Annotated in this window: 44 protein-coding genes and 1 pseudogene (1 of these 45 only partly in view); 26 read left to right on the top strand and 19 right to left on the bottom strand. The window is 47.7% G+C overall.

Annotated features, from left to right (window positions below; translation table 11 throughout):
- Positions 1-332 (bottom strand): annotated as a pseudogene (locus J2736_RS27605) (hypothetical protein); the annotation flags it as partial.
- 238 nt (positions 333-570) lie between these two features.
- Here J2736_RS27605 and J2736_RS27600 point away from each other — a divergent pair.
- Positions 571-963 (top strand): DoxX family protein, encoded by a 393-nt coding sequence (locus J2736_RS27600; RefSeq protein ID WP_310501794.1) that lies wholly within the window; start codon positions 571-573, stop codon positions 961-963.
- A gap of 599 nt (positions 964-1562) precedes the next feature.
- Here J2736_RS27600 and J2736_RS27595 read toward each other — a convergent pair.
- Positions 1563-3077 (bottom strand): sensor histidine kinase, encoded by a 1515-nt coding sequence (locus J2736_RS27595; RefSeq protein WP_310501793.1) that lies wholly within the window; start codon positions 3075-3077, stop codon positions 1563-1565.
- On the bottom strand, positions 3074-3757 hold the full coding sequence (locus J2736_RS27590; protein WP_310501792.1) for a response regulator transcription factor: 684 nt from the start codon (positions 3755-3757) through the stop codon (positions 3074-3076). Before J2736_RS27590 ends, J2736_RS27595 begins: the two co-directional genes overlap by 4 nt.
- A gap of 230 nt (positions 3758-3987) precedes the next feature.
- On the opposite strand from J2736_RS27590, the gene J2736_RS27585 reads away from it, so the two are divergent.
- The 3 genes from J2736_RS27585 (at position 3988) to J2736_RS27575 (ending at position 6866) form a co-directional block, all read left to right on the top strand.
- On the top strand, positions 3988-4902 hold the full coding sequence (locus J2736_RS27585) for an FAD:protein FMN transferase (RefSeq protein WP_310501791.1): 915 nt from the start codon (positions 3988-3990) through the stop codon (positions 4900-4902).
- Between the two features lie 204 nt (positions 4903-5106).
- Complete coding sequence (locus tag J2736_RS27580) at positions 5107-6366, top strand: BaiN/RdsA family NAD(P)/FAD-dependent oxidoreductase (protein WP_310501790.1); 1260 nt, start codon at positions 5107-5109, stop codon at positions 6364-6366.
- A gap of 341 nt (positions 6367-6707) precedes the next feature.
- A complete protein-coding gene (locus J2736_RS27575; RefSeq protein ID WP_310501789.1) occupies positions 6708-6866 on the top strand; it encodes a hypothetical protein in 159 nt (52 codons plus the stop codon).
- A gap of 72 nt (positions 6867-6938) precedes the next feature.
- Here J2736_RS27575 and J2736_RS27570 read toward each other — a convergent pair whose 3' ends face one another.
- Together J2736_RS27570 and J2736_RS27565 are read right to left on the bottom strand one after the other, a co-directional pair.
- Positions 6939-8294: a dicarboxylate/amino acid:cation symporter gene (locus J2736_RS27570; protein ID WP_310501788.1), complete on the bottom strand. Its 1356-nt coding sequence runs from the start codon at positions 8292-8294 to the stop codon at positions 6939-6941.
- A 264-nt stretch (positions 8295-8558) separates the two neighbouring features.
- Entirely contained in the window at positions 8559-9335 is a 777-nt protein-coding gene (locus J2736_RS27565) for a hypothetical protein (RefSeq protein ID WP_310501787.1), read from the bottom strand.
- A gap of 205 nt (positions 9336-9540) precedes the next feature.
- Between J2736_RS27565 and J2736_RS27560 the strand changes: the two genes are divergently transcribed.
- Positions 9541-9930, top strand: a complete 390-nt coding sequence (locus J2736_RS27560; RefSeq protein WP_310501786.1) for a hypothetical protein — start codon at positions 9541-9543, stop codon at positions 9928-9930.
- Between the two features lie 294 nt (positions 9931-10224).
- Here J2736_RS27560 and J2736_RS27555 read toward each other — a convergent pair whose 3' ends face one another.
- Both J2736_RS27555 and J2736_RS27550 read right to left on the bottom strand, forming a co-directional pair.
- Positions 10225-10641 carry a BRCT domain-containing protein gene (locus J2736_RS27555; RefSeq protein WP_310501785.1) on the bottom strand — a complete coding sequence of 139 codons (417 nt, stop codon included), beginning with the start codon at positions 10639-10641 and terminating at the stop codon, positions 10225-10227.
- An 81-nt stretch (positions 10642-10722) separates the two neighbouring features.
- Positions 10723-11571 carry an inositol monophosphatase family protein gene (locus J2736_RS27550; RefSeq protein ID WP_310501784.1) on the bottom strand — a complete coding sequence of 283 codons (849 nt, stop codon included), beginning with the start codon at positions 11569-11571 and terminating at the stop codon, positions 10723-10725.
- Positions 11572-11739: 168 nt separating this feature from the next.
- Here J2736_RS27550 and J2736_RS27545 point away from each other — a divergent pair, with 168 nt between their 5' ends.
- Positions 11740-12705 carry an aldolase catalytic domain-containing protein gene (locus J2736_RS27545; RefSeq protein WP_310501783.1) on the top strand — a complete coding sequence of 322 codons (966 nt, stop codon included), beginning with the start codon at positions 11740-11742 and terminating at the stop codon, positions 12703-12705.
- 91 nt (positions 12706-12796) lie between these two features.
- Here J2736_RS27545 and J2736_RS27540 read toward each other — a convergent pair whose 3' ends face one another.
- Positions 12797-13126: a hypothetical protein gene (locus J2736_RS27540; protein WP_310501782.1), complete on the bottom strand. Its 330-nt coding sequence runs from the start codon at positions 13124-13126 to the stop codon at positions 12797-12799.
- 181 nt (positions 13127-13307) lie between these two features.
- Between J2736_RS27540 and J2736_RS27535 the strand changes: the two genes are divergently transcribed.
- From J2736_RS27535 to J2736_RS27500, 8 genes are all read left to right on the top strand, one after another.
- Entirely contained in the window at positions 13308-14402 is a 1095-nt protein-coding gene (locus tag J2736_RS27535; RefSeq protein WP_310501781.1) for a GerAB/ArcD/ProY family transporter, read from the top strand.
- 21 nt (positions 14403-14423) lie between these two features.
- Positions 14424-15851: a spore germination protein gene (locus J2736_RS27530; RefSeq protein WP_310501802.1), complete on the top strand. Its 1428-nt coding sequence runs from the start codon at positions 14424-14426 to the stop codon at positions 15849-15851.
- A complete protein-coding gene (locus J2736_RS27525) occupies positions 15848-17017 on the top strand; it encodes a Ger(x)C family spore germination protein (RefSeq protein ID WP_310501780.1) in 1170 nt (389 codons plus the stop codon). The genes J2736_RS27530 and J2736_RS27525 overlap by 4 nt, the downstream gene beginning before the upstream one ends.
- Complete coding sequence (locus J2736_RS27520; protein ID WP_310501779.1) at positions 17017-17220, top strand: hypothetical protein; 204 nt, start codon at positions 17017-17019, stop codon at positions 17218-17220. The genes J2736_RS27525 and J2736_RS27520 overlap by 1 nt, the downstream gene beginning before the upstream one ends.
- A gap of 51 nt (positions 17221-17271) precedes the next feature.
- Complete coding sequence (locus J2736_RS27515) at positions 17272-18216, top strand: PIG-L deacetylase family protein (protein WP_310501778.1); 945 nt, start codon at positions 17272-17274, stop codon at positions 18214-18216.
- Positions 18217-18262: 46 nt separating this feature from the next.
- Positions 18263-19006, top strand: coding sequence for a response regulator transcription factor (locus J2736_RS27510; protein WP_310501777.1), 744 nt, complete (start codon positions 18263-18265; stop codon positions 19004-19006).
- Positions 19003-20367 (top strand): sensor histidine kinase, encoded by a 1365-nt coding sequence (locus J2736_RS27505; protein ID WP_310501776.1) that lies wholly within the window; start codon positions 19003-19005, stop codon positions 20365-20367. The genes J2736_RS27510 and J2736_RS27505 overlap by 4 nt, the downstream gene beginning before the upstream one ends.
- A 265-nt stretch (positions 20368-20632) precedes the next feature.
- Positions 20633-21175, top strand: a complete 543-nt coding sequence (locus tag J2736_RS27500; RefSeq protein WP_310501775.1) for a C40 family peptidase — start codon at positions 20633-20635, stop codon at positions 21173-21175.
- 192 nt (positions 21176-21367) lie between these two features.
- On the opposite strand, the gene J2736_RS27495 is transcribed toward J2736_RS27500, so the two are convergent.
- On the bottom strand, positions 21368-21826 hold the full coding sequence (locus tag J2736_RS27495; RefSeq protein WP_310501774.1) for a hypothetical protein: 459 nt from the start codon (positions 21824-21826) through the stop codon (positions 21368-21370).
- A gap of 129 nt (positions 21827-21955) precedes the next feature.
- Between J2736_RS27495 and J2736_RS27490 the strand changes: the two genes are divergently transcribed.
- From J2736_RS27490 to J2736_RS27470, 5 genes are read left to right on the top strand one after another with little or no spacing between them, the layout of a single operon-like run.
- Positions 21956-22180 carry a spore germination protein gene (locus J2736_RS27490; RefSeq protein WP_310501773.1) on the top strand — a complete coding sequence of 75 codons (225 nt, stop codon included), beginning with the start codon at positions 21956-21958 and terminating at the stop codon, positions 22178-22180.
- Positions 22181-22214: 34 nt separating this feature from the next.
- The gene (locus J2736_RS27485; protein WP_310501772.1) at positions 22215-22424 is read left to right on the top strand and encodes a spore germination protein GerPB; all 210 of its coding nucleotides are present in this window, start codon (positions 22215-22217) and stop codon (positions 22422-22424) included.
- 51 nt (positions 22425-22475) lie between these two features.
- Positions 22476-23186, top strand: coding sequence for a spore germination protein GerPC (gene gerPC / locus J2736_RS27480; RefSeq protein ID WP_310501771.1), 711 nt, complete (start codon positions 22476-22478; stop codon positions 23184-23186).
- Between the two features lie 49 nt (positions 23187-23235).
- Entirely contained in the window at positions 23236-23421 is a 186-nt protein-coding gene (locus J2736_RS27475) for a spore gernimation protein GerPD (RefSeq protein WP_310501770.1), read from the top strand.
- A gap of 3 nt (positions 23422-23424) precedes the next feature.
- Positions 23425-23955 carry a spore germination protein GerPE gene (locus J2736_RS27470; RefSeq protein ID WP_310501769.1) on the top strand — a complete coding sequence of 177 codons (531 nt, stop codon included), beginning with the start codon at positions 23425-23427 and terminating at the stop codon, positions 23953-23955.
- Positions 23956-24345: 390 nt separating this feature from the next.
- Here J2736_RS27470 and J2736_RS27465 read toward each other — a convergent pair whose 3' ends face one another.
- Together J2736_RS27465 and J2736_RS27460 are read right to left on the bottom strand one after the other, a co-directional pair.
- The gene (locus J2736_RS27465) at positions 24346-25974 is read right to left on the bottom strand and encodes an S-layer homology domain-containing protein (protein WP_310501768.1); all 1629 of its coding nucleotides are present in this window, start codon (positions 25972-25974) and stop codon (positions 24346-24348) included.
- 135 nt (positions 25975-26109) lie between these two features.
- A complete protein-coding gene (locus J2736_RS27460; RefSeq protein ID WP_310501767.1) occupies positions 26110-27048 on the bottom strand; it encodes a diguanylate cyclase domain-containing protein in 939 nt (312 codons plus the stop codon).
- Between the two features lie 382 nt (positions 27049-27430).
- Between J2736_RS27460 and J2736_RS27455 the strand changes: the two genes are divergently transcribed.
- Positions 27431-28132, top strand: a complete 702-nt coding sequence (locus J2736_RS27455) for a response regulator transcription factor (RefSeq protein ID WP_310501766.1) — start codon at positions 27431-27433, stop codon at positions 28130-28132.
- Between the two features lie 2 nt (positions 28133-28134).
- Here J2736_RS27455 and J2736_RS27450 read toward each other — a convergent pair whose 3' ends face one another.
- Complete coding sequence (locus tag J2736_RS27450) at positions 28135-28872, bottom strand: DUF554 domain-containing protein (RefSeq protein WP_310501765.1); 738 nt, start codon at positions 28870-28872, stop codon at positions 28135-28137.
- 120 nt (positions 28873-28992) lie between these two features.
- Here J2736_RS27450 and J2736_RS27445 point away from each other — a divergent pair, with 120 nt between their 5' ends.
- From J2736_RS27445 to J2736_RS27435, 3 genes are all read left to right on the top strand, one after another.
- The gene (locus J2736_RS27445) at positions 28993-29226 is read left to right on the top strand and encodes a hypothetical protein (RefSeq protein ID WP_310501764.1); all 234 of its coding nucleotides are present in this window, start codon (positions 28993-28995) and stop codon (positions 29224-29226) included.
- Positions 29227-29352: 126 nt separating this feature from the next.
- Positions 29353-29988, top strand: a complete 636-nt coding sequence (locus J2736_RS27440; protein ID WP_310501763.1) for a thiamine diphosphokinase — start codon at positions 29353-29355, stop codon at positions 29986-29988.
- A gap of 164 nt (positions 29989-30152) precedes the next feature.
- Positions 30153-30434: a helix-turn-helix domain-containing protein gene (locus J2736_RS27435; RefSeq protein ID WP_310501762.1), complete on the top strand. Its 282-nt coding sequence runs from the start codon at positions 30153-30155 to the stop codon at positions 30432-30434.
- Positions 30435-30725: 291 nt separating this feature from the next.
- Here the strand turns inward: J2736_RS27435 and J2736_RS27430 are convergent, their stop codons facing one another.
- The 4 genes from J2736_RS27430 to J2736_RS27415 form a co-directional block, all read right to left on the bottom strand.
- Positions 30726-31217 (bottom strand): GAF domain-containing protein, encoded by a 492-nt coding sequence (locus J2736_RS27430; RefSeq protein ID WP_310501761.1) that lies wholly within the window; start codon positions 31215-31217, stop codon positions 30726-30728.
- A gap of 118 nt (positions 31218-31335) precedes the next feature.
- The gene (gene araD / locus J2736_RS27425; protein ID WP_310501760.1) at positions 31336-32025 is read right to left on the bottom strand and encodes an L-ribulose-5-phosphate 4-epimerase; all 690 of its coding nucleotides are present in this window, start codon (positions 32023-32025) and stop codon (positions 31336-31338) included.
- A gap of 138 nt (positions 32026-32163) precedes the next feature.
- Positions 32164-33393 carry an S-layer homology domain-containing protein gene (locus tag J2736_RS27420; protein WP_310501759.1) on the bottom strand — a complete coding sequence of 410 codons (1230 nt, stop codon included), beginning with the start codon at positions 33391-33393 and terminating at the stop codon, positions 32164-32166.
- A 210-nt stretch (positions 33394-33603) separates the two neighbouring features.
- A complete protein-coding gene (locus J2736_RS27415; RefSeq protein ID WP_310501758.1) occupies positions 33604-34053 on the bottom strand; it encodes a hypothetical protein in 450 nt (149 codons plus the stop codon).
- A gap of 308 nt (positions 34054-34361) precedes the next feature.
- Between J2736_RS27415 and J2736_RS27410 the strand changes: the two genes are divergently transcribed.
- Both J2736_RS27410 and J2736_RS27405 read left to right on the top strand, forming a co-directional pair.
- Positions 34362-34928, top strand: a complete 567-nt coding sequence (locus J2736_RS27410; protein WP_310501757.1) for an RNA polymerase sigma factor — start codon at positions 34362-34364, stop codon at positions 34926-34928.
- Positions 34915-36216: a hypothetical protein gene (locus J2736_RS27405; protein WP_310501756.1), complete on the top strand. Its 1302-nt coding sequence runs from the start codon at positions 34915-34917 to the stop codon at positions 36214-36216. The genes J2736_RS27410 and J2736_RS27405 overlap by 14 nt, the downstream gene beginning before the upstream one ends.
- A gap of 55 nt (positions 36217-36271) precedes the next feature.
- Here J2736_RS27405 and J2736_RS27400 read toward each other — a convergent pair whose 3' ends face one another.
- The 3 genes from J2736_RS27400 to J2736_RS27390 form a co-directional block, all read right to left on the bottom strand.
- Positions 36272-37762, bottom strand: a complete 1491-nt coding sequence (locus J2736_RS27400) for an HD domain-containing phosphohydrolase (RefSeq protein WP_310501755.1) — start codon at positions 37760-37762, stop codon at positions 36272-36274.
- A 283-nt stretch (positions 37763-38045) separates the two neighbouring features.
- The gene (locus tag J2736_RS27395) at positions 38046-39491 is read right to left on the bottom strand and encodes a flotillin family protein (RefSeq protein WP_310501754.1); all 1446 of its coding nucleotides are present in this window, start codon (positions 39489-39491) and stop codon (positions 38046-38048) included.
- Between the two features lie 50 nt (positions 39492-39541).
- Complete coding sequence (locus tag J2736_RS27390) at positions 39542-40081, bottom strand: hypothetical protein (protein WP_310501753.1); 540 nt, start codon at positions 40079-40081, stop codon at positions 39542-39544.
- A 158-nt stretch (positions 40082-40239) separates the two neighbouring features.
- Between J2736_RS27390 and J2736_RS27385 the strand changes: the two genes are divergently transcribed.
- Positions 40240-40900, top strand: the 5' end (the start) of a protein-coding gene (locus J2736_RS27385) for a copper amine oxidase N-terminal domain-containing protein (protein ID WP_310501752.1). It continues 854 nt past the right edge of the window; only the first 661 of its 1515 coding nucleotides appear in the window; it begins with the start codon at positions 40240-40242; its stop codon lies off the right edge, out of view.

Raw genomic sequence — 40900 nt, 5'->3', positions numbered from 1 at the left:
TCCTTTGTCAGTCCTTTTTCAACAGCAAAAGCTGCTAATGTTTTATCAGCCTTAAGTGCTTCTTGCACAGCACTTTCTTCAACGCCTAGAATTGTAGCCGTTTGTTTAATGACATTGCCGCCACGGAAGCCACCGCGATCTCCCATTTGTCCACGGCCTTTATCGCCAAAGCCTTTGCCACCATAACCTGCTTTAGGAGCTGCCGTACTTGTGGAATTGCCGACTACTGTATCTGCGAACGCTTCATTATGTAGGGCTCCTACGAAGCCAACTCCGATGACAAAAGATGCGACTAGTGAACCTGCGAGAATTTTTTTGCTGATTTTTTTCATAATTATGATTCCACCTCAACTTTAGATTTGTGTGATTGTGTTTCCCTTACAAAACCTAGTATAGGCCCCTTACCTGAAACCCATCTGAGTATAAACTGAAGGTTGGTTGAGAGCTTTCTGAGAATTGGCTGAAAATGGTATGGAAAATAACGGACGTTTTTTTACGTACTGGTGTTCGTTTTTCGTATTTTCGTGGTAGAATAAGGAATAATCAGCACGATTTCGAATAAAGGGGACGATGATGATGTCTTATCGAAAAGAACGCAACAAACTGATCGCTTACTGGGTGACAACTATTCTAGGACCTGCAAGCTTCGTCATTGGCGGCTTTTTCTTCCTCACGCATGGTGAGCAGCAAATCGCCACACTAGCCGATCTCGGTTATCCCGAGTACGTATTAACCATTCTCGGCTTCTGGAAGCTGATGGCCGTCATCGCCATCCTGATCCCTCGCTTTCCCCGGCTAAAAGAATGGGCATACGCTGGCTTTTTCTTTGAGCTGTCTGGCGCAGCGGCTTCGCATATTTTGAATGGCGACAGCCTCACACTCGCTGCACAGCCATTGGTGTTTCTGGCCCTCGTCATGGCCTCATGGGCACTCCGCCCGCGCAGCCGCAAGCTCATCTCTTAGCTGTTGAAGCACAAGAAGGCCAACCTTTTGTCGGTTGGCCTTTTTGTGTGCTTATTCGGAACGTAAACTGTTCGAATGCCTACCATAGGAGGTGGAATGCTGGCGATCACTCCAGCTACCTGAGTGCCAATCCCCTTCTACTTCCCTCCCCCTTCAACGATTACCTGTAAAAACTCCAGTTAATTTCCAGATAAATACCCGTAATCGACGTTTAACTGGATTTTCTACAGCTAATTTGTTCTATTTAGCCAAATCAGCCGTTTCAGCTACAAGTAGCTGCAAAATCCATCTATTTAGCGGAAATCAGGATATCCCCACAAATTAAATGGAGGAAATCCAGTTATTATTCCTGCGACTTCCCACACAGCACAAATCCAGCTACCTGAGAGCCAATCCCCTTCTACTTCCCCTGATATTTTCTCAACTTTTTTCTACCTTCTACTCCCCTCCTATCGCCGCACCAACCCAATCGCACGCCATACGTGTTGTTGACGACCGCCATGCGACGCCACACCGCGGGCTGGGAGCTCGCGCGATAGCGCAAAAAAAAGCTGGCGCATCCACGCCAGCCTTTCCCTCGCACTTCCGTCCAATCCTAGTTATCGCGGCAAACGCACGATAAACGTACTTCCCTCGCCTACTGCGCTCTCCACACCGATCATGCCGCCATGCAGCTCCACGATGGCGCGAGTTATGGATAGGCCCAAGCCAGCTCCCCCGCTGCGCCGCGCACGTGAGGAATCGATGCGGTAAAACCGATCAAACAAATGCGCAATATGCTCTGGCGCTATCCCAGGTCCATTATCATGAACCGCGATTTCCACGCCCATATCCGTTCGCGTCAGGGACAATCGTACCTCTCCGTTTTCAGGATGTGTATGCTGAACAGCATTGTGGAACAAGTTGAGGATGACTTGCTTGATTTTGTCCGGATCACACTGACAAAGTGTCTCCGGCTCTAAGAGGAACGTAACGGTTCGCTCTCCTGCGAGCAGACGCAGCTGGTGCTCCATCTCATGCAGCACGTCGTCCATCGCTACCTCCGACTTCTGGAAGGCAGGCGTTCGATCCAACCTCGCCAACAGCAGCAGGTCCTCGACTAATTTATTAATGCGCACCGATTCGCCGTGCATGCTTTTCAACGCTTTCAGCAGCGGTTCAGGCTGTTGATACGCTCCGCGCAGCAATACCTCCAGAAAGCCATGAATGGACGTCAACGGCGTGCGTAGCTCATGCGAAGCATCCGCAGCAAAACGGCGCATCTGCTCCTTCGCTTCCTTTTCCGCCTCAAATGAAAATTCCAATCGCTCTAACATACTGTTGAACGAAGTCGCCAAACGATCCATCTCCGCCTGCCCCTGATGATCAGGGAAGCGTTCATTCAAGTTACCCGAATCAATACGCTTCACCGTGTCCACCAAATTAGACAGTGGCACAAGCGTCCGCCGTAATACTGGCAAAAATCCTAGCAAACCAATCACCATGGCGAGCATGGATAGAAATAAAAACGTAAGCAGCTGCCTCATAAGGACATCTTTAATAGGACCTGTGCTTGTACTCGCTTGAATAAGTGCTTGATAGCCGCGGGGACGTTCCGGTTCTCCTCCTCCTATTTGATGGAAGACGACTAACTGTTCATTCCCCTTGCTGTCTTTCAAGATCAGATGGTCCTGCTTCTTCGTTCTCTTTTGCAGGATGTTCAAATATTCTTCCTTGGCAAGCTCCAAAGTCGACTGTTCATCCTGTGAGGAAACAAGTTTATAAGTCCCTTTGTCATCGATCAGTGCAATCGTTAAATCCGGCACAAAAATCCGCGGTCCTTCACCAAAACCATCTTGCCGATTGTTTCGCGTGAAATCCTGCTTAGGGAGGAACGGACTCGTTCCCTTATCTGGCCCTTGCTCAGCCCGAAGCCAGACGTTAGGTGGGAGCGCCGCTAGCTGATTGCGAATCGTTTCTGCTTTATTTTGATACATAAACTGCTGCATGAACACATATTGAAACACACCAATTAGCAGCAAGAGCGCGGACATGACCAATAGCGTACGAGATAAAATTTGGAACTTTAAGGACCGAGTCTCCGCAACTTTGGCTAACCAACCACGCGCCTTCATGCCAAATCCATCCGATAGCCCGCTCCGCGAATCGTGCGAATCAGCTTATGCTCCTTATCTCCAAGCTTTTCGCGCAGGGAGCGTATGTACACTTCTACAATATTTTCTTCACCGCCAAAATCATAGCCCCACACTTTATCCAAAATCATCGTCTTACTTAGCACGAGGCCATGGTTAATTGCCATAAATTTCAGCAACTCATATTCCGTTGGCGACAGCTCTAAGATCCGATCATGCATACTAATCTCTTTGCGGCGATCATCCATGCGAAGAGGCCCAATCACAACTTCCCCGAATAGGTTTGGAAAATGGTTCCGAATCCGCGCATAGATCCGCGCCAGCAGCTCCTCAAAGCTAAACGGTTTGATCATGTAATCATCGGCTCCAAGCGTGAGCCCTTTCACCCGATCATCGATTTCATCTTTGGCAGTTAGCATAATAACGGCGATGTTGTCCGTTTTTTTGATCATGCGACAGACCTCAAAACCATCCATCCCCGGCATCATAACATCCAAAATCGCAATGTGCGGCTGAAATTTATTACAAGCTGTGATTGCACTAATGCCATCCTGTGCAGTCATAACTTCAAAGCCTTCATTCGTAAGTCCTAGTTCTAGAAATTCTAAGATATGCGGCTCGTCGTCGACGAGTAAAATTTTAATCCCTTTTAACTGACGCATGTGTATCGTCTCCCCCGGATATCATTCATACACGACTTCTACAATCAGTATCCCATATCCTGCCTAAAAGCAATCTGAGCGGCGGCTGAACGCTAGCTGAAAGTTGCAAAAAATAATGGCGAGTTGGCAAATCTTCAGCGCTTTTTCAGCTAACGATCATTTGAATCTCAGTTACGCCTTTTATACTGATGCCATAGAATACAGGATACGACAGAAAAGAGGAATTCCTGATGACAATGACAACAAACACCTTCCTCCCTTTTCATTTTCAAACGTTGGACTCCGCCATTGAGCTCTTACTCCCCTGTGAAGAGCGGCAGCAGCTGCGCATTCAAGAAATCGGGCGTGAATGGTTTGGGCGTGAGGAAAGGCGTTTTAGCCCAGGGCTCGCTGACAGTGAAATTAACCTTTTAAATACATTGGCCGGAGAAACCTGCCTTGTTTCCAATACCATGCTAGAGGTGCTTTTCCTCGCCGAAATGTATCAAGCCATCACCGATGGCAATTACGCGCCTCTTCTATATAAAGAGGAAGAAGCCTCACAGGTTATATCCGTACCTGCCGCGCAGGGTTGGAAGGTTAATCCGTTAACCAAATCCGTGACTTTGCCAAAGCACACGCATATTCATTTGCAAGGAATCGAGAAAAGCTGGTCATTGAAACGTTTGACAGATTATATGAAGAAAACTTTTTCGTTTCCACAAGGGCTCATGCTAGCCGACAGTGATGTCACGGTATGGGGACAATCCAGTCCACGGCAGAAGCCATGGCGGATTGGCATTCAAAATCCATGGCACGCCGATACCAAGCTAGGGGCGCTTGTCATGGTGGAAGGTGGTCTCTCTACGTACAGCCCGATGGAAAAAGGGCATGTTGCAGGCAGCAGCGATGTGCTGCAATGCTCCGTGGCTGGTCAAGATCTCGTGGAATGCCACGTATGGGCGCGATTATTGTGCTCACTCGGACTAGAGGCTGGGCTTTCCCTGCTTGCCAAACGCAGCACAGCCTGTGAAGCTATTGTGCTTTCTAAACAAGAGGAGCTTCACTACTATGGAAGAGAAGCCTCCCTTGGACACCGTTGGCTGGACCTGCAGGTGGATCATTTCCATTTCAGCGACAGCAATTTGCCGGTTGATGGTGTTTAACTGATAAAGACCGTCTGTGGATGGAATTAGAAAAAAGCGGATGTTATCCACATTTCACCATGCTTTGTCCACAGACGATGTGCAACTTACCCACAAAAACGGTTGTTTTATCAACAAGTTATCCACGTACTGTGTGTATCTTTTGGATATCTAGCTCTTACCATGCTATGATATAGAAAATACGCGAGGCAGGGGCTTTAGGGAATGACATATGATGTAATCGTAATTGGCGGCGGTTCTGCTGGCCTCATGGCTAGCATTGCAGCTAGCAGAGACGGCGCAAAAGTGCTGCTCGTCGATAAAGGCGATAAGCTGGGACGTAAGCTAGGCATATCTGGCGGCGGCAGATGTAATGTGACGAACAACAAAGACATGGATGAATTGATCAAGCATATCCCCGGTAACGGGCGATTCCTTTATAGTGCATTCACCCATTTTGGGAATAAGGATATTATCGCTTTCTTTGAAAATCTCGGCATCCACCTCAAAGAAGAGGACAATGGTCGGATGTTTCCCATCAGCGACAAGGCCAAAACCGTTGTAGACGCGTTAATCGGCCAAGTGCGGCGCCAGGGTGTGGAGATCCGGACCAACAGTCCGGTCAAAAAGGTGTTGTACGCGGACGACCGCATAAGCGGCGTTCAGCTGCAAGGCGGAGAGACGATCCACAGCCGCGCTGTGATCGTCGCCTCCGGCGGGTGCTCGGTGCCGCATACCGGCTCCACGGGAGACGGTTATGCGTGGGCTGAGGCGGGTGGCCATACCATCACGCCGCTGTTTCCGACTGAGGTTCCGTTAACCTCGAAGGAGGCTTTCATCCGCAGCCGCGAGCTGCAAGGACTGTCCTTGCGCGACGTGACGCTCAGCGTCCTGAACGCGAAGGGGAAGCCGATTATCGCGCATCGCGGCGATATGCTGTTCACCCACTTCGGCTTGTCAGGGCCGATCGCGCTGCGCTGCAGCCAGTTCGTCGTGAAGGAACTGAACAAATCCGAGCGCAAGGAAGTGCTCGTCACGGTGGATTTGTTCCCTGATCTCAGCACCGACCAGGTGTATAACGAGAGCATGGCGCTCGCTCGAAGCGATGCGAAGAAAGCGATTAAAAACGTGCTCAAGTCCCTGCTCTCCGAGCGGCTTATTCCACTGTTGCTTGCGAAGTCGGAGCTGGACGAGCTGCTGACGTACGACAACATTCCGAAGATGAAGTGGCTGGAGCTATGTAAACTTATGAAAGCATTCCCCGTCATTGTCAAAGGGACGCTTTCCTTGGAGGAAGCTTTCGTCACAGGCGGCGGTGTCACTCTCAAAGAAGTAGATCCGAGTACGATGCAATCCAAGCTGGTTCAAGGTCTCTACTTCTGTGGAGAGATCCTCGATATCCACGGATACACCGGCGGATATAATATTACGGCAGCCTTCTCGACGGGATATATGGCGGGGACGCATGCGGCGATGATGGATTAAGACTAGGTGATGCCTACTATTACATAGTAGATCCACTCCCGTCGCTCTTGAACTTCATTAACTGGAAAAACTACAGTTATTTTGCATACAAAACATCATTTATTTGGAATAACTGGATTTCCTCCAGCTAATTTTGCACATCTTCGTTGAAATGGACGAATGAGCAGAAATTAGCTGGAGTTTTTCCATTTAAATGGATATACCAAGTGAAATTAGCTAGTTTACCTGTAAATTTTCCATCTAATTTGCTCATGGGCGTCTAAGGTGATTCAGTTCCCACCCAAACGGGTATTATCTCCTATAGAGGTCAACCCCCATACCAGTAAAGGGAGCTGAAAACGATGGAACCGATGAAAAGCGTGGACATTGAACAAAAGCGAATTGAGCAGAAATATGACAAGGGACTTGTTGCATCTACTTTTATTCGATATGCAGCGTATATCATTATCACTTTCGGACTGTTATTTTTCCTTGTCCGGTACGTTTTCCCGTTGTTTTAGCAGATACATCGTCACAAACCAAAAAGACGAACACACACTGAGGTGCTGTTCGTCTTTTTGCATGTCTATGGATTAAGCAGTTGCCAATTCTAATTCTTCTTCCTCGTCACGATCGAACGCAGCGCGGTCAAATTCGCCTTCGGATTCAGCTACAAGCAATGCTGTAACTGTAGTACCTGTTGCGTTTACAGCTGTACGACCCATGTCGATCAAAGCTTCAACGCCTAGAACTAGACCCATACCTTCAAGCGGCAAGCCAAGTGCAGTCAATACAACCGTTGTTGAAATGGATGCAGGACCTGGTACACCAGCCACCCCAATGGAGGAGATTACAGCTACTAGGATCAACAATAGATACTCAGAAATACCTAATGGAAGATTGTATACTTTTGCTACGAAAATCGCTACGACCGCCGGCCAAACACCACCACAGCCGTTGAAGTTCATCGTTGCCCCAAGCGGTGCCACGAAGCTAGCAATTCGCGGTGATACGCGAAGACGTTTCGTAATAACTTCAAGATTCACTGGCAGTGTTGCATAGCTGCTACGTGTTGTAAATGCAACTGCGATAGTTGGATATGCTTTTTTGAAGAATTTAATAGGGTTAACTTTCGCTACTAGAAGCACAAGTCCACCGAATACCAATACGAAGTGAATAATTAACGCCACGTAGGAAGTCAAAATAATTTTAGCTAATGGCTCCAACGTCTCCCAACCATACTTAGCAGCCATCGCCGCGATCAACGCGTACACCCCATAAGGTGTCAAACGAATAACATACTTAACAACTTGGTGCATAACAGCAGCAGCTGAAGAAATGAACGACTTTACAGATGCTACAGCTTCAGGTTTTTTGGAACCGATAGACACGATTGCTACAGCTACGAAAATTGCGAAGATGAGAACCGGTACAACCTTACCACTCGCCATATCGCTAATTGGGTTGGAAGGTACCAAATCCAAGATAACTTGAGAGAATGTAGGGATTTCTTTGGCTTTAAAATCCTTCGGAACCGCTTGTGCGATGCCATTACCTGGATCAATCGCCAATGCGACTAGTAGACCGATTACAGCTGCGATACCGGTTGTAAGTAGGAACCAACCAATCGTTTTGAAACCTAGTTTGCGAAGTTGATTCATGCTGGACAACGACGAAATACTATTAATGACAAGAATAAATACCAATGGCATTACAAGCATTTTGATCAGGTTAACGTAAATCGTTCCGATCGTGCTAACACTTTTAAATTGCAGACCTGCCTGATTAAAAATAACCCCCGCGATGATACCAAGTCCTAAACCGATGAATACTCGGTTACCGAAACTGACTCTCTTTCTGCCTAGATAATAAATAAATCCGATCACTACTAATGAAACGATTAAACTGACCCAGTTTGTTTGAAATGCACTAACTAAGTTGTTTTGCATGGTGGACATCTCCTAATCCCTATAAGATAACTCGGTTTAATTGTGATAAATATATGACAACTCACATAGGCTGTCAATGGTTATTATTTCCAGTAAACATAAAAAACCGAACAATCCTCCTATTTATACGAAGGTCGATTCGGCTTTAGATCTTTTTCATAAAAATTTACATGTAAAATAGCTCTAGCTACCCTTTCAGCCCTGCCGTGCTGATCCCAAACAGCATGCTGACCCACTCGAGGCCACGCCCGTTCGAGCTGTCATCTACATGGTATGCTGATCATGGACAATAGCAACGACATACCACTGTGATCCTGTGTATTCAAACACTAGGCGTAAGCTGGTCCAATCCATCCCTTGATACTGCGGATCGAAGCCAGGGAAATGGTATTCCACTGTTATATAGGAAGACGCGGGATATACGCTGAACACATTGTTGATCATATTCCCCTTGCCAATCATCGAGTTGTAGCTTATCTGTGGCGCGGCGGCAAAGTTAGCGTTATACACAAATTTAGCCCAATAATTAGGAAATGTGAGATCGATCGGATCACCTGATCCATCAAAAGTCCCCCAATGCGTGAGACTTGGGTTAGTCCATAATGTCGCAAGATTGCCTCCTTGCACTTGAATGTCTGACGTAGTGTCGATGTAGGAATACGGTGAGAACTGGACACCTTTCTTCGGATGCACGAGATGGGCGAGTTTCGATATATTTTTCTCTTTCAGAGTGGCTATCACTTCTTGGGCACGGGCTTCGATCACTTTCTTCGCATCTGCCGGGGTAGTAAAGCTTGGCGGGGTTGCTGCTGGCGAAGGCTTCGACGTCGGCTGTGGCGATGCTAGAACCGTCGTGGGCGCAGGTGAGCCTGTCGGCGTTGGCACAGGGGAGGGTGACGAAGTTACGTTCGAAGTTGGTTGCGTCGTGGGGCTCGGGCTGCTTGTGCCCCCCTGATTGGCCGTTTCCACACTGCAGCCTGCCAATACGATGACCAGACTGACCACAACCACAGCAGTGACAATCTTCCTCCTACTTCCCATGAGACCACTCCTCCTTCAACTATCTTCCTTATTACACCAAACGTATGTGGGGAGTGAATGGTTACAGATTTTGCATCTACGGATAAATTAAAGTTGATAAAAATGCTCGGCACAAAAAATGAAGCAACCTTTCGCACGCTCGAGACTACAAAAATCGCTCGCTCAGCTGCGCGTCAGCACCCAGCTGCCTCCGAGACTGCAATTTTTGACGTCTCAGCTGCGCAAATCGGCTGGCAGCTACAGCCAGCACTCTCGAGACTGCAAAAATTGCTCGCTCAGCTGCACGTATGCACCCAGCTGCCTCCGAGACTGCAATTTTCGACGTCTCGGCAGCTCAAATCGGCTGGCAGCTACAGCCAGCACGCTCGAGACTGCAAAAATTGCTCGCTCAGCTGCGCGTCAGCACCCTGCTGCCTCCGAGGCTGCAATTTTCGGCGTCTCAGCTGCGCAAATCGGCTGGCAGCTGCAGCCAGCACGCTTGAGACTGCAAAAATTGCTCGCTCAGCTGCGCGTCAGCACCCAGCTGCCTCCGAGACTGCAATTTTCGACGTCTCGGCAGCTCAAATCGGCTGGCAGCTACAGCCAGCACGCTTGAGACTGCAAAAATTGCTCGCTCAGCTGCGCGTCAGCACCCTGCTGCCTCCGAGACTGCAATTTTCGGCGTCTCAGCTTCGCAAATCGGCTGGCAGCTACAGCCAGCACGCTCGAGACTGCAAAAATTGCTCGCTCAGCTGCGCTTCAGCACCCAGCTGCCTCCGAGGCTGCAATTTTCGGCGTCTCAGCAGCGCAAATGAGCTGGCATCTCCAGCCAGCTCATGTCGCATAAAACAAAAGAACCTGAGGATCAACCCCTCCTCAGGTTCTTTTGTTCAGCCGCCACAGCAGCGGGTTATATTCGAATACCCGCACTAAAGTGATTATAGTCATCCGCTGAGGGATCGAAAGAGGCCTCGTCATCACTCGGCAGCGCGTCGCGATCCGTTACAACCGCGGATGCCGCGTAGCTCTCGGGCCAATCCTCATTTACGGTATGTGCCGGAATGCGGATGGAGCCCTCGAGATCATACGCCATCGCGTAGGTCGCCTGTTCGGACTGCACCTGCGGCCGATCTACAAGTCGCCCACCGTGCGACTGGGCAATTTCTATGGCCGAGGTGATCTCCTGCTCATCGAGATGAATGTGCAGCGTTGCACGCTCCCCTTCCAGCAGCTCCGGCTTATAGCCGAGCTCTTCTAACGTGTCTAACGCGAGCAGCGCATCACGCGTTTGATTGAATTCAAAAAAGATAGGAACAAAGTCCTTCATCTAACAGCACCCTTTCTTTCTTCCTTCAAATGGAAAGTCTGCCATTAGGTTTGACCAATTGTTCCTATCCTATTCGAAAACCTATTCCGCCGTCGTCTGCAGTGCTTCCTGAACGAATTGAAGCAACTCCGCATGGTAGGCCGGAGGGGCAGCAACCAAATAAATAGCGCTGTCAACGCCCTCATTAGGAACAACAGCCGTACCCCCGAGCAACGCAACAGGATTGCCATCGAAATCCGTTACGGTCACACCAGCCTCCTGCGCAAGCAACAAGCCAGCATAGAGATCTTCCCCTTCGGAGTTGTATAAGACGACGCCATGCAGATCCCCTCTGGCTAGCATCGCCCACACGATGGAGGGGGCCCATACTCGCATCACTCTTTTGACTGAATATTCCAGATGATGTCGAAGTGCTAATGCCCGCTGATCACTCTTCGTCACGGCATGCCCTTGAATCCAGGAAATGGTAGACTTCGTCAGCACACCGCTAGGCCTCGCCAGCAACCGCCGCTCGCCCTGCCATGCCCCTTCATCCTGAACAGCCACATACGTGATTTCCATAGCCGAATCATGAACGACACCCAGCACAATCCGACCTTGGTAGCTCAATGAAATAGAAACACCGTATAAGGGAATGCCCAACGCGAAATTGTTCGTCCCATCCAAAGGATCGACGTGCCACACCCAATCACTTGCAGCTCCCCCCTCGCCCGCTTCTTCACTATAGATGCGATGTGTGGGAAACACGTTCAGGATGTCCTCTACGATCAGGCGGTCCGCCTGCACATCCACCTCTGTCACTAGATCACCGCGTTCATCTTTGTGCTCAAGAAGGAATTGACCACCGTAACGTTTCTTCGCCAATTCGCCTGCTTTCACAGCTGCACCTACCGCTACTTCTCTCGCTAATGTCCATTCGTTCCGATTCATTCCGCACATCCTCCTAGCGTGATCACTTCTGTCGTTTCTATTTTACCATATCCTGCCTAGAAAAGTTGCTTGAAGGCCTACACTTGCATTGACAAGCCACCTGTTCATAAGTGATAATATAGCAAAATCAGAAGGCGACAAGAGCTGCCGAAAGGGGTATTTGCGAGTATGGTAAAGCATCATCAGCACAAGATTTTGGATTGTACGATTCGAGACGGCGGTTTAGTGAACGATTGGGATTTTAGCGTGGAGTTTGTCCAAGACATGTATCGCGGCTTAAGCGCTGCTGGCGTTGAATATATGGAAATTGGTTACAAAAACTCAGAAAAATTATTAAAAGGCGGCGCATCAGGCCCATGGAGATTTCTGAATGAGTCCTTCTTGCGTGATGTCATTACGAAAAAAACAGATACAAAACTATCCGCTCTTGTTGATATCGGACGTGTAGATGAGAAAGACATTTTGCCTCGTGAAGACAGCTTACTTGATTTGATCCGCGTGGCTTGTTACATCAAGGACGTAGATAAAGGTCTTGAGCTTGTACAAAAATTCCATGACATGGGTTACGAGACGTCCTTGAACATTATGGCGCTTTCCCACGTGATGGAGAACGAGCTGACAGAAGCTTTTGAAGAAATCAACAGAAGCCCCGTTGACGTTGTTTACGTAGTAGATTCCTACGGCAGCATGCAGTCCAAAGACATTGATTACTTGGTTTCCAAATTCCAACGCTTGCTTCCTGAGAAGGAATTAGGCTTGCATATGCACAATAACATGCAGCTTGCTTTCGCTAATACGCTAACCGGCGCTTCCAAAGGTGTAACTTTCTTGGATTCATCTGTGTACGGTATGGGTCGCGCTGCTGGTAACTGTACAACGGAATTGTTGCTCAGTCACTTGAAGGGAGCGCGCTACGATGTACGTCCTGTTCTAGGGCTTATTGAGAAGCACATGATCACTATGCGTGAGAAATGGGATTGGGGCTACCTCATTCCATACATGATCGTTGGTGCACTGGACGAGCACCCTCGTACAGCAATGGCATTGCTTGACTCAGCTGAAAGAAATAATTTCACGGACTTCTACGATCGCTTAACTTCCGTAGAAACGTTCCCATCTGCAAGCAAAAAATAAGTAATTCAAACACAACACCCCCTACTCGTCAGATCAGGAAGTTCTATCTCCTTGACTGCGCGGTTAGGGGGTGTTTTTGCATGAGCCATCACTATTTGATAATTTTGGCGGAAACAACATAGTTCCTTGCAGAAATCCGATCGATTAAGAAAATGAAATCCTCTCCTTCTCTTTCTCTACGACTGAGACTCTTTCTAGGATATACCTCGATATAATCACTATCAATGAGCATCGTACACTTCTCATCCGTATAGATGAAGCCATCTTCTAAGCGTTTTATCGCTTCCATCATGACTTCTGGCGATTTCATATCTCCAAGAATCTCCACATAGACTTTGGCGGTAGCATCATGATCTTTGAGTAAAATCGCTACCTTGTGTTTGGCTTTGATGCGCACCTTCTTTTTGGGAGATATACTCATAAGTTCTACTCCTTCATTCGTCTATGGAATTATTTTATGTCGGAACCGAGGCAGGTGGACTAGGCTAATGGACATTTTCACTCATCTATCCCAATTGCCCTCCGGTGTTTAAAGGCAAGGAAGGATATTTTTTCCCTAATTTGAAAATAGTAAGATCATTAGCACGTCAGGGGGGTTCTGCGTGATTCAAGTGCTCTCGACATGGCAAACATTCTGCCTTTTGTTTTTATTTCAGCTAGGTACAACGATTGTATTTGGCTTCGCTGGCGGTGCTAAGCAGGACGCTTGGTTAGCTGCCTTAATCAGTGCCATGCTCGGAATTAGCATCGTATGGATGTTTACACGAATTTACGAACGCAATCCAGGTGAAACCTTAGTTTCCCTGCTCCAAATAACTTTTGGCAAGTATTTAGGCCACCTATTAACTACACTTTATGTTTTTGCTTTTATTTACGAGGCTGGTCGCATTCTCAGGGATTTAGGCGAGTTGATGGGCACATTTCTGCTCCCTAGTACGCCAGCTCCGTTCTTAATGCTGCTCCTAGTGCTTTTGGTTGCTTATGCTTGCTATGCCGGAATTGAACGGATTGCTCGACTAGCTGAGCTCAGTATTATCATCGTTTTATTGTTCACATGCATCCAAGTCATCTTGTTGATTTTCTCAGACGTCATTGACTTCTCTTGGCTGCTGCCAGTTGCATCGGATTGGAAAAGCATTGGCGTAACCGTGTTCCCGCTTGGGTTAACAACGACCTTCGGGGAGATTATTGTTTTCACAGTATTCTGGAAATTAACTGTAAATCCTACCAAGTTTCGCAAAGCTGCGCTGTACTCCTCCCTTTTGGTCGGCGCTGTCTTTGTCTTGCTTGATCTCATTGCCGTTAGCACGCTTGGGCCAGACTTGTTCTACCGTTCCTTCTATCCGCTGCTCACCAGCTTCCAGTTGATCCGAATCGCCGATTTTATCGACAATCTGGATCCTTTCGTCGTAACAACTTTTATTACAGGCGGTTTGTTCAAAATCATTCTGTATGCTTATGCGGCTTGCTCTACAATCACCATGCAGTGGAAAACGGAGAATCATCGCGTCGTAATCATTCCCGTTGCAATCCTCATCTGGTTTATTTCCATTTACACCGCCAAGAACTTGGCAAGCCATATTTTTGTTGGTCTGAAGGTTGTTCCTTGGATTATTGAACTCCCGTTATTCGTCATAGTCCCATTGCTAATGTTGATCTTAAACAGCATTTTCAGAAAGCGCATCGTTAAGAGCTAAGGAGGAGATCGGGTGCAACAAATGCCGGTTGATGAAGCCATCGATATTATCAAGCTGCAAGCGGATATTAATCAACAGCTAGATCATGATCCGGATTTAGTCTTTATGAACATCCGTTCTACGCTCATTGCCTATATCTCATGCTTGGTTGAAACTGATCGGATAGAACGTGAGATCACCAAACCCTTAACACAAGCCCAATCATCAACAGAAACCCTTTCCTCCCACATCCTGACGCCTGAAGTCAAACATACCAATCTATTCGAGACTTTGATTGATAGTCTGCTTATAGGCTTTGTGATGATCGCCGAGCAAGGGGAGAAGCAGGTGCTTCTAGCCAACTTGGCCTGTCTGCCTCACCGCAATATTGAGCAGCCTGAAACAGAAACAGGCGTACGTGGGCCAAGAGAGGGATTTACAGAGCATTTAGAGACGAATGTCGCCTTGCTTCGCCGTCGATTGAAAACAGATAAAATGCGAATTAAGACTTGGCAGATCGGTACACTAAGCCAAACGGAAGTACGGCTCATTTATTTGGAAGATATTGCAGATCCAACTATTATCGATGAAATTACGAACCGGTTGTCCGCGATTCATATTGATGCGGTGCTTGAAAGCAACTATATCGAAGAAATGATTCGGGATAACCCCTTCAGCATTTTTCCAACCATGGAGTACACAGAGAGGCCTGACGTGGTGGCAGGCGCGCTCTTAGAAGGCAAGGTATCGATTTTCACCAATAATACCCCTTTCGTTCTAATAGCTCCCTTTCAATTCTGGTCAGCCTTTCAATCCAGTGAAGACTACTATTTGATGTTTACCAGCGCCACCTTCATCCGGTTTATTCGCTCTCTGTCCATCATTCTGGCGCTTCTGTTGCCTTCTCTCTATGTGGCCATTACAACCTTCCATCCGGAAATGCTGCCGACAAACTTATTACTTGCTGTCGCTGGGGCCCGTGAAGCCTCCCCTTTTCCTGCAATGGTCGAGGCTCTTATCATGGAGATTACGTTCGAAGCGCTTCGTGAAGCGATACTTCGCTTACCACGAGTAATGGGACAAACGGTCAGCATCGTCGGCGCACTCGTTATCGGACAAGCCGTCGTACAAGCGGGCATCGTATCAACTCCCATGGTTATCGTCGTTTCCGTAACGGGAATTGCCTCGTTCATGATTCCTCGCTATAACATGACTTTTTCCATTCGGATTATGCGCTTATTGCTGCTGTTGCTCGCTGGTACGTTAGGTTTCGTCGGCATACTACTCGGGTTGTTTACACTAGCCCTCTATCTAACGGGTATTCGCTCTGTAGGTGTACCTTATTTGGCGCCAATCGGACCCCTGCGATTAAAAGCCCTGCGGGATTTCATGGTCCGTGCGCCACACTGGCTCATTGATCGCGACCACGTCTCAACTTCGCCTGAAGATAATAAGAAGAGGCACAAATGATGAGAAGAAAAGTATACCTGCTCATAACATACGCCTTAATTCTTCTCCTGTTGACCGGTTGCTGGGATCGCAAGGAAATTAATGATATCGCCATCTTGCAGGTTTCTGCCTTTGATCTCATGCCAGATACAGGCCTGTACCGCGGTTATGTGCAAATTGCCATCCCCAAATCGATAGGTGCAGGTCAATTAACAACAAGTGGCGGCACACAGCAAAAGACATACATGCCAGTTGTCCATTATGGCGAAGATATAGATGACATGACCATGAAGCTTGAGCGAAAGCTTTCAAGAGACGAATTGCCTTCACACCGTCGTATTTTCATGGTTGGAGAGACACTGGCTCGTAAAGACGTAGCTCCTCTGATGGATTTAATTTCTAGAAATCCGAAGAACCGATTGCGTACCTACATTGTCATTGCTCGAGACAGCGATGCTAAAAGTCTCATCGAAACCGAGTATCCCTTGGAGGCAACGAAGGAAGAAGCCTTGCGCGAAATCATTGTTAGAAAAATGCAGGTGCCTTCCATGCTTCGTACATTCTATGCTTCCTCCGCGGCTACAGGGATTGAACCTATTGCAGCGGCCTTCTCGAAGGACAAAGACGGGAAAATTCTGCTGAGCAGCATTGCACTATTCTATAAAACCAAGTTAGTCGGCTATGTGGATGACATGCAAGCTGTGGCTCTTACCAGTTTGTTAGGGAGAAAGGCCTTTGGCGACATGTCCATCAACCTTCCGGATCAGCAAAGTAAACTGTCCGTTCATATCACTAATTTAATTGCTAAGAAACGTGTGGTAGTCACCGACGAGCACCCTCATTTCATTCTGGACATTACAGCCGATGGTCGTATAACGGACAATCGTGCGAAGATTGATCCCAGCGACCCGGCGGTGATGGAGCAGCTCGATGCGTCCTTCCAAGAGAACATAAACCAAGTCTACCAGCAACTTTTCCACAAGCTGCAAAAAACCTACAAGACAGACAGTGCTGGCCTTGGACAATCTGTTTATCGCAAATATCCAAAGCTATGGAAGAAAATCGAGAAGGATTGGCCTGAACTTTTTACTAATGTGGATGTTCAGATCAAGGTTACCGCGAATGTCTCTCAAATTGGTGGACAAGGACCTCCTTATTACTTAAGAGAGGAAGAGATTAGTCAATAATGTGGCTCAAACTGACCGCACTTACGATTTCCACCATCCTGCTCACCTTACAGCAAATGTCCTATTGGTCCAAAAAGGGCGGTCGAAAGCAAGCCTACCTCTTCCTGATCTGGATGATCATCGCTTGGGGAATCGGCTGTGCGTTTATCGGCGGATTCCACCTTCCTGAACCTACGAAACCTCTATTCCCTGGTTGGGAATAGACCGTCTCTCCTCACGCTTCCGCTTCTGCCTACATACATTGATAGCATGCAATGGATGTGAGGCAGGGAGGAATTGCGTTGAAGATCGACGATTGGAGCGGAGCATCTAGCCCGCCTGTTGGACTATGCCCCGTTGATTTGCTTATATTTGCCCCGCATCCCGATGATGAAGTACTCGGGACAGCAGGAACAATCATGAATGCTATCGCCTGCGGCAAACGCGTTCATGTTGTCTTCTTCACGAATGGCGATGGTTACCCGGAAGCCGCCACCCTCTTATTCAACAAGCGTCCGGAGGAACTCGGACCTTCTCATTACCTGGAGCTGGCCCGCGTACGCCAGTATGAGACCCTGCAAGCCGCGGCACTGATCGGGCTTCGGCCCCAGGATCTCACATTCCTCAGTTATCCAGACAGCGGGCTGGATCGTGTTTTCACAACAACGGGAGCTACGCCGCCCTATCAGCAGCGTTTTACCAAGCAGCAAACGACCTATGGTGCACTTGTTCCTGATTTTCACTCGCAGTATTACGGCTGCCCAGCCCCTTATCGTAAAGCTTGCGCCCTTGGGGATACGAAGGCCTTAATCACGTTACTGCAACCCAAAGAGATCTATACGACGGATGCCGCCGATACTCATCCCGACCATGGGGCCGCGCATGCTTTCGTCATGGAGGCCGCTTCGCAACTGGGCTACACAGGTACCATTTATACCTACTTGATTCATAGCGGTCCGGAATCACAGTGGCCTTGGCCACGCGGCGTCACACCGACGCTTCCATTCGAGGCTCATCTGGCAGAGGGGCAACGTTACCCCATGCATGTCGCTTGGCCACCGCCTATCCGCCGCTCAATGACACAGGGACAATCCTATTGCAAATGGCAGGCGTTGCTTGCTTACCGGTCGCAGATACCCGTCGAGCCCGAATTTCTGCAATCTTTTATCAAATGCGAAGAAATCTTCTGGCTGCCCCAGCTGCCACATCTGTACAAATAATACTGCTGCCTGCAGGCAGCTGCTTTGGGAGTGAACATGAACCGCTATGAGCCGCATTTTGTTAATTGAAGATGAAGAACGTATTGCCCGTGTGCTGCAACTAGAGCTTGAGCATGAAGGCTATGAGGTGCTTATCTGTGGGGATGGACGGTCAGGACTTCAAGCTGCCTTGAGTGAAGAAGGATGGGATCTCATCCTTCTTGATGTCATGCTCCCTGAACTTAATGGACTTGAAGTTCTTAGACGGCTTAGGCAGGTGAATGCCACCCTGCCTGTCATCCTTCTAACAGCACGCGATGCGATTCCAGATCGCGTCAGCGGGCTCGATCAAGGTGCCAACGATTATGTCACGAAGCCTTTTGCAACGGTAGAGCTGTTAGCTCGTATTCGTAGTCTGCTGCGGCAAAAGAGCTTGCAAGATCAGGCTCCTGAGCAGGATCATTTGCTAAAAATCAATGAGCTTACGATGGATTTGAAAAGCCGTGCGGTCTTGCGTGAGGGTACAGCTATTGAACTGACACCCACGGAGTTTGATTTGCTGCGCTTCCTCATTCAACATCAGAATGAAGTGATGACGCGCGAGCAAATCATCTCCGAAGTCTGGGGCTATGATTTTATCGGGGACACGAATGTGGTCGATGTGTATATCCGTTATTTACGTCAGAAAGTGGACAAGCCCTTCTCCACGAAGCTGATTCAGACGATTCGCGGCATCGGCTATTTGATCAAAACAACAGAAGCTCCGCCAGATAGCAATGCCACCGCCTCAGATGGGCAGGAGCCTGTATGAGCCTAAGACTGAAAATCACACTGTGGGTATCGGTTGGATTAATGATAATCTTATTCTTCAGCTTCACCTTCGTTTATTACATGTTCATCCGTGTGACAACGAAAGGCGAAATTGACCTTTTGAAGGATAAGGCTAGCGCTTTACTGCTGAAAGATCTACCTAATCATCCCGAGTATTGGAAAAATAATATGCAAATGGATGAGCTGCTCATCCCGCAAGAAATGCTGCGTTATATTACGCCAGACTCGAAGGTCGCGCATCAGATTTACTCCGATACGAGTCTTGTTAGTTACCCCGCTAGCTATTCGACAATGGCTTCAGAAGACTTAATAACCGATGCGGATGGCATACTCTTATTCGTACGAACCCCCGTGTTCAAAGACGGGAAACAGGTTGCCCTTCTTGAAATTGGCCGTAACCTGCGAAGACTTGGTATGTATTCTGAAATGTTGATCTCCATTCTTGTCTTAACTTCCATCGGAGCGCTTATTCTAGCTCTTATCGGGGGTTATTTTTATACCAATGTCCTATTTAAGCCCCTTCATCAGTTCATCGCGACTATGCAAAATATCGAGAACAGCGGATCGTTTCGTCATATTACTCTTCCCGACAAACATAGAAATGATGAATTAATGAGACTGGGGACTACCTTTAATCGCATGATTGATAGATTGCAGGAGATGTTTCGTAAACAGGAGCAATTCATTGCCGATGCCTCTCATGAGCTTCGAACACCACTCACGATTATTGAAAGCTATGCCAGCCTCTTGCGGAGGTGGGCTTCTAGCAACGATCAATTACGCGAGGAAGCGCTGGAAGCGATCGTATCTGAGTCAGCCCAATTGAAACTGCTCACGCAAAATCTCCTGTCCCTCACCGACACCTACCGTGAAAATTGTGAGCAGAATACAGACTTCGATCTCATTCCACTCGTGGAGCAAACAGCGGCGTCCCTCCGCATCACGACATCCCGCGAGATTCGCGTGCAGTCCGAGCTCGATATGAAAGAGCTGCCGATGAGTGGGGATCCCTATCAGATCAGACAGTTGCTTATTATTTTAATAGATAACGCTTTGAAATATAGTCAGAAGATCGTTGATATTCGCATCAGTTTGCAAGATAAATGGGTCACTCTTGAAGTCATGGATCAAGGCATTGGCATCGCGGAGGAGGACCTCCCGCACATCTTTGACCGCTTCTATCGATCCGACAAAGCAAGGAATCGCAAGCACGGCGGTGCAGGACTTGGACTCGCAATTGCCCAACATATTGTGCACAAACATCAAGGAAATTTAGAGCTCCAAAGTAGTCTAGGTCTAGGCTCCACGGCCATTGTAACGCTTCCACAATCCTGTCAATAAGAACATTATAAGGGGATTCTCATCATTCTCTCAGAATTGGGCTTTCCCCTTGATATAGCGCGTTGTAAAAGGTTGCATGGTAAATAATAGGGCAATTTTCATCTGGTATACTGAGTCTCAGGTGGACAACCACCTCGCAAGGTTACTCAATTAAGGGTCAACTGATCAAGATTCTATTCTTGCTAGCCATCAATTGAAGCTACCATGTCTTCAATGCAAGATAGCTTGGCGAAATCTCAGCGAAAACTCTAAGGAGGCAAACCCCATGAAAAACCCACAGAAAACTTGGTACAAAAAATTAGTCGTTACGGCATTGTCCGTATCTATAGGATTATCAGTAGTTGCAGCAGGTGCACCTGGTAAAGCCGAAGCAGCTGCGTCATCTGAAGTAACAAATGCTACAGCGCTTACAGCTTCAGCAACATCGACATCCAGAGGAAGTCAGGTTATTTCTATTGGTAAAAGATATCTAGGTACTCCTTACAAATTCGGAGCTACTGCAGGCCAAACACGTAACTTTGACTGCTCTTCTTTCACACAATATGTATTCAAAAAAGTAGGCGTCAACCTGCCGCGTACGTCTCAACAACAAGCACGTGTAGGTAAGCATGTATCTCGCAGTGATTTACGTGTCGGCGATTTGGTCTTCTTCTCCATTCCAGGTAAGCCTGGTGTCATTCACCACGTAGGGATTTATGCTGGTAATAATAAAATCCTTCAAACTTACGGTGCGGGCGGCGTCCGCGTTACCGATATTCATAGCGGAACTTGGTCTTCCCGTTATATGACAGCGCGTCGCGTATTATAGTAGAATTGGATGCTAGCGCTTAGCAAATGACATAGAGCCGGATTAGATGGAAAACCTCCATCTAGTTCGGCTCTTTTTGAGTTAATATTCTAAAGACTACAGGAAATCCATCTAGTTTGTGGCCACCAAACCTTAAAGAACCCCCTCAGCCATTGGGCTAGAGGAGGTTCTTCAGGTATTCCGACGCGGTCTCTAGTAACGAATGTACGCCTCATGGTAGCTCTCCTTCAAACCGCGCTTACGAACCTTAATCTCCAGCAAACGCTGCTTGTAGCTTACACTTGCTGTTCTCGGCAAGACAAGTGTAGGCACCTTCACAATACGATTCTTGCCATTCGAGAATCCTGTCACCTTAACTTGATTGGATTTAACGAATACTTGAAGTGCTCTTGGATCTTCTTCCTTCGCAATTTTCACCTTAATAATGACATGCTCATGCGTCTCAAAAATTTCTGTCCCGATAGATCCAGAGGATGAAATGCTGGCATCCATGCCAGGCATCGCTTTTTTCAGCATGTCCTGTACATATCCTTCAGCCCACGTCATATTATCTAGAAAGGTCTGCCCTTTTTCAGCGAACGGTAGCTTCTGTCCAAGAAACTTCTCAACCTGTTCCCACTTCAGCCAAGGATGGCGATTAAATCCGCTCAAGCCCATCACCTCATTTTGCTAACAGTATATGTGCCTGCATCCCGATGTGACACCCTCCCGAAAATTCAGAGCACCTCTAGGCGGATACCTCATATACTGTAGGTGAGATAACGCAAGGGGGATCGGATTATGCCAGCTATCGTTGGGAATGTGAAAATTATTAGTGTCGGTTCCAGCTCTATCGTGCATTTCGGCGATTCCTTCATCATCTCACCAACAAGTTCCTCTAAAACATTCGCTGGCGCAGGTTCATTTAATACCGGTGATTTCCCGCGTGTCTACAATACGTACAGCACGACCGTAACCAACGATTCTGATTTTATTGATGCCAATGCAAGCGGCAATATTCTCTGACAATAGTCAGCCTAGAGCGAGGTGTTCCAAGGATATGAACTGGACCATCCATCAAACAATCATGATTCAACAGTTAAAAGTAAACTCTGTCGCCAACTCCTCCGTCCTCCAGATTGGCACAGCCGGGTCGATTCGTTCCTTGTCTAATCTGTACAATACAGGCGGTTTCGTAGAGCCAGCACCCGAGCTAGGAACAAGTGAAGTTAATCCTGTTGCCCTTGTTCCTTTGCCGCCAGCGACATAATGAATGGCAACCAAGGCTTATTGAGCAATCCGAAAGGAGGTGCTTTCCCAAATGACCAATACGATCACGTGGCAGCAATGGGCCCAACAACTCTGCGGCTATGTCGACATGCAGAAACAACGCATCGATAAGTTAGAGCAAACCGTTAACAAGCTGCAGGCGGATCTGAAAGCAATGAAAGATGAGAAGCGAATTCACATTGATAAAATAGAATATAATTTTGATCAGCTTAAGGTTGAAAAGCTAGATGGAACGCTCACCATTGGGATTAGTCCTAGTGCGCTGGATCAGATTGAGGATTTCAGCGTGAATGGCAACTCGTTGAACAAAGAGGGAAATGCCGGCGGCATGGGCGCCATGGATATGAATCCTTTTTATCAAGGCGGGCAATATCAAGGGGCAGCACCTAATACTGTCGGCGGCGGGGGGCAAGAAGCCATGCGCGGAGCAGCCGCTAAGCAAGGAAATGACATTCGAGATGATGTGGCTAGCGGCATTGAGCAGTATTTACAATTTGGCGTACAGGGTGATATCAACAACCTTGAACATAAATATCAGCATCCTCTCGATGATGACTACAAAGATTTGATCATCGAAGATATTCGCAAGCAACTGGATACGCGTATTCAACATTATGTGAATCAATACCGCGGCGTTGGGTTCAAGGAACCGTTGGAAGCCGTGACCCATCATATTATGGATAAAACGAAGCAGGATATCTTAACCGCGATTGAGACTTACATAGCCAGTCTGCCCAAATAATTAACGGCATCCTAGCGTAACTATTTTAAAAAAGAGAGAAGGATAAGCGATGTTTCAATTACATGTAGAAAACAAACAATTATGTGTAGGTGATATACGAATCGTCGGGGTATCCAGTGCCTCGGTTTTTCTAATTGGGGATACGGAGGTCATTTCTTTGTCTTCCATGTTTGACACACCACCCGAATCGGTCATTATCTCTCCATTCGTCCCGCTCCCTGCAGAAGCGGATTAAGCGATGGCTCGTTTATCTATCGTTGGCAATGTGTATTTGAACACCATAGGATCTGCGAGCACAATGCATGTAGGCGATAATCGGTTTACGGCTCTACACAATAGGGTCTTCGCTGTCCAACGTGAAGTCCCTTATTATTATGGAAATGAGGGCAGTTTTGCAGCTTACCCTTTCTACCAACGTCCTTTTCCTATCCCGCAACCTCCGGAACCTTTTACTATGTGTGTGGATAACTTAGGCAGCTATATTACGGTTCGTAACATCCGCATTCTCGGCGTCGCGGCCTCCTCTGTCTTTCAAATCGGCAGCAACCGCGTCACGACCTCCGAAACGCGAATTAAAAACATTCGTCAATTCGTCACCGATAAACCAGGCCCTAAAGAGCAGACAACATTCGTCTATTCTAGGACGGACGATACCATAGGCGATGCCCCCACGAAACCGACAGGCTCTCCAGCGACGACCAGCGAGAAGCCGCCACGCATGGTTTTTGTTACGAAACAGTACACGTCGACGCCACCTGCTGCAAAATAACGAAGAGGGGCTGTCCCAAAAGTAAGTTATGTTAATGAGGTATGTGTATACGTTGGAAAAGTAAATGAAAAAGGAGCTTAGCGGTTTGATACATGGTACCGCTAAGTTCCTTTTAGTTTCCGTTTACCGGAAGACCACGCAAATTAAGGTGATGGCATCATCTTATCTTGCGTGTTTTCTCATTTTTACTGGAAATAAAGTGATGCTATAACGCTAAAGCGTTGAAATACGTAGGAAACTTTGATTTTGGAGCTGTTAGCGTTATCGCATAACGTTATTGTTCAGCCCATCGTCCAATAGCACGAATTAGCGTTTTCCCGTAACGTTATTGAAAGTAGTTGCGTCATTTAAGGTCTTTTGGGACAGGCCCTCTTGCTCAGCTTCGCCGGCTCACTTCGTGAGCAGCGGCTGGGCGCGGCTTAGCAGCGCCGCCATCTGTGCTCGCGTCAAGGACGCGAGCGGGCGGAACGTGCCGCCATCGAAGCCGTCGACAAGGCCCCTGCTGCTCATCGCAGCAATGGCCTCTGCCGACCAGCTGCCCGCTGGCACGTCCGTGAACTTCTTCGCCCCGCCGCTAGCCGGCGTGGTCAGCTTTAAGGCGCGGGAGAGCAGCACACTCATCTGCTCCCGCGTCATGCTATGATCGGGCGCGAAGGCGTCGTTGCTGATGCCCTGCATCAGCCCGTTCTGCTGCGCGATCCCGATATTCTGCGACGCCCAGTGCGTCGCAGGCACGTCCTTGAACTCGGCGCTGGCAGCGCCCGCGTTCTCTAGACCGAGCGCGCGCACGATAATCGTCGCCGCTTCAGCCCTTGTGAGCGCCTCGTCGGGCGCGAACTGGTCTGCGGCGATGCCGAGCATCCAGCCGCGGTTGGCGGCGCTCAGGACGTCAGCCTGCGCCCAATGCTTTTGCATATCGGTGAAGTAAAAGCCATCCGTCCACAACTGATAATAGCTCCAAGTGTCAGCAGCCTCTTGATTCAAACTCCAGCTGCCGGTTCCCTTCAACTGGTATTTTCCTACCAATTTTAGCTTAGCTTTTAAAGATTGCTCGTTTTCGTACCACACCGTGTACGTCCCCTCTGATAACGCTTTGCCATTCACCGTCGCTTTCGCATCCGCAGCTTGAATCGTGAACGTCGCTACAGGTGATTGGCTTGCCGCGTCATAACGTACAGTCCCTTGGTATTGATCGACCAGATTCTGAACGCTTTTAGCCGCAATCCCCGCCCCATTCGACGCAGGATCTTGGTTCCAATAACGGCCATACAACGGGATGCCTAGTACGATTTTACCCGCAGGAGCTTGAGATAGCGCATACTGAATGGATTTCTCAACAAAGGGTAAGCTAGCAACAGGACCCGGTGTAGGATCCCCAGGATAGCTCTCATCGTAGGTCATCACCATCAGATAATCACTGACAGCTGCCAACGCTTTATAGTCATATAATCCAATCCAATTCGTCGTCTCACCGGTTGGATTCGCAGCGACCGCCACAGAAACCTCCATCGTACTCGGCAGCTGCTCGCGCAGCTTCCTGACAAAATCCGTGTATTTATCCCGGTAGGCCGCACCTACATTCTCAATATCTAATTGAACGCCATCTAGCTTATTAGCTTGAATACTCGTTACCAGTTCTTTCACTAGCGCGTCGCGGCCATCAATGGCCTTTTCACCAATCACCCGATCGAAATCATTACTTAAAAAAGGGACAACCCGCTTCCCCTGTTTGTGCATCTCCGTTATGAAAGACGCTTCTAGATCGGACACATTCAAACGACCATTTTCATTAATATGAAAATAACTTGGAGACACCACATCTAAGGTTTCACCGCTTTTATTAACTTGTGATAGATAAGAGCTAGGCGCTCCCGAGAATAAATACGACATATTGAATTTCCCTTGAGCCGCCGCAGCCCCAGCAACAACCTCATCCTTATGCATGAATGTTACCTGGCACATCGCACCGACGACAATGAGGGCAACAACAAGCCTTCGCCATCCACGTTTGGATTTCACCCGTCCCAACCCCTATTCTACCGATTTGATTCCTTCTATCATCCTTGAAAGCTACCAAAATCGCTACGAGTAAATACTGGTGAAACGCCAAAAACCGTTACTGCACAAGGTTAGGAACTGTGCATAACGGTATGTTTATCGCGTGTCTATCGGTAGATCATGATCATAAAATTGATAATGGTTCCGTCCCTTGCCCTTCACTTGATATAAAGCGATGTCAACTTCCTTCATCATTTGGGTCGCATCTATCTGATCAGAACGATACATCGTGATTCCCATGCTGACCGTGGAGCGAAAAGACAGCTCTTGCACTTCCCACTTCCGATCGACACATGCTAGAATGCGTTGCGCAATGGCATCCACATGGTCCTGGCAATCTACTGCCGGCAATAAGATCGTAAACTCGTCTCCTCCCATTCGGGCAAACATATCGACTTCTCTCAGACAACCTTGGATCCGGCTTACGAATTCCTGCAAAAACGCATCACCAATATCGTGTCCCATCGTATCATTTATGATTTTGAAATCATCAATATCGACATACAGGAGCGCAAAAGTACGATTCGTTCGTTTGGCCTGCTGCAGCAGCTGGTTCAGCTGCTCTTTGAACAATCGCCGGTTCGGCAAGCCCGTCAGCGGGTCATGCAAAGCCATGGCAAGCAGGCGATTCTCCTGATTTTTGTGCCGTGTACGATCTTGAAGTGCGAAAGCAATCTCCTTAATTTCCCCCTTCTCGTCACAAAAAGGGATCGCCGTGCACTCCATCCACAGGTGAACCTCACCTGCTCCTTTCGCACGAAACTCTAACTTACTACTGGTCTTCGTCTGTAGGGTATGAACAAACAATTTATACACATCTAGGCGAAAATCCGAATCAACAGCCTCGATGATTTGCTCTACTTGTTCAGGTACGCATCCAATCACTTCGTTAAATCTGCCTGATGCATAGATCAAATTGCCCTGCGCATCCAATTGACAATACAAATCCCAGGCTTGCTCAATCATTTGACGTGCAAGTGACGCCATCGGTACTTGGGAATGCGTGATAAAATCTGAATCTATTTCATTGTACATCGCTTACTACCGCCCTCTCCTGTGCTTACATAGAGACCTTGGTAGCGTAGCACGATTACATAAAAATCATATAAAATCAAATCAAATCATCCTAAATTTTATATCAATGGAAAGTCGAATAATAGCACTACTTGTCACTTTATGACGATAATAAAAACATGGATTTTCTTTCCGCTATTTTTCTCGCTACTTTTTACCTAACCCCCACCATCTTTATACCTAAAATTTATAGAAAAACGAGTAGGAACTCGCTATTTGTCAATAAAAGGATAGAAATTATGGAGAGAATCGTTCTATAATGTAGGTAATATCTGTAATATTTGAGAGAGGGAACACCCTTCTTACTTAGGCGTTGTTTCATTACTGAGGGGGATTTTCAGACATGGCAGGAGAAACAATTTTAGTCGTTGATGACGAGCAAGAAATTGTCCAGTTAATTCAACTCTATTTAGTGCGTGAAGGCTACAAAGTCATTAGTGCTAATAATGGACAAGATGTGTTCGGCATTGTAAAAGAACATAGGCCTGATCTAATTATTCTGGATATTTTGCTGCCAGGACTTGATGGTATAGAGGTATGTCGACAGCTCCGCAAAACGAGCAATACACCTATCCTATTCATTTCGTGTAAAAGTGAGGACATTGACATTATTCTAGGGCTCAGTATGGGCGGCGACGACTATATGACTAAGCCCTTTAGCCCAAGTCAGCTTGTAGCCCGCGTCAAAGCCCATCTTCGTCGCAACTCCATTCGTGAGCAGCATCAAGATGATCCTCAATTGGTAAAATTCCCAGGACTAGAAATCGATCTAGTGAGCCACATCGTACGAGCGAATGGTCAAACGATCTCCCTTTCTGCCAAAGAATTTGATCTACTCTCCCTCATGGCCAAAACACCGAATCGCGTTTACAAAATCGAGCACTTATTTGAGCTAATCTGGAGTTTAGACAGCATGGGCGATCCACGCACACTCATTGTACATATCAGCAATCTGCGCAAAAAGATTGAAGTTAATCCAGCAGAGCCCCGCTACATCATTACTGTACGAGGCGTAGGCTATAAATTCAATGGATCAGCCGTGTAACGTTAGCGATGTAACCAATCGGTTACAAGTTGCTGAAGCGGAACCGCAGCCGCGGCAATGACAAGTGCAGGCAGCATGTTCGCCACATTTATTTTTCTAATTTGCAAAATATTGATTCCTACACCAATGACCAAAACGCCGCCTACAGCAGTGATTTGAACAATCATGGCATCCAGCGATGCATCACTAAATGCCATTGCGATCACAGTCGCTAGCAGTGCAATCGTTCCTTGCATCACAAACACAGATGCTGCAGAGAAGACAACGCCAATCCCCAAGGTCGAGGCGAAGATGATGGATAAGAACCCGTCGAGCAGCGACTTGGTGTACAGAATATCGTGGTTATGCCGCAGGCCGCCATCCAAAGGACCCAGTATCGCCATCGCGCCGATGCAGTAGACGAGCGTACAGGTAACGAAGCCTTCTGAGATGCTCGTTGTCGCTGATGGATGAGCTGTCGACTGCTTACTCATCTTGGCCTGCAGCCAATCACCTAGTTTGGTAAGATTCGCCTCAATGCGCATCAGCTCGCCAAGTATACCACCAATCACGATGCTCATGATGACGATCACGATTTGATCTGACTTGAGCGCCATTGTAATACCAAGCACAGTTATCGCAAGCCCTAGGCCTTGCAGGACTGTGTTTTTTATACTTTCTGAGATGCGGGGCAGCAGTATGCCTAATAATCCGCCAATGATAATGGCAACTGCATTCACGATCGTCCCCCATAAAGCCATGCCTTTCATTCCTCTCCGTGTACAAGCTATGATGACCTACTCATTCTACATGATTCTCCTCATAATTTCCTCCACCGTTGGAAATGGTAAGGATAAGCAACAGGAAAGGAGGCATGTTGAATGTCAAAAGATAAATCAATGGATCCCATGACAGGCGATACCGTCGAAACCGATGGTATTTATGCTAATGAAGCAGGACAAGAGGTCACGCTTAAAAGAGGTGATGAGTTTCCTGCTGATCTCGTTCTTGGGCGCACTACCTATGAGCTGCAAGGCTTTGCCGATGAGGCGGAGATTGATCACGATCAGTCAGAGCTTAATCCCATGCGCAAGCGTGTAGATGCACGTACTTAAGCTTAGGTTTTGCTGAGTATGCATCTCTTTGAGAAACCGAGCAACCTCTGTGGCTGCTCGGTTTTTTCTCGTTTGTGCTATACTAAGGGGAATATATGGGTAATCAGGCCCTGGGGGATACGGAAAATGACACGCATAATGATAATTACAGGCGGTACACTGGGAGACTGGGCTTTAGACGAAATTCGCGAGGATGACATTCTTGTCGGCTCTGATCGCGGGGCGCTTTATCTCATACAACACGGCTTTCAGCCGCATATCTCGATGGGCGATTTCGACTCCGTCACATCGGAGGAACTTTCTCTTATTCGCGCTTCTAGTCAAGCGTTCATTGACTGCGATCCGATCTATAAGGATCTGACGGATACGGAGATGGCTTTCAATTGGGCGCTGGAGCAAAGGCCGAGTCAAATTCTGCTAGTCGGCGCGCTAGGTACGCGGTTCGATCACTCGCTTGCCAATGTACATTTGCTGCGTAAAGGGATGGCACAGGGGGTTCCATGTGCGATTATGGATGCTAACAATCTCATTATGGTGATCGATCAATCTACGCATGTAAGGAGAGGGCCTTACACACATATTTCTTTGCTTCCACTCAGCCTGGAGGTTAAGGGAATCACATTGCACGGCTTTCAGTACCCCCTTCATCAAGCAACGCTTGAAATCGGGATGTCGCTTGGCATTAGTAACATTTTGCTTGAGTCAGAAGGGCTCATCGAGCTTTCATCTGGCCTATTGCTTGTCATTCAAAGCAAGGACTAGGGTGAGCTCTCGGCCTACCAAGCTTACTGCTTAATAGGGCGTGTAGTATCAAAATTACATAAAAATTTGGAAATTCGACACGCTCTCCTTTACTATGGAACAGCTAACTCTGGTACAATATAGGACAAGCTAGTCATTTACTGAGATATTGAGGTCGTTTACGCATGCCCCCTGTTCAAGAGAATCTCGTTAGAAATCTTCTTCCTACTAAACTACCTTCTGTTATCACACACTTTGTATCTCGACACGTTCTTACAACACGTGAAGCCGAAATTATTAGTCTTATCGCTTTGCGTGGTTATAGCAACAAAGAAATCGCAGATTATTGCTTTATCAGTGAGAAAACAGTGAAAGTCCACATCGAGAAAATCATGGATAAAGTCGGAACGCGGTCGATGCGAAAGCTTCTATCGGCTATCATCAGCACCGACGCTTTCCCTTCATAATGCACAAAGAAACGCCAGCTGCTATTGCAGCTGGCGTTTCTTTTGGGCGTGGTGTGTCCACGTGCCTACCTAGAATTTGATGGAAAATCTACAGCTAAATCCTGTGTTTATCACTGAAAATATCAAATAGATGGAAAACCTACAGCTAATATTGGCTATTTCAGCCGTTTGAGCTTTATATGCTGAATTTAGCTGTAGGAAATCCAGTTATTCTGCTCATATCGGCTAATTCGCGATAATTAACTGTATCTTTTCCAGTTATTCTCGGATGTACTTCCCATCAGCCCACGCCTACATCGCCGCAGCGAGCTTCTGCACGAACTGCTCCAAGAAGCGTTGGTCGACTTCGTCAAACCGATTGAGACTCGGGCTGTCGATGTCCAGCACGCCAACGAGCTCTCCCCGCACCACAAGCGGGATCACGATCTCCGATTGCGAAGCAGCGTCGCAGGCAATATGTCCCGGAAATGCGTGGACATCAGGGACAAGAATGGTTTCTCTGCGCTCGGCGGACGTGCCGCATACCCCTTTACCGAAAGGAATTCGCACGCATGCTGGCATACCTTGAAAAGGTCCGAGCACAAGCTCCTTCTGCTCAAGCTGCTCATCTACCAAGTAAAATCCTACCCAGTTGATATTCTCCAGAAACTGTCCGAGCAAGGCAGATGCATTCGCTAGATTCGCAATTCGATTCGGTTCATCATGTATCAAAGCGTGGGCTTGCCCAATCAGCAAGGTATATTGTTCTTCTCTCGTTCCACTATAGCTCGATTTCGCAAACATAGATCATCATCCTCTTCTTTCTTAATCTCTCTCTCATCATACCAAATGCGCGGCTTCCAGCCAAAATGTAAAAAAAGGACAATCCGCTAATTCAGCCGATTGCCCTAGATAGATCCTCTTATTTTTGCCCGTAATACGCGTTCGCTCCATGCTTTCGCAGGAAATGACGATCCAACAACGTTTGGTCCATAGGTTGAATCGATGGATTCAAGTTGTACGTACGATACGCGATCTTCGCGACCTCTTCCAGTACAACCGCATTATGAACCGCATCATGTGCGTCCTTGCCCCAACTGAAAGGCGCATGACAGTTCACAAGCACGCCTGGCACCATCGCTGGATCCAACTCGCGGAACGTCTCGATGATCACATGGCCTGTCTCCAGTTCATAAGCTCCTTGAATCTCGGCCTCCGTCATCAACCGTGTGCACGGCACCTCACCGTAGAAGTAATCGGCGTGTGTTGTCCCCAAAGCCGGAATCGCACGGCCAGCCTGCGCCCAGCTCGTAGCCCACGGCGAATGCGTGTGTACAATGCCGCCAATCGATGGAAAAGCGCGATACAACGCCAAATGCGTGGGTGTATCCGAAGATGGCTTTAATTGGCCTTCCACTAGGTTACCTTGCAGATCAACGATGACAAGATCTTCGGCCTTCAAATCCGCATAAGGTACGCCACTGGGCTTAATCACCACGAGTCCTTGCTCCCGATCAATCCCGCTGACATTGCCCCATGTAAACGTAACTAGCCCATATTTGGGCAGATCCAAATTAGCTTCTAATACTTGCCCTCTCAATTTCTCAAGCATCTGAGCTCAACACCTTCCGATAAAATGTATAAGTTTATATCCATTATACACTTGTACGTACATCTGAGCTAGATACTTCTGAATTAATGGGAAAACAAATTAACTTGTATGTACAGCCATCAATCTCTTTTACACTCTCTAAGAATGAATGATCGAAAATACGATCGTCTTGCCATCCGACTCCAGCCGGGTTTCCACGGAGAAGTTACCGATTTGTGTTGTCGTTGTTTCAAGAACACCTTTTGCTGCTGCACGCGCGCATGTATCCGTAAATTGACGATAGAAAATGTCCGCATCATACCCGAACAGGAAGTCGGTGAACTTGCGAATACTTTCCGTATTACGGGCAAGTACCCCATCCTCCAATCGAACTGTGACTCCATAAGTTGCAAATTGTGGATCCAACCAGAGCGAAGCCTCATTACTGTTGCGCGCTGCTGCTGTAGCCCCGCTCAATGCTTGCGCCTTAGCCTCTGAATTCTTAAATAGACGCAGTGTCGTCTCTTCCAAATCGTAATTCGTTCCGCGCAGCTTACCCGCTTCTTCCATGACTTCATACGTTTGCAGCATGCGCTGATCTGGAAAAACGAGCTTTTTGTAGCTGCCATCCTTCGTAGGCACGATCTTAATGAAAGCATCGTTATCATTCTTCACACTGATGCGCTTCGATTTCGTCTGCAGACGCGTAATAATTTGCAATGCTTCTGCACGTGTCACATATTGACCTACACCGAAGTAACCATTCGGATACCCTTCCATGATCCCTTTTGTCATCGACTCTCCGATAAACTTCTGCTGTCTGCTCGATGCACTCTGTAAATCGCCGAAATGGGATGCTGCTGCAAGACTATATGTTTCGTCCTCCAAATATTCCGTTTCTTTCAATAAGTAATACAAAATCTCCGCAACATCTTCCCGCTTCAAGGATGCTTTATAATCACTGAACTGCCCTTTGCTAATAAAGTGCAGGTCACTTGCTAGATCCAAATAAGGTTTAGCCCAGTACCCGACCGTGTTCGGCTTAAACGTGAAATCCCGGTAATCCTGCTGTAAAATATTTTGATTGCTCGCACTTAATGTTTGTAGAAAGCTTGTCTTCCACTTCCGTTCCCCATTCGGGAACTTATCCGTAAAGGCTAACAGTACAATTTTTACAAATTGATCTGCTGTGACGGTCTCATCCGGTCGAAAAGTGCCATCTGGAAAACCATCCAATAAGCCCTGTTGTACCATTTGAACAATCGTCTGCTCCGCCCAATGCCCCCCAATATCCTTAAATCCTGCTGCTTCACTTCTACTTGGTAAGCTGCCAATTGCTAATAGACTTGCTATCGTCGCCATTATCAGCCATTTATTCCACCGTATCATCGCCAATTTCTCCGCTTCTCTCTAAATTTTCGGCACGAACTTCCACCATCCTCTAGGATAAGCCTTCTACTACCCTTTGAGAACATGCTGAAAAGCCCATTCATCCTTGTCGAATAAGCACCCTCAGACTGGGACTATAGCCATATGAAAGGCCAAAAAGACCCTGCCCTCTACTAGGTAGAAAGCAAGATCCATGATCCCAAACGCTATTTATCTATTTCTTACTGTACCCGCGACCAACTTGGCCGAGTTGTAATACCGCATCCAGTCGACAACATACATCATTTTAGCCAAATAATCCGGTGCACTTCCCTGTAAATGACTGTACTGCTCTTCTTGCAGCAATTGGTGCAGCTCATACCCCTTGGCATAAAGCGCCTTGGTGAATGCTTCTTCCGTTTGGGGCTTGTACAGATCCGTGCCTCGGGAAAGTTCAATTTCTTCAATAATTGTGCCACGATAGTAAGGGTAAACATTCATTTGCAGGCCCATATCGATATAGGCTAAACCTGTATATTCAAAAGGAAGCCAAATCAAATTCGTTTTCTTATCTGCTAGCTTCACCGTGTACACTAAACCCAAGTTCAGCGCAATTGGCTGGGGATAATTATTAATGTGTCCGGACCGCAAATGCTCTGCTATATGCTCAACGAAATTCATGCTGTTCTTCCTCTCCGAAGGATCTAGTCCTTCCTTCATATTGCGTGCTAGTGCGCTTCGTTGTCAAGCTAGTCCGTATACGCTTTCTTCCCTTTTGTCCTGAGGGTAACGTTCCTAGTTTCTACTCCTAAGTTTTCTCCTTTCTATGGACAAATTCCTGCCAATTACGACCTAATAAGAGCGATGAGGGAATATTTTCTAATACGGCTCAAAGCGGCGGTTGCTTACGAATGGTATGAGTAAAAGTATTTTTTTCGAATGATGAACTTTTCAGTAGTCAATGCGTCTATATAGGAGAGGTGAGAGAATTGGAAACGACCGGTGTCCATGTATTTGATTATTTGAAGTACATCGCAGAAACAACAGATCAGAAGGTGATCCTTCGCAATTTGATGGAAACCTATGGGAATGATGTGTGGAATTACGCATTTAGCATTTGTCGCAATAAAGATGCAGCCGACGACATTGCACAGGATGCTTTCTTAAAAGTATATCGCAATCTGACGACTTTCCGTGGTGAAGCTGCGGTTAAAACGTGGTTGCTTACGATAACTCGCAACACCGCTTATGACTATATGCGCAAAGCATTTTGGCGCAAGGTGACCCTTGTTGGTTTCGTCCAATCGGGCGGGACTTCAAGCTCCGCAGAGACGGAAGCGGTCGAGAATTTATATGCAAGTGAGATTTGGCAGAAGGTTATGTCTCTATCCGCCAAATATCGAGAAATCCTAATTCTTCACGCGCATTATCAAATGACCACCAAAGAAATGGCCGCTATTCTAGCTATTTCAGAAGGTACAGTTAAATCTAGGCTTCACCACGCCAGACTTAAGGTTCTTAGTCTGAAGGAGCGTGAAGCGCTTGAAAACTCCTGATCCGGATGACTTCCAGAAGCACCTGGAAGAGGGCCCCTTACAACAGAAGGGGTTTACTTCCAAGCTGCAGCGTGACATCGAAGACACGATTCGACATAAGGAGAAAACCAAGTCCAAGGCCAAACCTTTTCTTTGTGTCGCTGGTGTGGGAACTGTCCTGGCAGTCGTACTACTCTTTCCTTGGCACACCTTGCATACACAGAGCGAGGCTGCTGCGCTTGAAGGGAAAATGATGCCGGCAGCTGTAACTGTCTCTACACCACCTCCAGCTCCCATCAACACTGCGTTGCTTATTGGACTTCGTACGGAGCACGAGCCTGAGAACAATAGCAGCCAAGGTCACGCACTGTCGCCGCTTCGTTACAGCACCTATCGAACAATGCTCGTAGCACCGGTTCGCGGACAATTGGAGAAAACGTCTGAAGGAACAGGCATTCTGATGCCTTATAAGCAAAACTTTTGGAAAATCGACTCCCTCAAACAGACAACGAGCAAGGGGGAGTCCTATTATTTATCTGCTCATTTGGCTGATCAGCCCCTTAAGACGGAACGCTTCTTAGCGCCAGAGAATCAAGAATTCAATCGTGTGGAAACATTGTTGTTTGCAGGCAACCAATATGTTTCCATTGCGGAATCCGAATCTGCTTGGAACGGGAATGCCCCTTATTATGCCGATCGCCTCTGGGTGCGTACACTCCCTCAGCTAAAGGAAGCACGCACCATGCAGTTCTACAAAAAGCCATTGGACAAGAATCATGTGTCCATTATGGACGTATATGGAACGAGCTTAAGTAACGAACTAGCCTCGCTGTCTGGCGTCGGTGACAATGCGTTAGGTGTGGTTTCTGGGCAGAGCTGGACGGTAAAGCGCGAACCAGGTAAGTGGGTGGGGAAAGTTGCTGAAACACCTAAAGCAAGTTCAACTAGACCCGACTCTTACGTACTTCGCGATTTCCCACGCGACCTGCCGGATAAAGTCGTCAATCACGACGATATCTGCTGTTCGTGGAGCAATCTCAAGTCCTCGTGGCCGAAAGCCACGGATGCGCTGACCTCTCCGATGGACGATATGCTCGTCATCTTCGAAGGGGATACGCTCAAGTTCTATTCCTACGGGCAAGCGCCCGGCAGCATTCCTCAGCTCACTTTGGATTTACATCCTGGCGAGCAGCTCGTCATGGCGCAATGGGCCACCGATCACTACGTTCAGGAGTGGATCGACAAGGTCGGGCGCTATCTATCTGGTGACGCAGGGAACGTAGTTGAGGAACACACTAAAGTGAAATAAACGGCATAAAACCCGCTGAGTCCCTATGGACAGAGCGGGTTTTATTTGGTCCCTACTAAGCTTTGTACGCATCCATAAAGCCCTGAACAAATCGGGGATCCCACTGGCTCCCCTTCCCCTCAGCGAGAATGGCCATCGCCTTCTCGACGGGCATCCCCTTCCGATACGGCCGATCGGACGTCATCGCATCGAACGCATCAGCTACCGCAATGATGCGGCCAAACACCGGGATATCCTGGCCCTTCAGGCCATCGGGATATCCGGCGCCATCATAGCGCTCATGATGCGAGCGCACACCTGGAAGCATGGGAGCCATCGCTTCAGCTGGCTCAATTTGCTTCAAAATCGACTCCCCTAGATCCGGGTGACGCTTGATTTGCTCGAATTCTTCCTCGGATAATCGGCCGTCTTTTAAGAGTACCGCATCGCGAACGCCGATTTTGCCGATATCATGCAGCAGCGCTGTTTTGTTCAACCAGTCGAGCTCCTGCTCGCTCAGCTGGACAGATCTCCCAATCAGCAAGGAGTATCTAGCGACGCGCATAGAGTGCCCTGCCGTGTAGGCATCTCGAGCATCGAGCGCTGCCGCAAGCGTAGTGTAGTAGCTTTGCAGGAGCTGATTGTTCATTTTTTCACGGGTATCTAGGCCCTTCACCATATGGTTAAACCCTGCGAACAGTCGCGAGAATTCATCCGAGTATAAGTCGGAGGCTCTGACCTTGAGATCCCCCGACTGAACCTGCTTCATCACACGATGTAGATCCTCTATTGGCTGTTGAATATCACTGGCCAGCATGCGTGCGCCTAAAGAGGAGAAACCTACGCCCAGCAATAGTATGATGGCCGCCCATTTCCAATAATCAGCGATCAGCTGGGAGGCATCCACGCTTGTGCTCAATCGAATTTGCGTTGCTAAGCTAAAAAGAAATAACGGCATCGTGCCGATCAGAAACGCACTTAATTGAAACTTCCGTTGAATTGACACAATCACGCGTCCATCCAACGAGACATCTTCCCCATAAATCCGTTCCCCTAACTCCCGAATATGTATTAGCATGGGACGAATGGCCTGCGCCGTCGTAAAAAAATCAAGCAAAGCATGCATACTAGCTACCAGAACGGCACCTACGCCAGCCAAACCAATATAAAATAAAGGCATTGTTAACCAACCCAACGCAATCCCTGCACTTGCTAAGGTCATAGCTGGAATTGATAGCCCTAGGAAGTGGGGCCCTATGATCCGCATCACCGACAAGGCGGGAAAGCGATGCGTTTGTAAATAGGCTTCACGAATTGTCTCTAGCGATGGCGTCTCTTGGCCTATCAGGACACGAATAGGTCTAATGTGCCTCCGAAACATTAGCAATTCAGCGAGCATCATCACACATAATGAAAAAATCATAATTATAAACAACCGGAACAATTCAACGCCCGAAATCGAGAGTGTCGTGGAAATAATGACTCCGCCCACAACGAGCACTGCAATCCCCGAACCCATCACATAATTACGCAAAAGATCTCGTAGAAATTTCCTATATATGAGCATTCAGCACCCGCCTCTATTCAAAACTAAAACTATCCTCACGCGAACTAGACTCGCGTCACCACCTCCATTGTACCGTAATCTGGCAATTTCCGCTCGCTAACTCTAGCAAATTCACAACAAAAGGAAAAAGCCACACTCACGATAAGGAGTGTGACTTTTTTAATGGGGGCGGTGGCCGGGCGTCCGCGCGGGCCTTTAACGCCCTTTTGGGCGTTACGCGGGCCGTATGCAGTCGCCGAGCACAGGCCAGGCTTTCCGCGCTCGCAAGCCTCACACCGCCATCCTACCCCTCCCGCTTCAACGTCGGGTCGGCATCCGTACCCAAGAACGCGCGTGCCAAGTCGGTTACACTTTGGCCCGTGAGTGTCTGGGTGATTTCTGGCACCTGCGCGATCATTTTGGCGATATCACTGGTGATCCGATTCACGCCGGACGTAGATCCGTCCTGCGAAATCACGGTGATCTTATCCACATTGCTCAGTGGTGCCGCAATTTTCTCCGCCAGCTCTGGCAGGATGCGCAAGATCTCCACCGTCACCGCCGCCTGTGTGTACTGCTTGTAGGCCTCGGCTTTCTTCTCCAACGCCTCTGCTTCTGCAAGGCCCGCTAGGCGCACGACCTCCGCGTTCGCTTTCCCTTTGGCAAGCTCCGCTTCTGCCGTAGCCTCACCGCGCTTTCTCGTCGACTCCGCTTCCGCTTCAGCCTCAAGAATCTGCCGCTGCTTGCTTACCTCAGCGCGCATAATGGCCGCCAGCTTCTCCGCTTCGGCTGGCTTAATGACTGAAGCCTCAAGCTCCTTCTGCTTCAGATCAACCTCGATTTGGCGAACCGTTTTGTTCGCCTCTGCTTCCATTTGACGGATACGTACCTGCTCCGTCACGAGCTGCTGCTGAATTTGCTTTTGCTTCAATTCATAGGCCAAATCCGCTTCCGCTTGACGACTCGTCGTCTCCTGCTTGAACTCCGCTTCCTTCATGCTGAGCTCTTTGCGATATTGAGCTTCCTTCGCCGATGCGGCGCTCTCTGCTTCAATTCTCAGTTGGTGCGCTTCCGCCTTGCGAATGGCCGACTCCTTCTCCGTATCCGCTTGCCGAATTAGAATATCCCGCTCAACTTCTGCTTTGGCAATGCTAGCGCTTTTACGGATCCGTTCCACTTCAGGTACACCCAAGTTCTCGATGTAGCCCTGATCGTCCGCTACACGCTTCAGCACGAAGGAGATGAGGTTGAGCCCCATTTTATCCAAATCCTCCGAACACGTTTCCCGCATCTTACTGTTAAGCTCATCCGGGTTTTTCAGAATCGATTCTACCGTTAATTGCCCGACTAATCCCCGTAAATGTCCTTCAACAGAGTGCAGAATCATCGCCTCCCGCTCCGCCATCGAATGATCGAGGAACTGTTCAGAAGCCGTTGCGATCGCAATCGGATCACTTTGGATTTTGATTTGAGCGACAGCTTCGATTTTGAGACGAATGCCTTGTAAGGAGAACATCGGCTGATCTGGCTTCACATCAAAGCTAGTGAGCATCATCGAGATTGTTTTATAGCTCTGAAAACCCGGGATGACAAACGTTCCCCCGCCTTGCACGACTCTTTTGCCACCCAAACCAAACACAATCATCGCCTCATTCGGCGGCACTTTCTTATACGCTTTAACAATCGAAGCCAGTAAGATGAAAACAACAACTACAATGGCAACTACCATAATAAGCACTGAATACATCATTCCGCTCTACCTCCCTGTCATTCCTCACTAGTGGTTGAAGCAAGCGCGAGCTATTCGAATTCACTAAATTCCGTCACCGTAGCCACACCTTTGCTCATGTTCAAAATAACAACCTTCGTCCCCTTCGCTAGAGACTCGCCATTCTCGGAACGAACACTGATGGAACGCGTGGTTCCTTGAAGTACATACACCATTTCACCTATGCCTTTCCCGATAATCGGAACTGACAGCTTGCCTAACTGACCGCTCAGCTCAAAATCGCTCTCCCTCATACTGTCATCGTGCTTATAAATGACCTTCGCGTACAAAAGAAAGAAAAGCCACGCCATCACTAGCCCAGCAGCAATAGCAAGGAGAAGGATGAGTAAACCGCTCGTCATACCAACCTTGTTAAGGATGTATCCCATGCCGCCGAACACCGTCACACCTGCGAGCAAGGAGGACATATTGAACCAGGATGGGCCGCTATGCCCGTGTCCATGTGTACCTCCCGCATCGCCATGCACCTCGAAGCTGTCTACACCGAAGACTGTGATGAGCAACGTAAGTACGAGACCTACAAAAAAACAAACAATAAACAACGTCATCATCGGCTTTACCTCCCACATAAATTTAGACGAATCTGGGAATAAAAGGTTTCGCTTTGATCGATAACTTATAAACACAGCGCATCCTTCTCGTTTTACTTGCGTATAATCATTCGATGACTTATCGTTAATTCTATTAAACAGAAGGAGTAGATTATCCCATGCATTCAAAAAAATGGACTTGGTTAATTTCGGCAGCGCTGGTAATCATGATGTTGACACTTACAGGTTGTCAATCCATACAAGGCTTGGAACTGGCGAAAGCTGTTCAAAATGGCGCAAACGCGAAATCCTCGGAGTCAAAAGGGACGCTGCAGCTTGAACTCGTTCCTGGCAATACGTCTAAGCTTTCCGCAGAGGAAAAAGCAGCACTTACGGCTTTGCAAAATGTGAAAGTTGAGCTTGCCGTAAAAACACAGGACACTCAGCATGTATCCGCTGAAGGATCCATTGTTTATAGTAAAGGTTCGATCCCTTTCACAATGGCAATGGAAGGAACGAAAATCAATTTAACAATTGAAGGCTCAAAGAAACCGATTGTTATTGATCTTTTGGGCGGCGCTAATATTTCATTCTTGTCCATCTTACCTAAAGCCCTTCAAGAACAATTCGGCAATAAATTGCTTGAGATTAAACCCGAACTTATTGGACTTCTTCTAGGAAATGCCCCAGATCCAGCTAAACTTGAGATCACTTCTGTTACAGATAAAGTCAATGGCGAATCACTTTCATTGCAAAAAGCCCACGTAGAGCTTAATGGCACTGAATTGGCTTCCCTTCTGCAAAAGCTGTTAACTAACGTTCTTGCCGACGAAGCTGGCC

Origin of the sequence: Paenibacillus qinlingensis (genome assembly GCF_031455095.1) — a bacterium.
In the GTDB taxonomy this organism is placed as follows: domain Bacteria; phylum Bacillota; class Bacilli; order Paenibacillales; family NBRC-103111; genus Paenibacillus_E; species Paenibacillus_E qinlingensis_A.
This window is presented reverse-complemented; position numbering and strand designations above follow the sequence as displayed.

Excerpts from the sequence above, each read along its gene's own strand:
- J2736_RS27395 (WP_310501754.1), bottom strand. The coding sequence starts at position 39,491 with ATGATGTATTCAGTGCTTATTATGGTAGTTGCCATTGTAGTTGTTGTT.
- J2736_RS27575 (WP_310501789.1), top strand. The coding sequence starts at position 6,708 with ATGGAACCGATGAAAAGCGTGGACATTGAACAAAAGCGAATTGAGCAG.
- J2736_RS27400 (WP_310501755.1), bottom strand. The coding sequence starts at position 37,762 with ATGCTCATATATAGGAAATTTCTACGAGATCTTTTGCGTAATTATGTG.
- J2736_RS27530 (WP_310501802.1), top strand. The coding sequence starts at position 14,424 with ATGCCGGTTGATGAAGCCATCGATATTATCAAGCTGCAAGCGGATATT.
- J2736_RS27565 (WP_310501787.1), bottom strand. The coding sequence starts at position 9,335 with ATGGGAAGTAGGAGGAAGATTGTCACTGCTGTGGTTGTGGTCAGTCTG.
- J2736_RS27435 (WP_310501762.1), top strand. The coding sequence starts at position 30,153 with ATGCCCCCTGTTCAAGAGAATCTCGTTAGAAATCTTCTTCCTACTAAA.
- J2736_RS27580 (WP_310501790.1), top strand. The coding sequence starts at position 5,107 with ATGACATATGATGTAATCGTAATTGGCGGCGGTTCTGCTGGCCTCATG.
- J2736_RS27540 (WP_310501782.1), bottom strand. The coding sequence starts at position 13,126 with ATGAGTATATCTCCCAAAAAGAAGGTGCGCATCAAAGCCAAACACAAG.
- J2736_RS27500 (WP_310501775.1), top strand. The coding sequence starts at position 20,633 with ATGAAAAACCCACAGAAAACTTGGTACAAAAAATTAGTCGTTACGGCA.
- J2736_RS27455 (WP_310501766.1), top strand. The coding sequence starts at position 27,431 with ATGGCAGGAGAAACAATTTTAGTCGTTGATGACGAGCAAGAAATTGTC.
- J2736_RS27450 (WP_310501765.1), bottom strand. The coding sequence starts at position 28,872 with ATGGCTTTATGGGGGACGATCGTGAATGCAGTTGCCATTATCATTGGC.
- J2736_RS27555 (WP_310501785.1), bottom strand. The coding sequence starts at position 10,641 with ATGAAGGACTTTGTTCCTATCTTTTTTGAATTCAATCAAACGCGTGAT.
- J2736_RS27440 (WP_310501763.1), top strand. The coding sequence starts at position 29,353 with ATGACACGCATAATGATAATTACAGGCGGTACACTGGGAGACTGGGCT.
- J2736_RS27550 (WP_310501784.1), bottom strand. The coding sequence starts at position 11,571 with ATGAATCGGAACGAATGGACATTAGCGAGAGAAGTAGCGGTAGGTGCA.
- araD (WP_310501760.1), bottom strand. The coding sequence starts at position 32,025 with ATGCTTGAGAAATTGAGAGGGCAAGTATTAGAAGCTAATTTGGATCTG.
- J2736_RS27570 (WP_310501788.1), bottom strand. The coding sequence starts at position 8,294 with ATGCAAAACAACTTAGTTAGTGCATTTCAAACAAACTGGGTCAGTTTA.
- J2736_RS27485 (WP_310501772.1), top strand. The coding sequence starts at position 22,215 with ATGAACTGGACCATCCATCAAACAATCATGATTCAACAGTTAAAAGTA.
- J2736_RS27505 (WP_310501776.1), top strand. The coding sequence starts at position 19,003 with ATGAGCCTAAGACTGAAAATCACACTGTGGGTATCGGTTGGATTAATG.
- J2736_RS27595 (WP_310501793.1), bottom strand. The coding sequence starts at position 3,077 with ATGAAGGCGCGTGGTTGGTTAGCCAAAGTTGCGGAGACTCGGTCCTTA.
- J2736_RS27445 (WP_310501764.1), top strand. The coding sequence starts at position 28,993 with ATGTCAAAAGATAAATCAATGGATCCCATGACAGGCGATACCGTCGAA.
- J2736_RS27510 (WP_310501777.1), top strand. The coding sequence starts at position 18,263 with ATGAGCCGCATTTTGTTAATTGAAGATGAAGAACGTATTGCCCGTGTG.
- J2736_RS27525 (WP_310501780.1), top strand. The coding sequence starts at position 15,848 with ATGATGAGAAGAAAAGTATACCTGCTCATAACATACGCCTTAATTCTT.
- J2736_RS27545 (WP_310501783.1), top strand. The coding sequence starts at position 11,740 with ATGGTAAAGCATCATCAGCACAAGATTTTGGATTGTACGATTCGAGAC.
- J2736_RS27490 (WP_310501773.1), top strand. The coding sequence starts at position 21,956 with ATGCCAGCTATCGTTGGGAATGTGAAAATTATTAGTGTCGGTTCCAGC.
- J2736_RS27415 (WP_310501758.1), bottom strand. The coding sequence starts at position 34,053 with ATGAATTTCGTTGAGCATATAGCAGAGCATTTGCGGTCCGGACACATT.
- J2736_RS27475 (WP_310501770.1), top strand. The coding sequence starts at position 23,236 with ATGTTTCAATTACATGTAGAAAACAAACAATTATGTGTAGGTGATATA.
- J2736_RS27585 (WP_310501791.1), top strand. The coding sequence starts at position 3,988 with ATGACAATGACAACAAACACCTTCCTCCCTTTTCATTTTCAAACGTTG.
- J2736_RS27420 (WP_310501759.1), bottom strand. The coding sequence starts at position 33,393 with ATGATACGGTGGAATAAATGGCTGATAATGGCGACGATAGCAAGTCTA.
- J2736_RS27470 (WP_310501769.1), top strand. The coding sequence starts at position 23,425 with ATGGCTCGTTTATCTATCGTTGGCAATGTGTATTTGAACACCATAGGA.
- J2736_RS27520 (WP_310501779.1), top strand. The coding sequence starts at position 17,017 with ATGTGGCTCAAACTGACCGCACTTACGATTTCCACCATCCTGCTCACC.
- J2736_RS27590 (WP_310501792.1), bottom strand. The coding sequence starts at position 3,757 with ATGCGTCAGTTAAAAGGGATTAAAATTTTACTCGTCGACGACGAGCCG.
- J2736_RS27430 (WP_310501761.1), bottom strand. The coding sequence starts at position 31,217 with ATGTTTGCGAAATCGAGCTATAGTGGAACGAGAGAAGAACAATATACC.
- gerPC (WP_310501771.1), top strand. The coding sequence starts at position 22,476 with ATGACCAATACGATCACGTGGCAGCAATGGGCCCAACAACTCTGCGGC.
- J2736_RS27390 (WP_310501753.1), bottom strand. The coding sequence starts at position 40,081 with ATGATGACGTTGTTTATTGTTTGTTTTTTTGTAGGTCTCGTACTTACG.
- J2736_RS27515 (WP_310501778.1), top strand. The coding sequence starts at position 17,272 with ATGGATGTGAGGCAGGGAGGAATTGCGTTGAAGATCGACGATTGGAGC.
- J2736_RS27600 (WP_310501794.1), top strand. The coding sequence starts at position 571 with ATGATGATGTCTTATCGAAAAGAACGCAACAAACTGATCGCTTACTGG.
- J2736_RS27460 (WP_310501767.1), bottom strand. The coding sequence starts at position 27,048 with ATGTACAATGAAATAGATTCAGATTTTATCACGCATTCCCAAGTACCG.